Source organism: Streptomyces sp. NPDC059828, assembly GCF_042731955.1.
Taxonomy (GTDB): Bacteria; Actinomycetota; Actinomycetes; order Streptomycetales; family Streptomycetaceae; genus Streptomyces.
The window spans coordinates 143855-201525 of the sequence record NZ_JBHWIW010000001.1 but is presented as its reverse complement, the minus strand read 5'-3'; the positions used below and the strand labels follow the sequence as shown (position 1 = coordinate 201525).

Sequence of the window (57671 nt, the reverse complement as noted above, 5' to 3'; positions counted from 1 at the left end):
GCAGGGTCCATGGCGAGCGCCTCCCAGCCGGCGGTTGCCGCCAGTGCCCCGAGTGCAAGGCAGAGCACCAGCAGCCACAGCAGCCCCGATGTGAGCCCCAGCCAGATGACCACCACCGGCGCCGCCACGGCCAGCACCATGGCGCACACCCGCACCAAGCCGCGACGGGTCAGCGCCCACCACAGGGCGGCAGCAGTCACCGCCGTGCCCACCACCACGACGGCCACCAGAGCGATGCCCCGCAGCCCGGCGACGAGGACGAAGAGCGCCACCGCCGTGAGGGCGGCCACGATCGCGAACCGCGCGGTCCAGCGCTGCAAACGGAGCAGCTCGCCCTCGTTCCGGCCCATGGCACCTCCGGTCAGCCGTCCGAACCGCACCCCGACCACCCCAAGGACATTGCACTACGGCCCGCCCCGCGCCGCCTCCGCTGCCACCCCCGGGGCCGCCGACGATCAATGGCGATCATGCGGGGGCGCTGGGATCATGGTCACGTCAGTGCTCCGGAAGACGGGACCGTACGACGGTAGAAGCCATGGCCGAGGACTCCCAGCCGGATCCGGGCGGCGATCCACTGCTGGCCTCGAAGTTCGCGGTACCCGCCGTACCGCCGGGCTTCGTGGCCAGGAAACGCCTCCTGGACGGGCTCACCGAAGGAACCAGGGGACCGCTGACCGTGATCAGTGGTCCTGCCGGTGCGGGAAAGACCACCCTCGCCGCATCCTGGCACGGCTCCGGGGGCTCTCCCGGTCCCGTCGTCTGGCTCACGCTCGAGAGCGAGGAGAACGCTCCCGGCGCGTTCTGGGCGTACGTCATCGGGGCGTTCCGCTACCACCAGGTGCCGCTGCCCGACATCGGCACCCCCTCGCGCGCCGACACCGTGGACCGTTCCCTGATCGTCCGGCTCGCCTCCGCGCTGGCCGGGCTCCCCGGGCCGGTCGTCCTGGTGCTCGACGGCATCGAGCGGGCCACCGGCCGGCAGGTGGCGGTGGACCTCGAATTCGTCCTTGCCCACGCCGGACCAGCCCTGAGGATGGTGCTCATCGGCCGGGTGGACCCGGCGCTGCCGCTGCACCGCTATCGCGCCGAGGGCAGGATCTGCGAGATCCGCCGCTCCGAACTGGCCTTCACACCGCGCGAGACGGCGCAACTGCTGAAGCAGCACGGGCTGACGCCCTCGCAGGAGAGCGTCGGGGTGCTCACCCGGCGGACCGAGGGCTGGGCCGCGGGGCTGCGACTGTGCGCGCTGGCGATGCAGGGGGCCGATGACGCCGAGCACTTCGCCCGGTCCTTCGCCACCTCGCCCAACGCCGTCGCCGACTATCTGACGGCCGAAGTCCTGGAAGCACAGCCCGCCTCCGTCCAGGACCTGCTCATGCGCACCAGCATCCTCACGCACATCCATCCGGCCCTCGCCGACGCACTGACCGGACGCGCCGACGGCGCGGCCGTACTCGCCGGGCTCGCCCGCGAGAACGCCTTCATCGAACCCATCGGTGACACCGCCTGGTACCGCGGCCATCCGCTGTTCGCCGAAGTGCTCCGTGCCCATCTCCACGACCGCGCCCCCGAACTGGGCCCGGACCTGCACCGGCGCGCGGCGCAGTGGTTCGCCGCGGACGACCGGCTGGCCGAGGCGCTCGAACACGCCGCCGAGGCGGGGGAGTGGGAGTACGCCGCGGACCTCCTCGTCGACCGGCTGGCGATCGGACGACTCCTCACCGGACCGGACAGCCACGGCCTCGAGTGCCTGTTCCGGACCATGCCCGCCGAGGCTCCCGGTACCGCACCCGCGCTGGTCGCGTCCGCCACCGCGCTGCTTCGCCATGACGCCGAGGAGAGCCGCAGACAGCTCGGCCGTGCGGAGGCGGAGGCTGGAAACGGTGCCGCACCGGCAACAACCGAAGGATCCGCAGCCTCACCCGAACGGCGGCTCACCCACGCCCTTCTGCGTCTGCTCAGTGACGCGGGCACGGTCCGGGACGGCGACAGCCAGGTGAGGGCCCTCATGGCACAGCTGCCCGTGGCCCGACTGGAGCAGCATCCCGAGATCGAGTCCCTGTGCCGCTACGGCCGTGCCCAGGCACTCCTCGCCGAGGGCCGGCGCACCGAGGCCCGGGATGCCTTCGCTGCGGCACTGGAGGCCGCGGGTGATGAGCTCACCCGCACGGTGCGCTACCACTGCCTGGGCTCACTCGCCCTCACCGAGGCCGTCGACGGCATGCTGCGCGAGGCCGAGGCGCACGCCGGTGAAGGGCTGCGCATCGCCGACGAAGCGGGAATCCCGGACGGCCACCGCACCGGGCTCTGCCATCTCGCCCTCGCGGCGGTCGCATCCGAGCGGGGCGACCTCCGCGGCGCCCAGCACCACATCGACGCCTCGGCGGACTCCCGCAGCGCTGCTCACGATCCGCTGGGCGCCGCCGAGTCCGCCGTGCTGCGTGCCCGCCTCGCACTGGCGCAGGGTCGTACCGCCCAGGCCCTCGAAGCCCTGGACGCATTGCGCCTGCCGGTGGGCCACAGTGGTGCGAGTGACCACGGCACGCCCCGCAAGGCGACGCCTCTCTGCGCTGAGGCCGCGCGCAGGGTGACCATGACCCGCTGCACCGTGCACCTCGCCCGCGGTGACGCCTCGTCGGCCCTCGCGGCGCTCAACGGAGCAGCCGACGGAGGCTCCGGTCACGCCTTGGCGGCTGCCGCCGTCCATCTGGCAGCCGGGGACTGCGAGCACGCGCGCCGGCTGCTCGCACCGCTCGGCAACGGCGCGTCCCCTGGGCCCGCCGACCGGGTGCGCGCCCGCCTGCTCCAGGCCCACGCCGCGCTGCGGGAGGAGGCGACCGCACACGCGATGGTGTTCCTCGGGCAGGCACTCGACGCCGCACGCCCGCAACTGCTGCGGGCGCCGTTCACCGAGTCCGGCCCCTGGCTGAGGCATCTGCTCGCGCAGGCACCCGCACTCGTGGCGGAGCATCCCTGGCTGAACGAGCGGCCCGAGGAAGGCGGCGGCCGTCCGCCGCTCCTCGAGCAGCTCAGCGATCGGGAGCGCGAGGTCCTGCGGCATGTGGCGCAGATGATGTCGACCCAGGAGATCGCCGCCGAGCTGTATCTGTCGGTCAACACCGTCAAGACCCATCTGAAGAGCATCTACCGCAAGCTGTCCGTCTCCCGCAGGAGCGAGGCGGTACGGCGCGCCCGCGAGGCCGACCTGCTGTGACACCACGGGACGGGTTCACCTCAGGAGGGTGATGCGACGCCACCCCCCGGCACGGGAGCATGCTCGTAGAGGTTCCTGAGGCACATGGAGAGGCTTCACGACTTCACGAAGAGGCGGTACGAAGCGGCCCTGCGAAGAGGCCATGGCCCACGGGGAAGTGTCCGTATGCGATACGAGTTCCGCGTCTCCGGTCATCTGTCCACGGCCGTCGCCGGTGCCTTCCCCGAGTTGGAGGGGGCCACAGTGGCCGAGGAGACGGTCCTGTACGGACCGGTCACGGACGAGGCACACCTGTACGGGCTGCTCGCCCGCTTCCAGGATCTCGGTCTCCATGTGGTGGAGATGCGCCGACTGCCGGAATAGCCCGCCGTCTCAGCCCTGTTCCGCCGGTCCCGCCTCGCGCAGCCGGGGCCCGCGCGCTGCCGCCGCCCGCTCGAACCAGGCCCCGTAGCGGTCGCTGAGCCGTACCGCCGACACACCGTGCAGCAGCACACTCAGGGCCACCGTCAGCGCCACCACCTCCAGCAGGGTGCGCGCCGCGGGGACATGCTCCTTCACGGCGAGCAGGCCGAAGACCAGCGAGGGCAGTCCACGCGGACCGAACCACGCGGCGTACGCCACCGTCGGCAGCCGCAACCCGCTGCCCACCAGGGAGATGGCGGCCGTCACCGGTCGCACCAGGGCCACGAGGAGCACCGCGTACAACGCCACCCGCCAGGTGAGGTGCTGGAGTGCAGGCCCCAGCATGACGGCTCCGAACACCAGGAAACTCATCGCGGCCAGCAGTGACGCCAGGCTCTCGGTGAACCTGCCGACCAGATCGGTGCTGTGCCCGCCCGGGCCCGTGCCGTTCCGGGCCGTCCCGCGCCGCAGAAGCGCGGCGAAGGCGAATCCGGCGACCCAGGCCGCGACGAAACCGCTGCCGCCCGTGGCGGCGGCGAGTGCGTACGAGGCGAGAGCGACCGCCAGCACGACGGCCTGGCTCCACTCCCGGTTCACCCAGTCGGCCACCCAGGCCCGGTGCAGCAGCAGGCCGACCACCGCGCCGACGGCGAGCCCGATCGCGCTGCTGAGGAGCAGCGACCGCCAGAACACCCCCACCAGGCCGTGCTCCGAGGAGGCCGTGCCGGAGATCGCGGCCAGCACGAGGAGGAAGAACGGCAGGACTACACCGTCGTTGACCCCCGTCTCGACCGTGAGCCCGTGCCGCACCACCGGCGGCACCCGGCGATTGGCGACGGCCGCCCTGCACACCGGGATGTCGGTGGGCGCGAGGATCACCGCGATCAGGGCGGGCTCCCAGCCGCTCAGCCCGGGCAGCAGCAGCACGGCCAGCAGCCACCCCGCGCCGATGGTCAGCAGCAGACCGACGGTCACCAGCCGGGCGGACAGCAGGCGCCCGAGATGCAGGTCCCTGCCACGCAGTTCGAAGGAGTCGGTGAACAGCACCAGCGTCAGCGCGGCTTCCACCAGGACGAGGATCGCGCCCGCGTCCTTCTCCAGATCGAGGATGCCGAGACCGACCGGCCCGATGAACACCCCGCAGACGGTGAACACGATCGGCGCGGTGACCGAGGCACGGGCGAGGCGCTTGGACGCCAGGGCATAGCCCGCGGTGACCACCGCCACGGCGACTCCGGCCCAGGCGCCCCCGCCGCTCACCGGCGGACCGTCCGGAACGGGCCTCCGTGGCACGCGCCCATCTGCCGGCGCACCGTCGCGTCCGCCATACGTCACCCACCACTACCCGAGGCATCACGGCCCGCCCATCGTGATCGACCCCGCTGGGCGCGTACGGCACCGACACGGCCCGCTCACCCGGTGGCTCACGGGGGCGCCCCGATACGGCCGGGCTGCGGGGCCCGACCGCCTGCGCGCCGATTCACCCTTGCCGGGTGAGGGCCGTACGGCCGGACCGTCACACACTGGCCGGGAGCGGACGCCCGGCGTCCGACGAGAACGGCAGGAGGACGGCGATGGACGGCACTGTCTACCTCGCGTACGACTACCCGGTGCTGGGCGCGTTCTGGACCGTGATGTGGATCTTCCTCTGGGTCCTGTGGCTGGTGATCCTTTTCCGGGTCATCCTGGACATCTTCCGCTCCCACGACATGAACGGGTGGATCAAGGCCCTGTGGCTGCTGTTCGTGCTGATCATCCCGTTCCTGGGCGTGCTGATCTATGTGATCGTGCGCGGCGACAGCATGGGCAAGCGCGAGATCCAGCACGCCCAGGAACAACAGGAAGCCTTCAGCGCCTACGTCCGGCAGGCGGCGAAGGGCGAAGGCGGCGGCACCACGGACGAGCTGTCCAGGCTCTCCGAGCTGAAGGCCAAGGGAGACCTGTCGGACGAGGAGTTCCAGAAGGCCAAGCAGAAGCTGCTGGGCTGACCGGCCACCGCCCTGCCGGGGTCCGGGGCAGCCACCGAGCCTGGCTGCCCCGGAATGCCGGTCCCCGCTGCTGACGCGCCCCGGCCCCCGGAAGATCCATGGACGGAGGGCGGCCGGGGCTCCACGACGCCACTCGAATGGACCGCCACCGGGACGCACCTCGCAGTTTCCCGCGCTGCAATGGACGAGTGACGGCGATTCCGGCTACCGGGACAGGGTTGACCGCCGCGGTCCCCGACGACTGCCTCGCGCACAACGACTGGATCTGTGGCGCTTATCTGACCAGCCGCAGCGAGATCCTCGAGGAGGCCGTGCTCCAGCACCTCCAGCTGAGCATGACCTCGGTGGCGTTGGCGCTGCTGCTCGCGGTACCCCTTGCCGTCGCCGCCCGACGCTGGCGCTGGGCGGCAGGGCCGGTCCTCTCCCTGACGACGGTCCTCTACACCATCCCGTCACTCGCCATGTTCTCGCTGCTGCTCCCGGTCTACGGGCTGTCCACGTCGCTCGTCATCGCCGGACTCGTCCTCTACTCGCTCACGCTGCTGGTGCGGAACATCCTCGCCGGGCTGCGCGCCGTACCGGAGGAGACCCGCCAGGCGGCGCGGGGCATGGGGTACGGCCCGGTGCGGCTGCTGCTGACCGTCGAGCTGCCCCTCGCCCTGCCCGCCGCCATGGCGGGCCTGCGCATCGCGGCGGTCTCCGCCGTTTCCCTGGTCACCATCGGGGCGATCGTGGGCTTCGGCGGTCTCGGCAACCTCATCTACTCGGGGATGAACACCTACTTCAAGGCACAGGTGCTCACCGCCTCGGTGCTGTGCGTGCTGATCGCCGTCGCAGCCGACTTCGTACTTCTCGGTGTACAGCACCTGCTGACACCCTGGATGCGCCAGACCCGCCGACGCGGCGCATGATCCGGCATCCGGGGCGCAGGCGGATCCCGTGAACATCGTCTCCCAGACCTGGGACTGGCTCGCCGACCCCGCCAACTGGTCCGGCCCGGGCGGCGTCTGGGTACGTCTCGGCCAGCACCTCTTCCTCACCACCGTGTGCCTGCTGATCAGCTGCGCGATCGCCCTGCCCGTAGCCCTGGTGCTCGGCCACCTCGGCAAAGGCGGCGCGCTCGCCGTCAACATCTCAAACGTCGGACGCGCGGTCCCCACCTTCGCAGTCCTGGTCCTGCTGCTGCTCAGCCCCATCGGGACTTGGGGACCCTGGCCGACGATCGTGGCGCTGGTCCTGTTCGCCGTGCCGCCGCTCCTCACCAACGCGTACGTGGGGATGCGCGGCGTCGACGGGGACATCGTCAGAGCTGCCCGGGGCATGGGTATGACCGGATCCCAGACGCTGCTGCGCGTGGAGTTGCCGCTCGCGACGCCGCTGATCCTCACCGGCGTACGGATCGCCGCCGTCCAGCTCGTGGCCACCGCCACGATCGCGGCGCTGGCGGGCGGCGGCGGTCTCGGCCGGATCATCACGGCGGGCTTCAATCTCGCGTCGACACCGCAGGTCGTCGCGGGCGCGGTGCTCGTCGCTCTGTTCGCGCTGCTCGTCGAGGCAGTCTTCGCAATCGTGGAGCGCTGTTCGCCCTACCGGTCAGGGGAGCGAGCGGGATGAGGGGACTGCGCACCGGACTGCCCGCCGCTGCCGCGCTGCTCACCCTGGCCGGCTGCACCACCGGGCCGTCCCTGGAGCACCAGAACCAGAGTGCGGTGACCGCGTCGCCCGGCGACAGCAGACACCTGACCATCGGATCCGCCGGATTCACCGAGAGCGACCTGCTTGCCCGGATGTACTCCCTGCTCCTCGAACAGGCCGGCTACCACACCGAGATCATCAGCGTGAACAACCGGGAGATCTACGAGCCCGCCCTGGAACGCGGCCAGATCGACGTCGTACCGGAGTACGCCGCGACGCTCGCCGACTGGCTCAACGCCAAGGCCAACGGCCCGAAGGCGGCACCCGCGGGGTCGCCCGACCTCGGCAGGACCATGGCCGCTCTGCGCTCCCTGGCCGCTTCGCGCGGCCTGACCGTACTCGACCCGGGCAAGGCCGTCGACCAGAACGCCTTCGCCGTCACCCAGGAGTATGCGGCGAAGCACCACCTGAAGACCCTCAGCGACCTGGGGCGCTCCGGGCTTCCCGTGCGCCTGGCCGCCGGCGACGAATGCGTCCAGCGGCCCTACTGCGCCCCGGCGCTCAAGAAGGCATACGGAATCGACATCACGGGGATCGACCCCAAGGGCGTCGGTACCACCCAGTCCAAGCAGGCCGTCCAGTCGGGGCAGGACCAGATGGTGCTGACCACGACCACGGACGCGACGCTGGATGACTTCGGTCTGGTGCTGCTCGACGACGACAAGCACGTGCAGAACGCGGACTACATCGTCCCCGTCGTCAACCGCTCCCGAGCCGGCGGCCCGGGCGTCACGAAAGCCCTGGACGAGCTGAACTCCGTGCTCACGACGGAGGACCTGCGCCGGCTCAACGAGGAGGTGGACAGCTGGCGCAGGCTGCCCGAGGACGTCGCCCGCGAGTACCTCGAGGCGAAGGGGCTGCTGCGGCGCTGACCGCCCAGCCCCGTTGTTCAGGCGTCGGACACCGAGTCGAAGTCCACCTGCCCGCGCGCCACTCCCCGGGCGTCCGCGTCCACCGAACGGCGTAGCGCCTCATGCAGTTTCGCCGGGGTCAGCACTCCGGCGAACCTCGTCCCGTCCAGCACCGCCACCCAGCCCGCGTCGTGTTGCAGCATCTCGCTGAAGGCCTGCTTCAGCGGCGCCCCGAGCGGCACCCACGCCTCCATCCGGCACGCCAGTCCGCTGACGGTTCCTCCGGCCCCGGTCGAGAGAGCTTCCGCGGACACCCAGCCGTGCAGCTCTCCCGAGGCGCCGAGCACGACCGCCCAGCGGGCCCCCTGGTCGCGCAGCCGCGCCGCTGCCGCAGCGGCGGGCTCGTCACGTCGTGCGACCGGTGGCTGCGCCAGGTCGTCCGGCTCGATGGCGGTGACCGAAAGCCGCTTCAGACCCCGGTCCGCGCCGACGAACCGTGCCACGTAGTCAGTCGCCGGTGCTCCGAGCACGGCCCCCGGAGTGTCGAACTGTTCGATGCGGCCCTGCCCGTAGACGGCGATACGGTCGCCCATCCGCACGGCCTCTTCGATGTCATGGGTGACCAGCAGCACCGTCTTGCGCACCGTGGCCTGGAGACGGAGGAACTCGTCCTGGAGCCGCTCCCGCACGACGGGGTCGACGGCGCCGAACGGCTCGTCCATCAGCAGCACCGGCGGATCGGCGGCGAGTGCCCGCGCCACGCCGACCCGCTGGCGCTGGCCGCCCGACAGCTGGGCCGGGTAGCGGGAGCCGTAGACCTTCGGGTCGAGTCCGACCAGATCGAGCAGTTCCGCGGCACGTGCGTGGGCCCTGGCCCTCTTCCAGCCGACGAGCGACGGGACGGTCGCGGTGTTGTCGAGCACCGTCCGGTGCGGGAACAGACCGACCTGCTGGATGACATAGCCGATACGGCGGCGGAGCTTGACCGGGTCGATCCGGGAGATGTCCTCGCCGTCGACCATGATGCGCCCCGACGTGGGTTCGATCAGCCGGTTCACCATCATCATCGTGGTGGTCTTGCCGCAGCCTGACGGGCCCACCAGAGTGACCAGCTCGCCCTCGGCGACCGAGAACGACAGGTCGTCGACAGCGGTGGTGCCGTCCGGGTACACCTTGCTGACCTGCTCGAACCGGATCATGGACCCACGCTAGGCGCGCCGCGTCCGTGACGCACATGATGGACGTGAGCGTGACCGTCGATCAGCGGACAGACAGCAGGAGCAGCATTGACCAGCTACCGGCAGCCGGGCCTCATCCTCACGGACCGCCACTTCACCGTCCCCCTCGACCACGGCGACCCGTCCGGTGAACAGATCCGTCTCTACGGGCGCGAGGTCGCGTCGAGCGCGCGGGCCGGTGCCGAGCTGCCCTGGCTGGTGTACCTGGAGGGCGGGCCCGGGTTCGGGGCCCGGCGTTTCCACGGCAAGCAGGCGTGGCTGGGCCGTGCCGTCCAGGAGTTCCGGGTGCTGCTGCTCGACCAGCGAGGTACAGGCCTGTCCACGCCCGCCAACCGCCAGACCCTCCCGCTGCGTGGCGGTCCCGGCGCGCAGGCGGACTACCTTGCCCACTTCCGTGCCGACAGCATCGTCCGCGACTGCGAGGCGGTCCGGCGCCAGCTCACCGGCGGGGCCAGGTGGACCGTACTCGGCCAGAGCTTCGGCGGCTTCTGCGCCACCCACTACCTGTCGACCGCCCCCGAGGGCCTGCGGACGGTGCTGATCACCGGTGGACTGCCCTCGCTGGACGCCCGCGCCGACGACGTCTACCGCGCCGCGTATCCGCGTATCCAGCGTAAGGCAGAAGCCCACTACGCCCGCTATCCGCAGGACATCGAACGCGCCCGCCGCATCGCCGCCCATCTCATCGAGCAGCGGCCCGTGCTCCCCGGCGGCTATGTGCTGACCGCCGAGGCGTTCCAGTCGCTCGGCATCCAGCTCGGCACCGCCGACGGAAGCCACCAGCTGCACTATCTGCTGGAGAACGCGTTCATCGACGGCGCGCGGGGCGCGGAGCTCTCCGACGCCTTCCAGGAAGGTGTGGCCGCCGCACTGTCCTTTGCCGCCCATCCGCTGTACGCGGTGCTCCACGAGGCGATCTACGCCCAGGGCGGGGCGCCGACGGCCTGGGCGGCCGAGCGCGTCCGTGCCGAGTTCCCGCAGTTCGACTCCGGGAAGGCGCTCGCCGGGGACGGCCCGCTGCTCTTCACGGGCGAGTCCGTGCACCCCTGGCACTTCGAGACCGACCCCGCCCTGCGCCCGCTGAGTGAGGCCGCCGAGCTGCTCGCCGCCCGCAGCGACTGGCTCCCGCTGTACGATCCCGAGCGTCTGGCGGCCAACGAGGTCCCGGTCGCCGCCGCCGTCTACCACGACGACATGTACGTCGACACGGCCCACTCACTGGCCACCGCACGGAGTATCCGAGGGCTGCGCACCTGGGTCACCGACGAGTACGAGCACGACGGAGTCCGTACGTCCGGCGCCCGTGTGCTGGACCGGCTGCTTGCCCTCGTTCGTGACGAGGCGTGAACGGGCGGGGACGCCACGCTCGCGTCATGAGCCAACCTCAGCTCGAAGCGATGCCGGACGACTGGACCCGCGCCCTGGCGGTCGTGGCCCATCCCGACGACCTTGAGTACGGCTGCGCCGCGGCCGTCGCCTGCTGGACGGACCACGGCAAGGAGGTCGCGTATCTGCTCGCCAGCCGTGGCGAGGCCGGGATCGACACCCTGGCGCCCGCCGAGTGCGCACCACTGCGCGAACGCGAGCAGCGGGCCAGTGCGGCCGTCGTGGGGGTGTCCGCGGTGGAGTTCCTCGACCACCATGACGGGGTGATCGAGTACGGCACCGCGCTGCGCCGCGACATCGCCGCCGCGGTCCGGCGCCACCGCCCCGAACTCGTCATCACGCTCAACCACCGGGACACCTGGGGCCCGGCCGTCGGAGGAAACTGGAACACCCCGGACCACCGCGCCGTCGGCCGGGCCACCCTGGACGCGGCCGGTGACGCGGGCAATCGCTGGATCTTCCCCGAACTCCTCACCGAGCAGGGCCTGGAGCCCTGGAGCGGAGTGCGCTGGGTGGCGATCGCGGGCTCCGCCACGCCGACCCACGCCGTGGACGCCGCCGCGGGACTGGATCGCGCCGTTCGGTCGCTGCTGGAACACCGCAGCTATATCGAGGCGCTCACGGACGAGGATCCCGAGGACTACTGCCGCACATTCCAGAACGGCAACGTCCGTGCCCTCGCGGACCGGTTCGGTGGCAGGCCGGCCGTGGGATTCGAGGTCTTCGGCCGCTGAGCGCGTACTGCGCGCCTCCCCCCGCCGATCGGCTGGGAACGGGTGGTTCACAGAAGCCAAGCGACCGCTTAGTATGCGCCTGAGCGGACGTACCCCCGACCAACCGCGGAGGCCCCGAATGCAGTCATGGCGTGTGCACCGGAACGGTGAACCGAGTGAGGTGATGCGGCTCGAGGAGACCGCCAGGCCGGAGCCGGGGGAGGGGCAGCTCCTGCTCAGGGTGCGCGCGGCGAACATCAACTTCCCGGACGCGCTGCTCTGCCGAGGTCAGTACCAGATCACCCCGCCGCTGCCGTTCACCGCGGGTGTGGAGTTCTGCGGCGAGACCGAGGACGGCAGGCGGGTCATCGCCACCGCCGCGCTGCCCCACGGGGGCTTCGCCGAGTACGCCGTGGCGCCGGCCGCCGGGGTGCTGCCCGCGCCGCACGCCCTGGACGACGCCGAAGCCGCCGCCCTGCACATCGGCTACCAGACAGGCTGGTTCGGACTGCACCGCCGCGCCCGCCTCAAGGAGGGCGAGACCCTGCTGGTGCACGCCGCGGCAGGTGGAGTCGGCAGCGCCGCCGTACAGCTCGGCAAGGCAGCGGGCGCCACGGTCATCGGCGTCGTCGGCGGGGCGGACAAGGCGGCCGTCGCACGGGAACTGGGCTGCGACGTCGTCATCGACCGGCACAGCGACGATCTGGTGGCCGTGGTCAAGGACGCCACCGGTGGCCGCGGCGCCGATGTCGTCTACGACCCGGTCGGCGGTGACGCCTACGCCAAGTCCGTCAAGTGCGTGGCCTTCGAAGGCCGCATCCTGATCGTCGGCTTCACGAGCGGCACCGTCCCCAGCCCGGGGCTCAACCACGCGCTGATCAAGAACTACTCCATCGTCGGTCTGCACTGGGGTCTCTACAACCAGAAGGACCCTGCGGCGGTCATCCGCTGCCACGAGACCCTCACCGAGTATGCCGAGAAGGGCCTGATCAAGCCCCTCATCAGCGAGCGAGTCCCCTTCGCCGGCGCCGCGGAGGCGGTGCAGCGGGTCGCCGACGGGGCCACCACCGGTCGGCTCGTCATCCTCCCCGAAGGAGCCGCGTCATGACGGACGCCACCGAACTGCGGGCACGCACGCAGGAGTTCCTCGCCGCCCATCCGCCCGCCGGCACCGGCCGCACCGACTTCCTCAAGGCCCGCTTCGACGCCGGTCTCGCCTGGGTGCACTACCCGCCGGGACTCGGTGGTCTCGGCGCTTCCCGTACCCTCCAGGCCGTTGTGGACGCGGAACTCGAGGCGGCCGGAGCGCCCGACAACGACCCCCGCCGGATCATGATCGGCCTTGGAATGGCCGCGCCCACGATCCTGGCCTACGGAACCGAGGAACAGAAGCGCCGCTTCCTGCGCCCGCTGTGGGCCGGCGAAGAGGTGTGGTGCCAGCTCTTCAGCGAGCCCGGTGCGGGTTCCGACCTGGCAGCACTCGGCACCCGCGCCGTGCGCGACGGCGACGACTGGGTGGTGAGCGGCCAGAAGGTGTGGACATCCAGCGCCCACATCGCCCGCTGGGCCATCCTCATCGCCCGCACCGACCCCGACGCACTCAAGCACCGTGGAATCACCTACTTCATCTGCGACATGACGGACCCGGGCGTCGAGGTCAGGCCCCTGCGCCAGATCACCGGCGAGGCGGAGTTCAACGAGGTCTTCCTCACCGGCGTACGCATCCCCGACGCCCACCGCATCGGACCCGTGGGGGAGGGCTGGAAGGTCGCCCAGACCACCCTCATGAACGAACGCGTCACCATCGGCGGCATGCGGCTCCCGCGCGAAGGCGGAATGATCGGGCTCGCCGCCGCGACCTGGCGCGAGCGTCCCGAACTCCGCACCCATGAGCTGCACCAGCGCCTGCTCGGCCTCTGGGTGGAGGCCGAGGTCGCCCGCCTCACGAGTGAGCGGCTGCGCCAGCAGCTCGCCGCAGGCCAGCCAGGGCCCGAAGGCTCCGGTACCAAGCTCGTCTTCGCCCGCCTCAACCAGGAGATCAGCGGCCTGGAAGTCGAACTCCGGGGCGAGGAAGGACTGCTGTACGACGACTGGACCATGCGGCGTCCCGAGCAGGTCGACTTCACCGGCCGCGACATCGGCTACCGCTATCTGCGTACGAAGGGCAACTCCATCGAGGGCGGCACCAGCGAAGTGCTGCTCAACATCGTCGCCGAACGCGTCCTCGGACTGCCCGCGGAACCGCGCACCGACAAGGACGTCGCCTGGAAGGACCTCGCCCGATGAGCACGAGCAACACGAGCAGCCAGCCGGATCTGCTCTACTCCGAGGCCGAGGACGATCTGCGCGCCGCCGTACGGGACCTGCTCGGTGATCGCGCCGACCTCCAGGCCACCCTCACCGGCATGGAGACCGGGACCCCCTACGATCCCGCGTTGTGGCGGTCACTCGCGGTGGAGATGGGCGCCGCGGGGCTCCTCGTACCGGAAAAGCTCGGCGGACAGGGGGCGAGCCACCGCGAGGCCGCGGTGGTGCTGGAGGAGCTGGGCCGGGCTGTGACCCCGGCGCCGTACCTCACCAGTTCGGTCATCGCCACCGAGACGCTGCTCGCCCTCGCAGAGGGAGCCGGGCGGGGAGACGTCGTGGCAGAGCTGCTCGCGGACACGGCAGCCGGTCGGACCGTCACCGTGCTCGCCATGCCGCTGTCCGCCGCGCCCGGCGCGGAGCCGCCCACCGGCCCCGCCGTGTCCGCTGTCGCCGACGCGCAGTTCGCCGATGTGCTGCTGGTGACGAGGACGGACGGGCTGTACGCGGTGCGGCGCACGGACGCCCGGATCACTCCGCAGCTCCCGCTCGACCTCACCCGCCCGCTCGCCACCGTCACAGCCGAGGGCGCGGCCGGCACCCGGCTCGCGGACGCCGCGACAGCCCGGGCCGCCGTGCACCGTGGCCTGCTCGCCGGGGCCGGGCTGCTGGCATCCGAGCAACTGGGCGTCGCCGAGTGGTGCCTCGAGGAAACCGTGCGGTACACGCGCGAGCGCTACCAGTTCAACCGTCCCGTCGGCTCCTTCCAGGCGCTGAAGCACCGTATGGCCCGGCTCTGGCTGGATGTGGTGAACGCCCGGGCAGCCGCACGCAGCGCCGCCGACGCGCTCGCCACCGGCAGCGACGACGCCGCGCTCTCGGTGTCCGTCGCGCAGGCCTTCTGCTCCCGGGTCGCCGTCCACGCCGCAGAGGAGTGCGTGCAGTTGCACGCGGGCATCGGCATGACCTGGGAGCACCCCGCCCATCTGTATCTGAAGCGCGCGAAGACCGACGAGCTCGCACTCGGCACGCCGGGACGCCACAAGGAGGTGCTGGCGGAACTCGTCGGCCTGCCCGCCCCCCGGTAACACCCCGGCACCGACCCGCCTGTGCGGGAGGGCGCGCGGCACGCGGATCCGAACCCGTTTCCGGCGACCTCGACGACCACCCGATCGGCGGGCGCGCCACTCGGCCGTCCGGCACCTCAACTCCGCCACACTGGCGGCCGAATGCCGCATTCCCGTGCGGCGGCGAAGGAGGTTGGGGGATGGTCGTGTCCGTCTCAGTCGTGCTGCTGCTGCTCGTTCTCGCGGTGATCTATCTGCGGAACGGCGGTCTGAAGATCTCGCACGCACTGGTCTGCGCCCTGCTCGGCTTCTTCCTGGCAGGCACGAGCATGGCGCCGACGATCCACAACGGAGTGTCCGCCACCGCCGACGTGGTGAGCAAGTTGGGGCCCTGAGCCAGGGGCCGGACGACGACGACACACGGATGCCCGGGACCGGCGAGCGAATCGCCGGTCCCGGGCATCCTTGACGATGTGCGCGCCGCTCAGGTCAGCGTGGGCATCTCACCCTCGGTGGTGGTCACGTCGATCACCGCGACCGCGGCGCCCTGCGGGTCGACGAGCGCGGCGAACCGGCCGAACGGCATGCTCATCGGACCGAACACCACCCTGCCGCCGAGCTTCTGGGCCGTGGCAACCGCGGCATCGCAGTCCGGGACGGTGAAGTACACCTGGATGTAGGACGGGACCTCCGGCGGGAACTCCTCGTCGGTCATCTTCATCCGCCCGAGTACGGGCGTGTCCTCGCCGAGACCGTAGATCTTGTAATCGATCTGGTCGTCCTGCATGGTCTTCACGCCGTAGCCGAAGACCGCGGGGAAGAACCCGTCCGCCTTGTCCGGCTCGCGCGTGAACACCTCGGCCCAGCAGTAGGACCCCGGCTCGGTGGTCGCCGTCTCGAACCCGGTGTGGGTGCCCGGCTGCCAGACACCGAAGGTGACGCCACCGGGGTCCTGGGCGAGGCACATCGTGCCGAACTCACCGACCTGCATGGGCTCCATGAGGACCGTGCCGCCGTTCTGGCGGATCTTCTCCGCCGTCGCGGCGGCGTCCGGCGACGCCAGGTAGAGACACCATTGCGACTGGCCCTCCTGACCCGGCATGGGCGGCACGACCGCGGCGACCGCCTTGCCGTTCGCGTACGCCTGTGTGTAGTTCCCGTACTCCGACGATGACTCACCGAACGTCCAGCCCAGGACTTCGGCGTAGAAGGTCTTCGCTCCCTCCAGATCGGAGAACATCGCGTCGGCCCAGATCGGCCTGCCTTCGGGTGCTGCGGCCATGACTGACTCTCTTCGCTGTCTGCGCTGTGGAGGCCCCCGGTCCGCAGGACGGCCCCGGACCGGTGGACCGTGACCGGTATCACGCTAGTGAGAGCGATGCCGTCCCGCGCGATGACACCGCGAATCGGTCCGGTCAAACGCCGGACGCGCGGGAAAACACCCCGATGCCATTCGGTACCGCACGCTCCGAACCGCCGCTGGGATGATTGCGTACGGTCATATGCGCCGCTTCCCGGCCGCGGGTGACCAGGGTCGACGAGCCGCCACCGTCCAGATTGAACGCGTCGACGCATCCGGCGTCCCGCATCACCGCCGCCAGTTCGGCCACGGTCAGACCGTTCCGGAACTCCGGCGCGCCGTCCAGAGCCAGCAGCAGCATTCGGTGCCCGTCGTCCGCGATGCCGGCGGCCGTGCGGACAGCCCCGGTGCCTTCGTCCAGACCCGGCAGCGGCGCCTGGTCCCGCAGCACGGGATACCCGCCCAGCGCGAAGCGGTATGCGGAACCGGAGCGGGTGTCGACAAGGTGGTGGCGGACGGCGACCCGGTCGCCCACGGACAGCTTGCGCAATGCGGCGGCGCCGGCCTCCCGGCCGACCAGTACTTCGGTGCCCGGTCCGATCGCTCCCCGGCCCGGCGCGGTGGCCACGGCCACCACGCGTCCGTCCCGCACCGTCACCTCGTAGGTCCGGCTGCTGCACGGGGCGGCGCGGCGGGCGTCGGTGCCGCAGGTGGCCCGCATCCGTGAGGCGGCACCCCAGTCGGAGGTGAACGCGCCCACGGAGCCGACCGGCAGCGCGTACTGGTTCAGCCCGCGCAGCGGGAGCGTGCCGGACTGTGTGGACACCGTGCCGTCGAGGGCGAGTTGGCCGAGCCGGGCCCTGCCATCCTCGCCCACGCCCAGCACCTCGCGTGTCGTTGTTCCCGACGGCAGCGCCGGGCCGAACCGCTGGCCGTCGGGGACGGCCCCCTTCAGCTCACGTCCGGCCGCGATCGCGGGTCCCACCGGGGCGCCGGTCGGCTCGGTCCCGGGGTGCTGGGTCTCCGTGATGTTGAAGAAGTCCCCGTTGACACCCGCCACCGCTCCTGCCGCGTCGGCGAGTGAGGACAACGGGGCCCGGGCGCTCACCGCGCCCGGGTACAGCAGACCCACGGAGACCCGCGGGTCGCGCAGATCGACCGTCAGCAGATGGGCCCGTACGGGACCCCTCCTCGCGGCGATGTCCAACCGCCGGTACGCGACCCCCGGCGCGATCCGCACCCAGGCGGGTGACTTGGCGGTGGGCGCGGCGGTGGCGGCTGCCGCGGGCCCGGGAGCCACCAGGGCACCCCCCGCGAGCACACCGCTGAGCACCATGCGGATACGAGCATGACGTGTCGTCACTGAGCCCCCAGCTGTCCGGCCAACTCCCCCCGAGCACTCAAGAGTCGACCCGGACGATGAGGCGTGTGTGCCGTTGTGGCCTCCCATGGGCCGCCGACCTGCGAAAACATGCCCACTGAGCCACTCCTTCGAAGGACAGCGGTGCACGGTGGTCCACCCCTGCGTACGTCCATAGCGGCCGGAAAGGGCAGCTCCGTCACTGATCGATCGAGGAATGACTGTTTTGAGACATCCTGCGATCAGGCTGGGAGGCTCCGTGATCGGACGGATACTTCATGTGATCGTTGATGGCGCACCTGTCCGCAGATGACCCTGGTAGGTGTCATTCATCCGGAAGTAGCCCCCGTCTGGCGAAAAATTTGCTGAGCTGATGCCAAAACGGCAAAGGAATCGACCGAAACTGATCAGTGGCTTTTGACGGCAGATCCGCCGTTCCCTGAGGGTCATTCACATGCCCGTAACATCCCGAGCCGCCACCGGCGGCCCGTTGCGCATGCCCGATTTCCGTCTTCTGCTCGCCGGTGCGGCCACCGGACAACTCGGCGCCCAGGTCACCCTGGTGGCGCTGCCGCTCGTGGCAGTGCTCGAACTCCAGGCGTCCGCCTTCCAGGTGGGCGTGCTCACCGCCGCCGAAACCGCCGCGTTCCTGCTCATCGGGCTGCCCGCGGGAGCGTGGACCGACCGGATGCGCAAGCGGCCCCTGATGATCCGTGCCGACATCGTGCGTGCCGCGGCCATGGCCAGCATCCCCGTCGCCGCCGTCGCCGGTGCGCTGACGATGGTCCAGCTGTACGCCGTGGCCCTGATCACCGGTGCGGCCACGGTCTTCTTCGATGTGGCCCATCAGAGCTACCTGCCCCAGATCCTGTCCAAGGAACAGCTTGTCGCGGGCAACGGAGCGCTGGAAACGGTGCGTTCATCGGCACAGGTGACAGGACCCGGAGTCGGCGGCGGGCTCGTGCAGTTGGTCGGTGCCCACCTCGCCATCGTCGCCGACGCCATCGGTTACGCGCTGTCCGCCCTGTTCCTGCTCGGCATCAGGCAGCACGAGGACCCGCCGCAGCCCGAGCCGAACGCGTCGCTGCGCGGGGACATCGCCGAGGGCGTGCGATTCGTCGTCCGCCAGCCCCTGCTGCGCGTCATCGCCCTCACCACCGCCCTCACCAACCTCTTCGCCGCGATACTGATGGCCACACAGACCGTGTACCTGGTCCGTGTGCTCGGACTCGAGCCCGGCGCGATCGGCCTGGTGCTGTCCGCGTCGGCCGTCGGCGGACTCGTGGGCGCGTTCTGCGCCGGCGCTCTCGCGAGCCGGGTCGGCCAGGCCCGTACGATCTGGCTCTCCCTCCTCGTCACCGGGCCGTTCGCGCTGCTGTGGCCGCTGTCAGGAGAAGGAGTGACCGGAGCGCTCCTGTTCGCCGCCGGCTCCGGTGTCGTCTTCTTCGGCGCCGTCGTCTACAACGTCGCACAGGTCAGCTTCCGTCAGGCGCTCTGCCCGCCCCGGCTGCTCGGCCGGATGAACGCCACACTGCGCTTCTTCATGTGGGGCACCCTCCCGCTCGGCGGTCTGCTCGGTGGCGCCCTGGCCGACGCCTACGGCCCGCGCACGGCACTCGCCTGCTGCGCCGCGGGACTCCTCGTCGCCCCACTGCCACTGCTGCTGTCACCGCTGCGCCGGATGCGGGACCTGCCTACGGTCGCGCACACCGGCGACGTCGGCGACGGAGCCGCCGCCGTGGAGCACGACTCCGCCCCGGTGAGCTGAATGCCCGCCCCACCGATGTCCCGAAGACCGCCCGGACGGACGACAACCCAGGAAGGATCACGTGCCCAGCATCACGAGCCAGTATCTGGCCCGCTATCGGCGAATCGGAGCCGGTGAGGGGGCTGACGACCCGCTGCCCGTCACCGGAGCCCAGCGCCGTTTCGCGCTGGTGCGCTCGCTGGACACCGCGGGCCGCCCGGACCTGGTGCCGATGTTCTTCGCCTTCCCGCGCGGCACCGTCGACCCGGCACGCCTCGCGGCGGCGGCCAACCGCCTCGCCGCGCTCCATCCCGTCCTGCGGGCCCGGTCCGCCGTGGTGCGCGGCGCACCCGTGCTGCTCCCGGAACGGCCCGATGTCCCCATGGTCATGGTGACCCCGGCCCCGGGCGAGGACACCGCCGCCGCGCTGCGCCGGACACTCGCAGGCTGGACCCCACAGGGACCCTCGATGCGGATGTTCCTGGCGCGGGACGAGGCACCCGGCGGCGAGGAGGTCCTCGCGATCGTCCTGGACCATGCCTCCTGCGACGGCCAGTCGCTGGCGCGCATCGTCGGGGAACTCGAAGCCGCGTACGCCGAGGGACCGGACGCCGAAGGACCCAGCCCCGACGAGACCGCGGCCGAGCTGGCTGCGTACCGCGAGGCCGTACTGCTCCAGCTCGAAGCGGAGGACCGAGCCTCGTCGCCCGCCGCGATGGCCTACTGGGGCGAGCGGCTGCGGGCCGTACGCGAACGGGCCCCGCACCGCCCTCCCAGCCACCCGGTCACCGGAGCGCCGCCGAGTGGCGCGGCCGAACGCCGCGTCCCGGTTCGGGAAGCGGGCGTCTCGTTCCCCGACCTGCTCGACGCCTGCCGGGCCGCTGCCGGAGCGCTCTACGGACCAGGGCACCAGGTGCCGCTCGGCTACCCCTGGGGAGGGCGACCGCCCGGCGCGGCGCAGGTCATCGGCTGCTTCCTCAACACCGTGGTCTTCCCGGCGACGACCAGTGAGGGGCCTGCGGGTGACTCGACGGCGTTCGACTGGTGGGACGATCTCGACCGGGCCGACGCCCCCTTCGACGCCGTGGTGCACGCCGCCAGGGCAGCCGGCTCCGGCTGGACCGGCCGGCTCGACGGCCTGCTGACCGTGGACGACACCCAGCGGAGACCGCTGCTCAGTCTCGGCGGTGTGACCGGCCGTGAGACGCATGTCGACGGCAGGCCCGTACGCGGCCCCTTCGCCGTCTCCGTCACCCACGGCCCCACCCTGCACCTGCGCATGGTGTGGGACCGCGCCATCGTCGACGACGACCGAGCGGAGCGTGCCTTCGCGGCACTTGCCGACGCGGTCGCGACGACGCCCGCGGGCGCCGTCGGCTGATATCCGCCGACCGCCCCCGCCGACCGACCGCCGCTGACCGGCGGACCGCCGGCGACCGCTGACCGGCCACCGGCCGGGCAGCTCAGGACCACCAACCGACAGCCGGGCCACACCGCGCGATCCGCGGACCGCCCGCGTCACCACCGCCGGGCACGACCGTACCCGGCCCGCAAAGAACCGACCCGACAACCTCAGGGATCGCCCATGCTTCCCCTCTCCTCCTCGCAGGAGATCGTCTGGCTGCACGAGCAGGTGCACACCGGCAGTCGCGCCTACAACTTCACCGGCGCACTCGACCTGTACGGCACCCTCGACACCGACGCCCTGCACCATGGACTCGCCGCCACCCTCGGACGGCACCCCGGCCTGCGCCTCGAACTCGTCGCAGTCGAGGGAGCGATGCCCGGACAGCGGGTGGCCCCGACCTGCACGCCGCGCCTGCACACGGTCGACCTGAGCGGCGAGAAGGACCCCGAAGCCGCCTTCGCGCAGCTCCTGCGCACCGAAGCGGAAACACCACTCGACACCTTCGAGGCGCCCCTGCTGCGCTGGACCCTGGTGCGACTCGCGCAGGAGCACCACCGCCTCATCCATGTCGAGCACCACCTCATCCACGACGGCCACTCGCTCGCGATCCTGCTCGACGACGTCTTCCGCGTCTACCGGGGCCATGTACTGGGCGAGCCGGTCACTCTGCCGCCCGCGTCCTCGTACGCCGACCACGTCCGGGCCAAGGCGCTCGCGCCCTTCCCGGCCGAGAGCCTCGACTTCTGGACGGACGAACTGCGCGATGTCGACCATGACATGCCGCTGCCCGGAGTGACCCGGCCCGGCGCCCGGCGCAGGCACCGCGGCGGACAACTGCGCCAGTCCATCGGCGCCGACCTGGCCGCCCGGCTGCGGGAACACGCCCGTTCGCGCGGCCTGACCCCGTTCGCCACCCTCCTCGGGCTCTTCGCCGAACTGCTGCGCCGGCACAGCGGACGCTCGCGGATGGTCATCGGTACGGCCGTCGGCAACCGCCCGCGCGGCTTCGACGATGCCGTCGGGATGTTCGTCAACACGATCCCGCTGCCGCTCAGGCTGGACCCCGCGGCCCCCGCCGAAGACACCATGGACGAGGTCACCGACACCCTCTTCCGAGCCCTTCCGCACCAGGAAGTGCCGGTACAGGAACTCACCCGTGCCCTCGGGATGCACACATCGGGCGCCGACAACCCGCTCTTCAGCGTCATGTTCAGCGCCCACGACGCCCCTCTGCCCGAGATCGACGTCCCGGGCCTGGACATCACCCTCTTCGAGGGGTTCAACACCGGCACCACCCGGTTCGACCTGGATGTCGTGCTGCTGCCGGACGACCGGCGCGGAGTCACCCCCCGCAAGGGCGCTCCCGGAATGACCCTGGTCTGGGACTACGACGCCGACCTCTTCGGCGAGGACGTGGCACGCCTGCTCGCCGGGCGGTTCCTCGACCTGCTGCGCGCCTATCTCGACGACCCCGCCACGGCGCTGGCCGACCTCGCGCCCCCGCACCCGGTGGGTGCCGGGACCGCCGTCGCACCGGAGCGTCAGGCAGCCGGGAACCCTGACCCGGTCGATCCGATCGCCGCACATGACCCCGCCCTGCCCGCTCTGCTGATCGGCGCCCGCCGCCTCACCTACGGAGACCTGGACACCCGGGTGGAGACGCTCGCGGACCGGCTGCGCGGTGCCGGGGTGACGCCAGGTCAGCCGGTGGCGGCCGTACTGCCCAGGGGCCTCGACTCGGTGACCACCCTGCTGGCCTGTCTGCGGACGGGAGCGGTGTACTGCCCCCTCTCCCCGTCGGACCCGGCGGACCGCGTCGAGCTGCTGCTGAAGCGGCTCGCCCCGGCCCTGGTCCTGACCTCGTCCGACACTCCGGTGACGGTCCCTGACGGCCTGCCCACCGCGACGCTCGACGCCACCGAACTGCCCCGCGCGCACCGCGCCGACGTGGTGCCCGGCGCCGCCTACATCATCCACACCTCGGGCTCCACGGGCATTCCCAAGCCGGTCGCCGTCGGCCGCGCCGCGCTGGAGCACCATATGACCGCCGCCGCCGAGCGCTTCGGCCTGGTACCCGGTGACCGGGTGCTGCTGTTCGCCCAGCCCTCCTTCGACGTGGCGCTGGAGGAGGTGCTGCCCTCGCTGTACGCAGGAGCCTGCCTCGTCGTCCCCGGCCAGGAGGTGCCCACCGGAGCCGAGCTGACGGCGCAGCTGGCCGCCGCCCGGGTCACCGTGGCCAACCTGCCCACCAGCTACTTCCTCGCCACGCGCGAGGACATGCGGCCCGCGCTGCGCGACGGCGTCTGGGCTCCCCGGCTGCTGGTGCTCGGCGGTGAGCGGCTGCCCGCCGACGCGCTCCGGGACTTCCTGAACGACACCGAAGCCACCGTGCTCAACGTGTACGGCGTCACCGAGGCGGCGATCAGCTCGACCGTTCACGAGATCCGCCGCGACGAGCTCACCGAGGGCGCCGAGATCCCCCTCGGCACCGAACTGCCCGGCGAGCGGGTGCACATCCTCGACGCGCACCACCGCCCGCTGCCGCCAGGCGCGGTCGGCGAACTGGCCATCGCGGGACCGGGACTCGCCGAAGGGTACGCCGGAAACCCCGAGGTCACGGCGGCGCGCTTCGTGGCCGTCGACGCGCTCGGCGGCGAGCGGGTCTACCTCACCGGAGACCTCGGCTACCGCGGGCTCGACGGACTGCTGCACTTCCTGGGCCGCCGCGACAACCAGATCAAGCTGCGCGGCCACCGCATCGAGCTGGAGGAAGTGGAGGCGGCGGCGTCGGCCGCGCTCGGCGGCCACTCCTGCGCGGTCGTACTCGACCGGGAGACGCCCGGCGGCCCCAGGCTCGTCGGCTTCCTGGAGCGCGCGGCGGGCACGGACGAGCAGGCGGACCGGGACGAGCAGGCGCTGCACACCGAGCTGGGCCGGCGCCTGCCCGCCACACTCGTACCGGCCCGCTGGGCACGCCTTGACACCATGCCGACGCTGGCCGGAGGCAAGCCCGACCGGGTGGCGCTGGCCCGGATGGCCGCCGCACTGGACCCCGTTGACTTCGCCGCGCCCGCGGCACCTGAAGCGGTCGAGTCCGCCGCGTCCGGTGACGCTCTCGATTCCGCCGACCCGATGACCGCCCTGCTCGCCGATGGCTGGCGCGAAGTGCTCGGCCACAGCCGCTTCGACGAGAGCTCGCACTTCTTCAGGACCGGCGGCCACTCCCTGCTCGCGGCCCAGCTCGCCGCCTGGCTGGAACCGCGGCTCGGACAGCGCCCGCCGCTGCGGCTGCTGTTCCAGAACCCGGTGCTCGCCGACCAGGCCGTCGCCCTCGCGGCCACCGCCACCACCTCGACGGAGTCCTGATGACCGAGACCCTCAACCCGCTGAACTCGCCGCACACCCTGACGGACCGGACCGCCACCGCCGACGGCACCGCGCTCAGCATCGCCCACGGGCCTGCTCCCACCGCCACCGCCGGAGTGCTCCGCCTCTTCGAGGAGTGGGTCAGCCGCAGCCCGCAGGCCCCCGCCGTGATCGACGCCGGCCACACCTGGACCTACGAGGACCTCGACGTGGCCGCCACCGAGGTCATCGCGGCACTCGGCGACCGGGTACGCCCGAGGGACCTGGTGGGCGTATGCCTCGACCGCTCGGCCGCTCTCGTGGTGACCGCGATCGCCCTGGCCCGGATCGGCGCCGTCTACCTGCCGCTGGGTCCCCGTCCGGGCCAGCGCCGTACCGACGCCGTCACCGATGACCTGAACGTGGTCTGCCTCATCGGCGACCCGCAGGTGCTGCCGCCGCGCCACCAGTCGGTCGGCACCGCCGGTCACGTCCCCCTGCCCCTGCCCGCCGAAGGGGCCAACGCCGGTGACACCGGCGCCGCGGTCGTGGCCGCCTTCGCCACCCCGGGACCCGGCGCCCGCCGCGCGCCCGACGAGGCCTTCTACGCCGTGCTGACCTCAGGGTCCACCGGTCGGCCCAAGGCCGTCGCCGTCGCCGAAGCCGCCCTCGGCACCCTGCTCGACTGGTACCGCGGCGAAACCGGGCTCGCCCCCGGTGACCGGCAGTCCCTGCTCATCGGGGTGGCTTTCGACCCGCACCTGATGGAGCTCTGGGCCGGGCTCACCTCCGGTGCCGCCCTCGTCCCCGCTCCGGACGACGTCCGCTGGGACTCCGCCGTGCTGACCGACTGGTGGCGGGATGCCCAGGTGACGGTCAGCGTCGGAGCCACCCCGATGATCGAGCCCCTGCTGGACCGCCCCTGGCCCCAGGACCTGGCACTGCGTCATCTGATCGTGGGCGGCGACCGGATGCGCCGCCGCCCCGGCAGCGATGTCACCGCCACGGTCCACAACGCCTACGGACCCGCCGAGGCCACGGTCGTCACCACCACGTACGCGATGACGGGCACGGACGGCCGCGCGGGCGAGCAGACCCCGCCGCCCATCGGCGCTCCGGTACCGGGCGTGACCGTGGTCGTCACCGACGGCGAAGGCCGCGCCGTCCCGCGCGGCACGGACGGCGAACTCCGCATCGGCGGCACCTGCCTGGCACTCGGCTATCTGGATCCCGAGCTCACCTCCAGCCGCTTCACCGCCCCGCACCCCGGCCTGGAACTGCCCGGCGCCGACCGGCTCTACCGCAGCGGTGACCGGGTGCGGATGGCGGCCGACGGCAGCCTGGAGTTCCTCGGCCGCCTCGACGACCAGGTCAAGATCAGCGGTGTCCGTATCGAACCGGCCGAAGTGGAAGCCGCGTTCGAGCAGGACCCGGCGGTGCGCAGCGCCGTCGTCACCGCACCCCGCACCCCCGACGGCCAGACCCGCCTCGTCGCGTATGTACGGCCCGCCGAGGACGCCGCGCCCGATGCCGGCGCGCTGCTGGCGGCGGTACGAGCCTGGCTGCCCGAGCAGGCCGTGCCCTCCGCCGTCCGGATCGTGGACAGCTACCCCCTGGACGCCAACGGCAAGGTGGACCGGGCCGCGCTGACCCGTGAGGGAGCCGTCGAATCCGCCGAAGCGGCGTCCTCCGCCGGCGAACTGCCCGCCGACGCCACCCCGGACGAGCTGCTGGTGCTGCGCGCGGTACGCGATCTGCTGGGCCGTCCGTCGATCAGGCTCGCCGACAACTTCACCGACCTGGGCGGCACCTCGGTCCAGGCCGCGCGGCTCCTCACGGCCATCGAACAAGAGGCAGGCGTACGCCTGCGGGCCCCCCAGCTGCTGCGCCAGCCCGACCTGCGGGCCGTGGCCGCCCTGATCGACCAGCGCCGTACCGGTGCGCGGCAGCCTGGAGCCTGAATGACCGTCATCGACCCGCACACCCACACCACCGCGAAGGACGGCCCCGTGCCCACCTCCTGCCCCGATGCCGCCACAGCCCCGGCCACGGTCCACGGAGGGCTGCCCGGCCTCGTGGCCCGGCACGCCGGTGCCACCCCGGACGCGCTGGCCGTCGCCGACGGCGACACCACGCTCACCTACGCCCAACTGGACACCGCGGCCCGTGCCCTCGCCGCCCACCTCCGGGATCACGGTGTGCGCCGCGGCGACCGGGTGGCACTGCTGATGCCCCGGTCCGCCCGCACCATCGTCGCGCAGCTCGCCCTGTGGTGGGCCGGTGCCGTCTGCGTACCGCTCGACCCTGCGCACCCCCGTCCGCGTACCGACGCCATGATCGCCGACGCACGGGTAACACTGACCGTCGGTGACCGCAAGCTCCTGGACTCCTCGGCGCCGGCGGGCCCCACCCTGGTGCTGCCCGGAGAGCCGCAGCTCACCGCGGCCGCCGTGACGGCGCCCGAGGCGGACCCGGACCCCACCGCGTTCATCATGTTCACCTCGGGCTCCACCGGCCGCCCCAAGGGCGTGGCCGTCCCGCATGACGCCGTCGTGGAGCTGGTGACGCCCACCTCATACGTCACCATCACCCCGCGCGACCGCGTGCTGTTCCACTCGCCCATGACCTTCGACGCCTCGACGTTCGAGGTGTGGGGAGCACTCGCGGCCGGTGCCGCCGTGGTCGTGTGCACCGTCGAGCGGCCCTCGTTCGAGGAACTCGCCCAGCACGTGGAGCGGCACGGCGTGACCGTCGCCTTCCTCACCACCGCGCTCTTCCACCAGCTCGCCAGCCGCCGCTCGCGGGTGTTCTCGGTGCTGCGCGGCGTCGTCATCGGCGGTGAGGCCCTCGCGGCCCAGCACGCCCGTGAGGTACTGCGCGCCTTCCCCTGGCTGGAACTCGTCAACGGCTACGGACCGACGGAGACGACCACCTTCGCCACGGCGCACCGCGTCAGCCTCGCCGACTGCGAGGGGCAGATACCCATCGGCCGGCCCATCGCGGGTGCCACCGTCCATGTCCTGGACGGACAGGGCCGCCCGGTCGCCGACGGAGAGCGCGGCGAGCTGTGGATCGGCGGCAGCCGGCTCGCCCACGGCTACGCGGGACAGCCGGAACTCACCGCGGAGCGGTTTGTGGAGCACCCCGATCACGGGCGGCTCTACCGCACGGGTGATCTGGCCGCCATCCGGCCCGACGGCGCCCTCGACTTCCACGGCCGCACCGACGACCAGGTCAAGGTTCGCGGCTTCCGCATCGAACCGGGCGAGGTGGAACACGCCCTGCGCGAGCAGCCCGACGTCGACGACGCGGCGGTCACCGTCCACCGGCCCGGCGACGGCGACGCCCGGCTGGTCGCCTTCGTCGTGGCCGCGCCGGGCCCGGTGCCCCAGGCGGTTGCTCTGCGGGACCGGCTCGCCGCGGTGCTGCCCGCCCATCTCGTACCGGACAGCGTGACCGTGGTGGACCGGCTGCCGCTCACCTCCAGTGGAAAGGTCGACCGGCGTGCGCTCACGGCACTCTTCGGCGCCGCCGCGACCGAAGTACCGGCCGTGCCGATGAGCCCGCTGGAGGAGGCCGTCGCCGACATCTGGAGCCGGGCCCTCGGCACCGATGTCATCCGGCCCGACGCCGACTTCATCGCGCTCGGCGGCCACTCGCTGCTCGCCCTCGTCATCACCGACGACCTCCGCGAAGAGCTGGGCGTGGAGCTGACGCTCGCCGACTTCTTCGGCGCCCCGACCGTGGCGGGTCAGGCCGCCCTGGTCGAGCGCGAGCTACTCGCCGTACACAGCGATCTGCACCCCGATGACGCAGCGGAGCACACCCGATGACCACTGAAACCCCTGATGTCCCGGGGCAGCTCGCCCGCCAGGAGGAGCTGCTGCGCCGGGCGCGTGCCCGGGCCACCGCACGGACCACCACCCCCGCCACGGCCCCGTCCGGCACGGACGCGACGGCGACGGCGCCACGAGGCCCCGCCCCGCTGTCGCACGCCCAGCGCCGCATGTGGCTGATGGACCGGCTCGGCCATGCCGGAGCCTCCTACAGCGTGCCGTTCGCCACCCGGGTGCGTGGTCCGCTCGACATCGAGGCACTCGCCACCGCGCTCACCGTGCTCGTGCGCCGCCACGAGATCCTGCGCACCTGCTACGGGACGCGCGACGGCGAGCCGTACCAGGAGGTGCTGGAGGCGCCCTCGGCGATCTCCGTGCCGGTCCGGGACTGCGCCGCGGAGGACGCCCCGGCCCTGCTGGCCGACGAGGCACGCCGCGGCTTCGACCTGGCCACCGGACCGGTGCTGCGCGCCCTGGCGCTGCGCCACGGCGAGCAGGACCACACCGTGCTCCTGACCTTCCATCACATCGCCATCGACGGCGGATCGCTGGACACCGTGGCCCGGGAGCTGACCGAGCTGTACGCGGCGGCCGTACGGGACGGGCACGGCGGTGAGGTGCCGGAGCGGCCCCGGCCGCCGCAGTACGCCGACTTCGCGCGCGGGGAACACGCTGCCGCCGCACAGGCCGAACAGGGCCTCGCCCACTGGGTCGAGCGACTGAGCGGCGCCAGGGCCCCGCGCCTGCCCCGCCCCGGTACCTCGTCCGCCGACGCGGGCATCAGGCACTCCGGAACCCACACCGTCCCGCTCGCCGAGCACCTGCCCGAAGCGCTGCGCGCCCTCGGCGGCGAACACCGCGCCACGTTGTTCACGGTGGCGCTCACGGCCGCGTTCGCCTCGCTGCAGCGCCTCACCGGAGACGACGATCTGGTCATCGGGGTCGCGGGCACCCACCGCCAGGGCGCCGCGATGCGCGACCTGGTGGGGCTGTGTGTCAACACTCTTCCGGTCCGCGTGGACGCTTCCGGCGACCCGGCGTTCACCGAACTCCTGGCACGGGTACGGGATGCGCTGCTGGAGGCCCAGCGGCACCGTGATGTCCCCTTCGACCTCGTTCTGGAACGGCTCGGCGCCGAGGCGCGCGACGCCGACGGCACCGCGCTGGTCCGGGTGACCTCCGATGTCATCGGCGAACCGGCCATTCTCCGACTGCCGGACACGGTGGGGGAGTACGTGGACGTCGAGACCGGTGAGGCCAAGTTCGACCTCTCCTTCGGCCTGGTCGCCTCCGGGCAGCCCGCCGCACTCGTGCAGTACGGCAGGACCGCGCTGGACGACGCGACCGCGGCCGCCCTCGGCACGCGGTACGCGGCCCTGCTCGAGGCCGTGGTGGCGGAGCCTTCGCTGCGGCTGTCACAGCTGCCGGGTGTCGCAGCCGAGCACGGCACCGCCGCGGAACACGACGGCAACCGGACGGAGCACGACGCACACCCCGCCGAGGAGCTGCTGCGCGCCCACCCCCGGGTCGCCGACGCCCATGTGGCCGAACCGCCCGGCGGCCCGCTGCTGGCGTACGCGGTGCTGCGCGACAGCGTGGGCCCGACCCCGTACGAGCTGCGTGCCCGGCTGCGCGCCGCCCTCGCGGCGGAGTCGGTGCCCGTCGCGGTCACCCTGCTGGACGCCCTGCCCCGCAGCCCGGAAGGGACGGTCGATCCGGCGCGGCTGCCCGGGATGCCCGTCGCCGCCGCCGGCCGCGTCGCACCGGAGGGTCCGCGCGCCGAAGCGGTCGTCGAAGGCTTCACCGCGCTCCTGGGACGGACCCCGGAGCCGGACGACGACTTCTTCGCCCTCGGCGGGCATTCCCTCGTGGCCGTCAAGCTGGCGGAGCGGCTGCGTGCGGCGCTGAAACTGCCGCTGACCGGGCTCGACATCCTCCAGGCCCGTACTCCCCGGGCGCTCACCGCACTGCTGGACGCCCGCGAGGGCGAACGGACCGCATCCGGGGCGACCCTGGTCACCGCGCACCAGCGGCCGAGCCGCCCCGGCACGGTCCTGGTCACCGGGGGCACGGGCGGGGTCGGCGCGTTCATCCTGCGTGAACTGGCCGCGCAGGGACGCCCGGTGCTGGCCCTGGCCCGCCCCGAGTCCGCTCACCTCGTCTCCGGGGACGGTGTGGAGGTCATCGAGGGCGATCTCGCCGACCCGGCAGCGCTGCGTGAAGCGGTCGCCGCGGCGGACGCGGTCATCCACGCTGCCTGCACCTTCACCAGCCCCGAGGTGGATCTGGCCGCCATGCGGGCCATGGTCGAAGGCTGGCGCCGCGGCCCCTTCGTCTTCGTCAGCAGCGTCGACGCCTACGGGCACCCGGACGGTGACCAGGTCGCGGAGGAGTCCGTGCCCGGAGAGCCGCTCAGCCCCTACGGGCGCGCCAAGCTCGACTGCGATGCACTGCTGCTGCGCGCGGCCGGAACCGAGGGCCGGGGCGGGGCCAGCGCCGTACGCTCGCCGATCGTCTGGGGTGCGCACGACCGCCTGCGCGACCAGTTGCGCTGGGGGGCGACAGGACTGCTCTACCAGGCCGCCGCCGAAGGACGGCCGATAGAACTGCCGCAGCCCGGGACCGGGGGACGCGGCTGGTACGGGGCGGCCTGGGTGCATGCGGCGGCCCTGGCCAGGGCGGTGACGGCCTGTCTGGACGCACCCGTGCACGGCGTGGCCAACGCCGTCAGCGGCCATGTCTCCTGGCGTGACCTGGCCACCGACCTGACCGGACTGCTGGGCAGTGCGAGCGCCATCACCGAGAAGGGTGAGGTCCACCAGGACCTCGACCACTGCTGGCACTACGACAGCCACCGCCTGGCCCGCCCGCTGCGCGCACAGCCGGGGGAGGACCGGCGAACGGTCCTGGCCGAGATGATCGACAGCGGGGCGGGAAGCGCCCGCTAGCAAGGCCGGACGAGGTCACGGCGCGGTGGCCGGTGGTGGCGATGGACACCACCACCACCGGGCACCGCGCCGTCCCGACCGCTCACCGTGAAGGTCAGGACAGCGCGCCCTTGAGCCGTTCGGTGAACTCGCCGGGAACTTCCTTGAAGTAGAAGTGACCGCCCTGGAAGACATGCATCTCGGCATCAGCGGTGGTGTGCTGGGCCCAGACCTCGGAGTCGGCGAGCGGCACCTTGGGGTCGTTGTCCGGAGCGAAGACCGAGATCGGGCAGTTCAGCTTCACGTCCGTGCCGGCCAGATAGGGCTCGATCATATGGAGATCGGCGCGGATGGCGGGCAGGATGAGCGGGGCCAGTTCGTGGTGGGCATCCAGCGTGCCGCCCTCCGTGCCCCCGAGGCCCATGATGGCGGCGAGTACGGCCGCGTCGTCCAGGTGGCGCAGCCCCGTGTCGACGCGCCTCGACGGCGCCACACACGCGGAGGCGATCAACCGCTCGGGACCGCGGCCCGTTTCCCGTTCCCCGCGCAGGGCGACCTCGAAGGCGACGACCGCGCCCATGCTGTGGCCGAAGAAATACGGGCGCTTCCCGATGACGGGGCGCAGCGCCTCGTGGATGTCGTCCGCGAGGGCGTCCATGGACGTCGGCAACTCGTCGAACAGCCTGGTCTCGCGGCCCGGGTACTGCACCACCATGACCTGGATGTCCGGGCTCAGGGCCGCGGAAAGGCCGAAGTAGTAGCTCGGCGAACCACCGGCGTGCGGGAAGCAGACCAACTGCCGCTCCGCCCCCGGTGCCGGATGGAATACACGGACCCAGACATCTCCGTCCTGCTCCGACCGCCCCACGTTTCTCCCTCCCTGGTCCTCCGCTGCCCGAGCCTTTCACATCGTGATCAAACGCGCCCCTTCCCGCTGCTCTGATCACCGAGGGTGAATGGTCGGCTCCGCCCGTTTGGTTGCGCAGGGTCAGTATCAGGCGGAGTCTGGAGCTGATGAGCCAGGCCGGTGAGGGCACGATGAGCTACGTGAGGACTGCCGCTGGGGACATCGACTTCCGTGGCCCGCTGGACGTCACGAAGGCCGCTACGTGCGTGCTCGACGCCCACGACACGGTGATCGGCTGGAGTGCCGCTGCCGGGGAACTCTTCGGCTATCCGACTGAGGAGATCATCGGCCGGCCCGTCGGCACCTTCCTGCAACCCCGGGACGCATCAGCGCGCGAGTGCGAGCGCGAGGTGCGTGTCGCCGTGCACCGGGACGGGCACCGCCTGCACCTCGTCGCCACGGTCTGCCACCTGTCCGGTACGGGGCCCGCACAGCGGATTCTCGTGGCGGCGGAGTACGCACCGCTCAGGGAATGGGAAACCCAGCTCGCGATGCTCCAGGGCCTGGCCACGCAGTCGCCCGTGGGCCTCGCCACGTACGGCACCGACCTCCGCCTCCTGTGGTGCAACGCTGTCTCCGAGGACGAACTCGGCCAGCCTCTCGAAGAGGTGCGCGGTGAGCTGGCCGAGGACCTCTACCCCCTGGGCGGTTTTGTGACGCCGGGCTACCCGGAGACCCTCCACGCGGTCATGCGGCAGGTGCTGGAGACCGGCGAACCGATTGTGGACCTGCACTTCCGTGGGGAACAGCCCAGCGAGCCCGGTCGGGAGCACGTCTGGTCCTGCTCCTACTACCGGATCCAGGGCACGGACGGGCAGGTGTTCGGGCTCTGCGAGGACGCGTTCGAGATCACGGACCGCTACCGGGCGCAGCAGCAGCTGAATCTGCTGGTCGAAGCGGGTCGGCGGGTGGGAACCACCCTGGATGTGGTCGTCACGGCCGATGAGCTGGCGGCAGTGGGGGTATCCGGGTTCGCCGACCTCGTGGAGATCGACCTCGCGCCCGCCGTGCTGGACGGCGAGATGCCCGACGCCCCGGGTCCGGCCGGCACCGAACTGATGCGCACCGCCGCGCGATCGGCCGCGGAAGGCGGCGCCACCGACACCGCGGTCGCCCGTAGCCGGCCACCCTGCCCGGTGGACTATCCCCCCGGATCGCCCCAGTACCGCAGCCTCGCCTCGGGCGGGCTCGTGCTCGTGGACGACACGCTCGTCGTGCCGCTGAGGGTCGGTGGCCGCGCCATCGGGCTCGTCACCTTCGTACGCCGTGACGGATCCGACCTCTTCGACAGCGGCGCCGTCGCGCTCGCCGACGAACTGGTCACCCGCGCCGCCGTGTCGATCGACAACGCCCGCCGCTACACCAGGGAACGCTCGGCGGCACTGGCACTCCAGCGGCAGCTTCTGCCACGGCACCTCCCGGCGAACTCCGCGGTCGACGTGGCCCACCGCTATCTGCCCACGGACGATCTGAGCGGCGTGGGAGGAGACTGGTTCGACGTCATCCCCCTGTCGGGGACCCGGATCGGTCTGGTCGTCGGGGATGTCGTCGGCCACGGGCTCCATGCCGCGGCCACCATGGGACGCCTGCGTACGACGGTCCGTGCCCTCGCCCCCACGGACCTGCCGCCCGAAGAGCTCCTGAAACGTCTCGACGACCTCGTGGGGCAGTCGGCCGCCGACGCCGGAGACGACACCGGTGCGCTTTCCGGCGACGACGACGTGGCCACGGGCGCCACCTGCCTCTACGCCGTGTACGACCCCGTGTCCCGGCGCTGCACCATGGCGCGTGCCGGTCATCTGCCGCCCGCGATCGTCGACCCCGACGGAGGGGTCAGCTTCCCGGACCTGCCGGCCGGTCCGCCGCTCGGCCTGGGCGGCCTGCCCTTCGAGTCCCATGAGCTCGAACTGCCGGTCGGAAGCCTGATCGCCCTCTTCACCGACGGTCTGGTCGAGGCGCGTGACCGGGACATCGACAAAGGCCTGGAGACCCTGGGCAGAGTTCTCAGCGAAGGCTCCGGTTCCCTGGAGGACCTCTGCGACCGCGCCATCTGCGAGCTCCTCCCCGGCAGCATGACCACCGATGACACGGCCCTCCTGCTGGTGCGCACCCGCGAACTCGACAGCCGCAGGATCGCCACCTGGAACCTGCCCGCGGAGCCGCTCGCCGCCGGCCGTGCCCGCGAACTGATCGCGGAACGACTGCGTGACTGGGAACTGGAGGAGCTGGTGTTCCCCACCGAGCTCATCGCCAGCGAACTGGTCACCAACGCGGTCAGACACGCCGAGGGTCCGCTCCATCTGCGGCTCATCCTGGACCGCACCCTGGTGTGCGAGGTCGCCGATGCTGGCCACACCGCCCCCCATCTGCGCCACAGCGCCGACGACGACGAGGGCGGGCGCGGACTGTTCATCGTCGCCCAGCTCGTCCTGCGCTGGGGGACGCGCTACAGCGACTGGGGAAAGACGATCTGGACCGAACAGACACTGCCCCGTATGGAGCGGTGAAGGCGATCGGGGGCGAGTGCCCCGGCACCTGGCAAGCTGTGGCCGACCGCTGCCGTCGCCCTGACAGTGGCCCGCCATCGATCTGCGAGGAAACCGTGCAGCCGAACACCGGCTTGGACATCCGACCCCTGACCCCGGCCGACCGCTCCGCCTGGGACCCGTTGTGGAAGGCGTACCTGGATTTCTACGACCACGTACTCGCGCCCGACGTGACCGATCTGACCTGGTCGCGCTTCATCGACCCGGCGGAGCCGATGGGGGCGCTGGGGGCATGGTCCGACGGCGCCCTGACCGGCATCTGCCACCACGTCCTGCACCGCTCCACCTGGGCCGCCGGCACCTACTGCTACCTGGAGGACCTGTTCACGGCGCCCGAGGCCCGTGGCACCGGAGTGGGCAGAGCGCTCATCGAGGCAACGGCCGTGGCGGCCAGGGAGGCGGGGGCCGAGAAGCTCTACTGGCAGACGCACCAGGACAACGCGAGCGCGCGCGCCCTGTACGACCGGGTGGCCCGGCACGAAGGCTTCCTGGTCTACGAAAGGCCGCTCACCTGACGGTGGAGGGCGCCGCACAGCGCCCCGGACGGGGCTCAGGCGACCTTCTTTGCCGGAAATGCCGAGAAAATCACGAAAAGAGGCATCCTTGTAGAAGGGGACGACGGCGATGGAAGCTCCGCCTGGAGGGGTGATCAGATGCCAGCCACCCGGCCGAGGTCGCGCTACGCATTGGATCGGGGACTCACCACCCGCATGGTGACGACGATGTTCCTGATCGGGCTGCTCTATGTGGTCTTCGTGGGCGTGCTGCTCGCCCTGCTGCGCGACTCCTGGACGATCGTCCTGCTGATCGCGGGAGGTCTCTTCATCGCGCAGTTCTGGTTCAGCGACCGGATCGCCGCCCACGCCATGGGCGCCCGCGAGGTCACCCCCGAGCAGGCGCCGGAGCTGCACGGAGTCGTCGACCGTGTCTGCGCGCTCGCCGACATGCCCAAACCCCGTGTGGCGATCGCCGACAGCGACATCCCGAACGCCTTCGCCACGGGGCGGAGCGAGAAAACCGCCCTGATCTGTGCCAGTACCGGCCTGTTGCGGCGGCTGGAGCCGGCAGAGCTGGAGGGGGTGCTCGCGCATGAGCTGTCGCATGTGGCCCACCGCGATGTCGTCGTGATGACCATCGCCTCCTTCCTCGGGGTGCTCTCGGGCGTGATGATCCGCGTCTGGCTCTACAGCGGTCTCGGGCGCAACAGCCGCGATGCCAACACCGCCATCGCGGTACTGGTGATTCCCCTGGTCAGCGCGGTGGTCTATGTGATCAGCTTTCTGCTGACCCGGCTGCTCTCGCGCTACCGCGAGCTGTCCGCCGACCGCGCCGCCGCGCTGCTGACCGGACGGCCTTCGGCGCTCGCGTCCGCGCTCGTCAAGGTGTCCGGCGAGATGGCCAGGATCCCCACCCGCGACCTGCGCAAGGCGGAGCCGTTCAACGCCTTCTGGTTCGCGCCCGCAGTCCCCGTCAAGGCGAGCCTCAGTCGGCTGCTCTCCTCGCATCCGACGCTGGAGCAGCGCCTGGACCAGCTCGGCAGGATCTCCACCGAGCTCGGCCGCTGATCACACATGGGCTTCCTCGACGCCATCCTCGGCCGCAGCAAGCCGGTACGCCCCGACCTCGACCGGCTGTTCGGGCTGCCCGCCGCCGCGGTCACCCTCCAGGCGGGCACCGGATTCCTTCCCACCGGCTGCGGCTCGGTCTGCTTCGCGGGTGTCGAGGGCGGGGCCTTCGCTCGCCTCCAGGACGACGTGCGGGAGCTTCTCGACGCCGACACCGCTCGAGCCGGATTCCCCGTCGCATACGAGCAGGACGCGTACGGGTACACCTGGCTCGTCATCCGCCGTCCCGCCGACGACATGGTCTCGCTCGTCAATGACCTGCACGCGGTCAACACCCTCCTCGAAGAAGCGGGCTTCGGACCTCAGCTGCTGTGCACGGTCGCCGGCTTCCACGATGTCCCTGCCGAACGCGCCCATGGCCGGGTTCTCGCACTGGTCTACCTCTACAAGAGGGGGGCCTTCTACCCCTTCGCCCCGCTTCCCGGAGCGGACGAGAGACGTGACAACGCGCTGGAACTCCAGGTCAGAGCGCTGCTCGGGGATGATCTGCGGATCGAGACGGAGCTGGACCGCTGGTTCCCCGTCTGGGGCGCGCCGGGTCTCGACGCATAGCCCGCCTGCCGGGCAGGGTGGCGGGGCCGGGGTGAGCCCCGTCTCATCAGGGTGGCCACCCCTTGTCTATGCAACTCGTTGCATAGAAGATCGGCGCCATGGCGCTCGACCACGCGATCCTCGTCTCCCTGCTGGAGAACCCGGGCTCCGGCTATGAGCTCGCCCGCCGGTTCGAGCGGTCCTTCGGCTACTTCTGGACCGCCACCCACCAGCAGATCTACCGCGTCCTCAAGCGCATGGAGAGCGACGGCCTGCTCGTCGTCCGCGACGTACCGCAGCAAGGGCGACCGGACAAGAAGGAGTACTCGGTCGCGGAGCCCGGTCGCGCCGAGCTCTCCGGGTGGCTGCACCAGCCGATCGAGCCCGAGAGCGTACGGCATGAACTCGCCGTGAAGATCCGTGGCGCCGCCTTCGACGACCCCGCCGTACTGATCCGCGAGGTCGAGCGGCATCGCCAGGCGCACCGGGACCGCCTCGCGCGCTATCTCTCCGGTGAGACCCGCGACTTCACCGGACCCGACGCCCCCACCCCGCTGGACACGGGCCAGGAACTCCAGCACGTCGTGCTGCGCGGCGGCATCGCGTACGAGCGGATGACGATCGAATGGCTCGACGACGTGCTCGGCACCCTGCGCCGCCTCGGCGCGGCCCGTCAGTCCCCCTGAAGTGCCCGCCTCCCCCCACCCGCAGTCCGCACCACCCGCAACCGTCCAGCCCCGAGACCCGGAAGGCGACCATCCATGGCTGACCCGCTGCTGTTCAACCCCCGCACCTACGACCCGGCGCACTTCGACCCCGAGACCCGCAGGCTGCTGCGCGCCACGGTCGACTGGTTCGAGGCGCGCGGCAAGCGCAAGCTGATAGAGGACTACCGCACCCGCGCCTGGCTCGCGGACTTCCTCGACTTCTCCGCCAAGGAAGGCCTCTTCGCCACCTTCCTCACCCCGGCAGCCGCCGCGGGCAACGAGAACCAGCGCTGGGACACCGCCCGGATCGCCGCGCTCAACGAGATCTTCGGCTTCTACGGGCTCGACTACTGGTACGCCTGGCAGGTGACCATCCTCGGTCTCGGTCCGGTCTGGCAGAGCGACAACGAGGCGGCTCGCTCCCGCGCGGCCGAACTCCTCGATCAGGGTGAGGTCTTCGCCTTCGGTCTGTCCGAGAAGGCGCACGGCGCCGACATCTACTCCACCGACATGCTGCTGGAATCCGATGGCAACGGCGGTTTCCTCGCCACGGGTTCCAAGTACTACATCGGCAACGGCAACGCGGCCGGACTCGTCTCGGTCTTCGGCCGTCGCACCGACGTCGAAGGCCCCGACGGCTATGTCTTCTTCGCCGCCGACAGCCGCCACTCGGCCTACCACCTGGTGAAGAACGTCGTCGACTCGTCGAAGTACGTCAGTGAGTTCCGCCTGGAGAACTACCCGGTCGCCGCCGAGGACATCCTGCACACCGGTCGCGCCGCCTTCGACGCCGCGCTGAACACCGTCAACGTCGGCAAGTTCAACCTCTGCACCGCCTCGATCGGCATCTGCGAGCACGCGATGTACGAGGCCGTCACCCATGCGCAGAACCGCATCCTCTACGGCCGCCCGGTGACCGCCTTCCCGCATGTGCGCCGTGAGCTCGCCGACGCGTACGTCCGGCTCGTCGGGATGAAGCTGTTCAGCGACCGCGCCGTCGACTACTTCCGCTCCGCCGGCCCCGACGACCGCCGCTACCTGCTGTTCAACCCGATGACCAAGATGAAGGTGACCACCGAGGGCGAGAAGGTCATCGACCTCATGTGGGACGTGATCGCGGCCAAGGGCTTCGAGAAGGACACCTACTTCGCCCAGGCCGCCACCGAGATCCGTGGGCTGCCCAAGCTGGAGGGCACGGTCCACGTCAACCTGGCGCTGATCCTCAAGTTCATGCGCAACCACCTGCTGGAGCCGCTGGAGTACCCCGCGGTGCCCACCCGTCTCGACGCCGCCGACGACGAGTTCCTCTTCCAGCAGGGGCCCGCCCGCGGTCTGGGCTCCGTGCGCTTCCACGACTGGCGCCCGGCCTACGACGGCTACGCCCACGTCCCCAACGTCGCCCGCTTCCGGGAGCAGGCCGACGCCCTGTGCGAGTTCGTGACCACCGCCGCGCCCGACGAGCGGCAGAGCCGTGATCTCGATCTGCTGCTCGCCGTCGGCCAGCTCTTCGCCCTGGTCGTGCACGGCCAGCTGATCCTGGAGCAGGCCCGGCTCACCGAGCTGGACGAGGACGTGCTCGACGAACTGTTCTCCGTCCTCGTCCGTGACTTCTCGGCGCACGCGGTCGAGCTGCACGGCAAGGACTCCGCCACCGAGCAGCAGCAGCGCTGGGCGCTCGGCGCGGTCCGCCGCCCCGTGGTCGACGAGGCTCGTGCCACGCGGGTGTGGGAGCGGGTCGAGGCGCTGTCGGGCGCCTACGAGATGGCTCCGTAACACCCTCACGCAGGAGCCGGATGGGAGGGCCCCTGGTTCACCGGTACCGCCCGGAGAGCCAGGGGCCCTCTGGCTGCGCGGGCTCGACCGGGGGCCCGTGCAAGATCGAACAGTGTGCGGGTTAGCATATGAGCACCGCCTAGCTCGAAAGATAATCCTGTGACTGTCAACGAGGACTCGTTCACAAACTGGAAGAACCGCGAGGAGATCGCGGAGTCGATGATCCCGATCATCGGGAAGCTGCACCGGGAGCGGGACGTCACCGTCCTCCTCCACAGCCGCTCCCTGGTGAACAAGTCGGTGGTCAGCATCCTGAAGACGCACCGGTTCGCACGGCAGATCGCGGGCGAGGAGCTCTCGGTCACCGACACCCTGCCGTTCCTCCAGGCGCTCACCACGCTCGATCTCGGCCCCTCCCAGATCGACATCGGCATGCTCGCCGCCACGCACAAGGCCGACGACCGCGGTCTCTCGGCCGCGGAGTTCACCGCCGAAGCAGTCGCCGGCGCCACCGGCGCCAACAAGATCGAGCGCCGCGAGGGGCGCGACGTCGTGCTCTACGGCTTCGGCCGTATCGGCCGGCTCGTCGCCCGGCTGCTGATCGAGAAGGCAGGCTCCGGCAACGGCCTGCGGCTGCGCGCCATCGTCGTCCGCCGGGGCGGTGACCAGGACATCGTCAAGCGCGCCTCGCTGCTGCGCCGGGACTCCATCCACGGCCAGTTCCAGGGCACGATCACCGTCGACGAGGCGACCAGCACCATCGTCGCCAACGGCAACGAGATCAAGGTCATCTACGCGGGTGACCCGTCGGAGGTCGACTACACGGCCTACGGCATCAAGGACGCCATCCTCATCGACAACACGGGCAAGTGGCGGGACCGCGAGGGTCTGTCCAAGCACCTGCGCCCCGGTATCGACAAGGTCGTGCTGACCGCCCCGGGCAAGGGCGACGTCCCCAACATCGTGCACGGCGTCAACCACGACACGATCAAGCCGGACGAGCAGATCCTTTCCTGCGCGTCCTGCACCACCAACGCGATCGTCCCGCCGCTGAAGGCGATGGCGGACGAGTACGGGGTGCTGCGCGGCCACGTGGAGACGGTCCACTCGTTCACGAACGACCAGAACCTGCTGGACAACTACCACAAGGCCGACCGCCGCGGCCGCTCGGCGCCGCTCAACATGGTCATCACCGAGACCGGCGCCGCCTCCGCTGTCGCGAAGGCGCTGCCCGACCTCAAGGCCCCGATCACCGGCAGCTCCATCCGGGTCCCGGTGCCGGACGTCTCCATCGCGATCCTCAGCCTGCGGCTCGGCCGCGAGGCCACCCGCGAGGAGGTCCTCGACTACCTCCGCAAGGTCTCGCTGACCTCGCCGCTCAAGCGCCAGATCGACTTCACCAGCGCCCCCGACGCGGTCTCCAACGACTTCATCGGCTCGCGCCACGCCTCGATCGTCGACGCGGGCGCCACCAAGGTCGACGGCGACAGCGCGATCCTCTACCTCTGGTACGACAACGAGTTCGGCTACTCGTGCCAGGTCATCCGGGTCGTCCAGCACGTCTCCGGCGTGGAGTACCCGACCTACCCGGCTCCGGTGGTCTGACCCGGGACCTCGTGCCGCTGGGGCGGTGACCGATCCGTAAGGGCATCGGTCACCGCCCCAGGTCTTTCCCGGAGCCGGGGGAGGAATCCTTCTCAGAGCCGGGCCGAGGAGCCCTCGCCGATCAGCACCGAGAGGTCCACACTCTGCGCCAACCGGGCGTACCCGGCGTCGTTGGGGTGGAGATGGTCGCCCGAGTCATACGCCGGATCGAGCCGGTCCTGGGCGTACGGGTCGCGCAGGGCCCGGTCGAAGTCGAGCACGGCGTCGAAGACCGCACCCGCGCGGATCGCGGTGTTCACTTCCTGCCGCACGGCTTCCAGGGCCGGGGTGTACCGGCGGTGGCCCTCGAAGGGCATCAGTGTGGCGCCGACGACCCGCAGCCCACGGGCACGTGCCCGCTCGGTGAGCATCCGCAGCGCGGCCGTCAGCTCCCCGGGGTCCGCAGGGCGGGGCGGGCGGATGATGTCGTTGATACCCAGAGCGATGACGACGACCCGGGTACCGGGACGGTCGAACACATCGCGCTCGAAGCGGGACAGCCCGCTCGGCCCTGTGCCGTCGCTGAGCACCCGGTTGCCGCTGATGCCCTGGTTCACCACCCCGTACTCCCAGCGGCCGTTGCGCAGCCGCTCGGCCAGCCGGTCCGGCCAGCGGCGGTCGGCGTCCGGGGTCGAACCTGCGCCGTCGGTGAGTGAGTCGCCGATGGCGACCACCGTGCCGCGGACGGCACGATCGCGTACGTCCACGGCCGTCAGGTAGTGCCAGGACGAGGTGCGCCGGGTGTAGGCGGCGCCATCCGTGTCCCGCGTGCGGTCGCCGTACGCGAGGTACGAGGTCTGCCGGGCCCGCGCGTGCAGGGTGACCAGGCCCGGTCCGGGCCCCTCGACATGCACCGTGACCAGCAGCTTCCCGTCCTCGGGTACGGGCAGCCGCGCGGCGTCGCTGACGACCTGCCCGCCCACCGGTACCGCGATGGACCGCTGCCCGTCGAACAGCACCTCGCGCAGGGTGCCGGGAAGCGCGTCGGCGCCGCCCGCAGCGACGGCGACGGTCGCGTGCCCGATGTGCAGGGGCGCGGTCCCGAAGAGATTGGAGAGCGTCACCCTCGCCTGACCGCCGCCGACGCTGGTGTGCACGACATTGCGCACGGAGTACGCGCCGACAGGGGCGGCCACCGCTTTCCCGGGCGCAGCCGACCACGTACCCGCCCAGCCGCCCGTGCCGACGGCCTGCGCCGTCGTGCCACCGGTCCCGTCGGCGCCGCCGCTGTTCCCGGCCTCAAACGGTCCGCTGTGTCCCCTGTTGACGAAAGTGACGGTGGTGATGATGGTGCCGCAGATCAGCAGTGTCAGGGTGATGAGCGCGGCGAACAGGCCGTATCCGGCCCGCTGGATTTTCATGTGCACATCATCCGATACGGTCGCGCGACCCCGGTGAGCGCCCCCTGATCCAGCTTTCCGTACGGGCGTGCTAAGTCCTGCCCGGGCGGACGTGTGTGAGCCGGTCAGGCGACTCGCGCGCGGGTCAGCACGCAGGTCAGCCCGTCCCGGCCGGGGCCGTGGTGAGAATGCGGGCGGGACCGGTGACGTCCGGGAACCGGCGTGCGGAAGGAGCAGCGGAATGGGCAACGAGACCCTGATGCGACAGATCCTCGACTACGGCAGCCGATCCGATCCGTATCCGCTCTACGCGGAGCTCCGCAAGACGCCGGTGTGCAGGCAGGACGACGGCGTCTACACCATCAGCACCTACCCCGAACTGCTGGCCCTGCTCCACGACCCCCGCCTCACCTCCACGCACGCGGACCAGGAGGCCGCCGCGGGCGGGCAGTTCCCGCCCGCCTTCATCGGTATGGACCCACCCGAGCACGACCGGGTCCGCGGTCTGACCATGCGCCAGTTCGGGCCGCCCCACTCGCCCCGCCTCATCGCGGAGCTGCGGCCCGACCTCGAGGCGACCGTCGCGCGGCTGATCGACGCCTTTCCCAACGGGGGCGAGCTCGATCTGGTCGACTCCTTCGCCTACCCCTTCCCCGTGACGGCCATCTGCCGTCTCCTCGGGGTGCCCCACGAGGACGAACCCCGCTTCCGGGCATGGGCCGACAAACTGGTGGCCTCCATCGACCCGAGGCCCGGCGAGGACCCGTCCATCAGGTTGCAGGAAGGCGCCGGGACCAGAAAGGAACTGGCCTTCTACATCAACGAACTGATCGACAGCGGCCGCGGTAACTCCAACGGCATGCTCACCCTCCTGGCCGAGGACCATGAGGCGCAGGGCGGACCGCTCAGCCGGCTGGAACTGGTGGTCACCGCGGTCCTGCTGCTGATCGCCGGTCATGAGACCACGGTCAACCTGATCACCAACGGCATGCTGACCCTGCTGCGCCGCCCGGACGTGTTCGAGCGGCTGCGCCGTGAGCCGGAGATCGCCCCCCGGCTGGTCGAGGAGCTGCTGCGGTTCGAGCCCCCGGTGCAGATCATTCCCCGGCGCGGCGCGCTGACGGACATCGAGGTCGGCGGTGTCACCATCCCCGAGGGCTCCACGGTCGCCCTGGTGCTGGCATCGGGCAACCGCGACCCGCAGCGCTTCCCCGACCCGGACCGCTTCGACCCCGACCGCCCGGACGTCGAGCACCTCGGTTTCGGCAGCGGGATCCACAGCTGCTTCGGCGCCCCGCTGGCGCGCCTGGAGGGACAGATCGCGCTCACCGAGCTGGTCCGCAGGCTCGACAACCCCCGCCTGATCGAGGACCCCCCGCCCTACCGCACCAGCGCCGTACTGCGCGGACCGAGGCACCTTCCCATCACCTTCGACGGGCTGCGTCCCTGACTGCACCCGTTAGGACGGTTATGGGGCCCGGGTACGACGGGGAAGGAATGGCCCCATGACCCATGCGCATGCGAATTCGAACGATGGCACGGCCGATGACACGGCACCCAAGATCCTGGACCTGCCCATCGGCCTTGACGCCACGGGGGAGCGGCAGGAGTTCGACAGCCTCGGCGAGGTGATGGTGCCGGCCGACCGGTACTGGGGCGCGCAGACCCAGCGCAGCCTGAAGCACTTCAACATCGGCCGTGACCGCATGCCCAAGGAGGTGTACCACGCCTACGGATACGTGAAGAAGGCGGCAGCCGTCGTGAACAGCCGGGCAGGCCGGCTGCCCGCCTGGAAGGGCCAGCTGATCCAGCAGGTGTGCGACGAGGTGATCGCCGGAGCGCTGGATGAGGACTTCCCGCTCTACGTGTACCAGACCGGGTCCGGAACGCAGTCGAACATGAACGTGAACGAAGTGGTCTCGAACCGGTGCATCCAGCTGGTCGGCGGCAAGCTGGGATCCCAGGAGCCCGTACACCCCAATGACCATGTGAACATGGGCCAGTCGAGCAACGACACCTTCCCCACCGCGATGCACATCGCCGCGTACACGATGGCCACGGAGAAGACCATTCCCGCGCTGAGGCGGCTCCGGGACGCGATCGAGTCCAAGTCCAGGGAGTGGGCCGATGTCGTCAAGATCGGCCGCACCCATCTGGAGGACGCCTGCCCGCTGACGGTGGGACAGGAATGGTCCGGCTATACCGGGGCGCTGGACGACGCCATCGCCGAGGTCGAGCACGCCACCAAAGGACTGCTGATGCTGGCCATGGGCGGAACCGCGGTCGGTACCGGGCTGAACGCCCCGGCCGGATTCGGCGACCAGGTGGCCGCGGAGATCGCCTCCATGACCGGTGCGCCTTTCAGGACGGCACCCAACAAGTTCACCGCCCAGGGCACGCTGGACCGCATGGTCCGCGCGCATGCCGCGCTCAAGGCGGTGGCCGTCACCCTGTTCAAGATCGCCAATGATCTGCGCTGGCTGGGCTCCGGGCCGCGGACCGGCATCCATGAGCTGACCCTGCCCGCCAACGAGCCCGGATCCTCGATCATGCCCGGCAAGGTCAACCCGACCCAGGCCGAGGCCATGCTGATGGTGTCCATCCAGGTCATCGCCTCCGACGTGGCCGTGACCATGGGCGGCGCCGAAGGGAACTTTGAGCTGAACGCGTTCCGCCCCGTCCTGATCGACAACTACCTGCACTCCGCACTGATCCTGGCCGACATGTGCGACCACTTCAGGGAGTTCATGATCGAGGGCGCCAAGATCAACCAGGCCAGACTGACCCGGAACATCGACCGGTCGGTGATGATGGTCACCGCGCTGTCCCCGGTCATCGGCTACGACCAGGCCTCGGTCATCTCCCACTACGCCATCGACCACGACACCACCCTCAAGCAGGCCGCGCTCGCCAACGGCGTCTCCGAGGAACTCTTCGACCGGGTGGTCGACCCACTCGCCATGACCCGCGGAGGCAGCGCCGACATCCCGTCCGGAAAGCCGTGAGATGAGCTCCCCGCAGCCCGGGGCGGCAGGCCCGGTCGGCAAGGCCGCCCTGATCGCATCCGTGGGCCCGCGCGGCTATGCCGACTGGACCAACCCCGACCACCGGCTACGGCGCCTGCTCGCCGAGTTCATCGGAATGGCCGGGCTCACCTTCGTCCTGTCCGGAGGTGCCGCCATCCTGGCCCGCTACGGCGGCAGCGGCCTCCAACCCTGGCAGGTCGTCCTCGTCCTGTCCCTGGTCTCCGCACTGTGGCTGCTCGTGGCCGTGTACTTCCTCGGCGACATCTCCGCCCACTTCAACCCGGCCATGACCCTGGGGTTCGTACTGCGGCGCGACATGAACCTCCGGATGGCCTGCGCCTACTGGATCGTCCAGTTCGCCGCGGCGATCGGCGGATCCCTGCTGGCGCGGGGCTTCTTCGGCCCCGCGGGCCACCTCGCCGCGACCAGGCCCCAACCCGGCCTCTCCTGGCAGGCCGCCGCCTTCGAGGCCGTCATCACCTTCGGCCTGGTGCTGATAGTCCTGTGCCTCGCCGACGGGCCCAAGCTCAACGGGCCGTTCGTGCCCCTGGCCGTGGGCGCCTACATTCTGGCCTGGGGCACCATGGGCGGCCCCTTCGACGGCGCCTCCATGAATCCGGCCCGCAGCCTGGGACCCGATGTGGCCTTGGGGGACCTGTCCACCTGGTGGGTCTATCTGATCGGCCCGGTGGCCGGGGCCGCCCTCGCGGTGTGCGTCACGCGGATCCTGCGGGGTTCGGCCACGGCCGCGGAAGCCAATGCCGCCGAGGGCGCGCCACTCGACCGCAAAGGCTGACCTCTTCCCTGCCGAGGACAGCCCGGTCGAGGCCCTGCCCGGCACTGCCGCTCGCCGTGCCGCGCCCCGGCGTACGCGGGGCAGGCCGCGGAGGCCACCGCCCGGGGCTGAGTGACGGGTCTACCTCTGATCTTGGCCGGTGCTCCGCCCTTTAGGGCGGGGGTGAAGGCCATCGTTGGCTCAAAGGCGCGGAGCGCCGGAGTTCGCTGCGCCTCCGGGGTGACGTTCAGATGAGCCTCTTCTGGTCGCCGCGCCCACGCACGGACCGCCGATGCACGACGCGAGTTTCACCACCAGCTCTCCACCAAGCTGATCCGCGAAAACCAAGCGGTCGCAATGGAAGACCTGGCGGTCAAGGGACTCGCCCGCACCAAGCTGGCCAAGTCCGTGCACGACGCCGGATGGTCCGCATTCGTCGCGTTGCTGGAATACAAGGCCGCGAAGTTCGGCCGGACCTTCCACCGCATCGGACGCTTCGAGCCGACATCGCAGGTCTGCTCGGCCTGCGGCGTCAATGACGGCCCCAAGCCCCTCCACGTCCGAGAGTGGACGTGCAGAGCCTGCGGGACCGTCCTCGATCGAGACATCAACGCGGCGGTCAACGTCGCCAAGGCCGCCGGACTGGCGGTATCAGCCTGCGGAGCGCGGGTAAGACCGGGACTCGTCCCGGCACAGCGCGGAGGAACACGAACCAACCCGAAGCCCCAGCCGGTGACCACCGGCAGGCAGGCGGGAATCTCCGTCCCTTAAGGGCGGAGAGGATGTCAATCCTCGGTCCACCCGCATACATGAGCCTTCTGCACCGGCTCGCTGGTGACCTGTCCGTCGAACCCCGTGACCAGTTCGTACTCGATGGACACGGTGATCTGCCCGTCGTAGAAGGACGCGTCACCGCTCATCAGGCTGTATTCACCGCTGTAGCGGCCGTCGTCCGACGTGGCCTCGACGACCTGCGCCGAGACGTCGTAGCCGCGCCGCAGGCTGATGTTCGTGCTGCCGCTGGAGAAGGACTTGGGCGACTGGTCGGAGGCCGGCAGCGAGTAGGACGCGCAGTTGCCCACCGGCTCCTCGGCCGGGCGCGGGCCGTTGTCGTCGCCGGAGCCGCCACCGGACGGGCGGGTGTCCTCGTCTCCGTCCGTGCCCGGTGCGTCGTCGCCGCTGCTGTCATCGCCGCCGCTGTCGTCCGACCCGCCGGAGGCGTCCGAGGCGGTGCCGGAATCGTCCGAGCTGTCCGAGCCCGGCGATGAGGCGCCGGAAGAACTGCCACCGGAGTCACCGGACTCCCCGCCGCCGTCACTCCCGCACCCGGCCGACAGCAGGCAGAGCGCGGCGAGCGCGACGGCCGCGGCGGTTCGCGACAGCGGGCCGCGGGTGGTGCGCTTCATGGTTTCCCCCTATAGGCACTGGAGCAGCGAACTCCCTTCTACAGGGGGGCCGTGGGACGGCACCGCGGTCGGCCGGGTTACGGGCAGAAACCCACCACACGGCATCGAACGGATGCGATCCGAACGCCGTAGGCGGCCTCATCCGCCGGTCAGGCACAGGACGGGCAGAGCCCTCGGTAAGTGACCTCGACCTCGGACACCGTGAAGCCGAACCGTTCCCCGTCCGGAAGGTCGGTCAGGGGGTTGCCGAGGGGATGGACGTCGCGGATCGTGCCGCATCGTGAGCACACCAGGTGCTGGTGCGGCCGGTGCGCGTTGGGGTCGTAGCGCTTGGCACGGCCCTCGGTGGACACCTCTATGACCTCACCGAGGGACACCAGTTCACCCAGGGTGTTGTAGACGGTCGCCCGGGAGATCTCGGGCAGTCGCTGTGCCGCACGGGCGTGCACCTCGTCGGCCGTGAGATGTACGTGGTCGCCGTCGAGGACCTCCGCAACGACACGCCGCTGGGAGGTCACGCGCCAGCCGCGCGCTCGTAGTCGCTCCAGCAGGTCGCTCATGAATCAGTTCACCTATTCGGGGCTCGGTGGGGCGCTCCAAGTTTACCTGTGCATGTCTGGATTCTGACTGGATATGGGTTAGGCATACTTCTTGACTTGGACACTGTCCATTGTAGGATCGGTTCCGGTGCTAGCCAAGAGAGCAGTAGGCTCCAGTACGGCAGGAGATTTGAGACATGACGGGACCGGTGCCGCGATCGCGCAGGTCATGCGTCCCCTCCATATCGTGCGCGTAGCTCTCCGTGTGCTCGTCGTGGCGGGATCCGTGCCGGGCGAGTCCGAGGCTGTCCGCCGGATTCGAGTTCCGGGTCCCTAGTGCCCACCGCCCGTAGTTCCTGAGCACGTGATTTGCCCCGTCCGGAAGGATTCCCATGTCCGAGAATCATGATGCAATCGTTGCAGACGCAAAGAATGAGGGTGGTGGAGGCTGCCCGGTTGCCCATGGGCGGGCGCCGCACCCGACGCAGGGCGGGGGAAACCGCCAGTGGTGGCCGGACCGGCTCAATCTGAGGATCCTTGCCAAGAACCCGGCCGTGTCCAACCCGCTGGGCGAGGACTTCGACTACGCCGAGGCGTTCAAGAGCCTTGACCTCCCGGCCGTCAAGCGGGACATCGCCGATGTGCTGACCACTTCGCAGGACTGGTGGCCTGCTGACTTCGGTCACTACGGTCCGTTCATCATCCGGATGGCCTGGCACAGCGCCGGCACCTACCGGATCAGCGACGGCCGCGGCGGTGCCGGTGCCGGCCAGCAGCGCTTCGCGCCGCTGAACAGCTGGCCTGACAACGGCAACCTCGACAAGGCCCGCCGACTGCTGTGGCCGGTCAAGAAGAAGTACGGCCAGAGCCTCTCGTGGGCCGACCTCATGATCCTCGCCGGCAATGTCGCCCTGGAGACGATGGGCTTCGAGACCTTCGGCTTCGCCGGAGGCCGCGAGGACGTCTGGGAGCCCGACGAGGACGTCTACTGGGGCCCCGAGACCACCTGGCTCGGAGATGAGCGCTACAGCGGTGACCGGGAGCTCGAGAACCCGCTCGGCGCGGTCCAGATGGGTCTCATCTATGTGAACCCGGAGGGCCCGAACGGAAACCCCGACCCGATCGCCGCCGCCCGCGACATCCGTGAGACGTTCCGCCGGATGGCGATGAACGACGAGGAGACCGTCGCGCTGATCGCCGGCGGCCACACCTTCGGCAAGACCCACGGGGCGGGCCCCGCGGACGCCGTCGGCCCCGACCCGGAGGCCGCGCCGATGGAGGAGATGGGCTTCGGCTGGCGGAACAGTCACGGCACCGGCAAGGGCGGTGACACGATCACCAGCGGTCTCGAGGGCATCTGGACCAACACCCCGGTGACGTGGGACAACAGCTTCCTGGAGATCCTGTTCGGCCACGAGTGGGAGCTGTTCCAGAGTCCCGCCGGGGCCAACCAGTGGCGCCCCAAGGACGGCGCGGGCGCGGGCACCGTACCCGACGCCCACGACGCGTCGAAGACCCACGCCCCGACGATGCTCACGACCGACCTCTCGCTCCGGTTCGACCCGGTGTACGAGCAGATCTCGCGGCGCTTCCTCGAGAACCCGGACCAGTTCGCGGACGCCTTCGCGCGGGCCTGGTACAAGCTGACCCACCGCGACATGGGCCCGGTCGCGCGCTACCTCGGCCCCGAGGTCCCGTCCGAGGTGCTGCTGTGGCAGGACCCGCTGCCCGAGGTGACGCACGAGCTCGTCGACGCCGCCGACATCGCCGCACTCAAGTCCCAGATCCTCGATTCGGGTCTGCCGGTGTCCCAGCTCGTGTCCACGGCCTGGGCCTCCGCGTCCTCCTTCCGTGGTAGCGACAAGCGCGGCGGCGCCAACGGCGCGCGTATCCGGCTCCAGCCGCAGAGCGGCTGGGAGGTCAACGACCCCGACCAGCTGGCGACGGTGCTGCGCACCCTGGAGAACATCCAGCAGACCTTCAACTCCGCCCGGACCGGCGGCAAGCAGGTCTCGCTCGCCGACCTGATCGTGCTCGCGGGTGGCGCGGGTGTCGAGAAGGCCGCCAAGGACGCCGGCTTCGACATCGAGGTCCCGTTCACACCGGGCCGTGCGGACGCCTCGCAGGACCAGACCGACGCGGAGGCGTTCGCCGCGCTGGAGCCCACCGCCGACGGCTTCCGCAACTACCTGGGCAAGGGCAACCGGCTGCCGGCCGAGTACCTGCTGCTGGACAAGGCCAACCTGCTGACCCTCAGCGCACCCGAACTGACGGTCCTCGTGGGCGGTTTGCGTGTGCTGGGCGCCAACCACCAGCAGTCGCAGCACGGTGCGCTCACCGCGACCCCCGGGGTGCTGACCAACGACTTCTTCGTCAACCTGCTCGACCTGGGGACGACCTGGAAGGCCACATCCGAGGACGCAGGCACTTTCGAGGGCCGTGATGCCGTCACGGGCAAGGCCAAGTGGACCGGTACCCGGGCCGACCTGGTCTTCGGATCGAACTCCGAACTGCGCGCGCTCGCCGAGGTCTACGCGAGCGATGACGCGAAGGCGAAGTTCGTGCACGACTTCGTCGCGGCGTGGGTCAAGGTGATGAACCTCGACCGGTTCGACCTCGTCTGACCGCGACGAGTGAACGGCTGAACGCCGACTGCCCACCGGAGGTCTTCCGGTGGGCAGTCGGCGTTTGGGCAGTCGGCGTTGATCCGGATGACGGACGGCTCAGTGGGACAGCAGCCCACCGGTGTACGGATCCTCCGCGAGCATGCGCCATGAGTGGTCCGGAGTCCGGAACGCCTCCGGGTCCACCGCCTCGACCAGGGTGTCGACCCGGCTGCTCAGCAGGGCGAACGGATCGAACACCTCCCAGGCGTCCGCGGCGGCGCCGTTGTCCCAGCGATACCACTCCGCGCGCAGCCGCTCATAGACCCAGTAGGCGTACAGCAGCGCCGACAGGTCCCGGTTCAGGTAGCACGCGGGTTTGCCGGCGCCGTACCAGTCCGGCAGCTCCAGCCGTCCGGTGGCGCCGTCGAGCGCGACCACGAGGTCGTGCGGCCACCATCCGATGGCGAGGAAGTCCCGCTGATGGTCCCGGCCGCTTGCGCCGCTGAAGGTGCGTGGGTGGGCCTCGGCCATGGTGTGCAGCGGCTCGTCATCCACGCTGAACAGCGCGCCACCGAGCGGCAGCCCTACCTCGGTGAGCAGCCTCCGGGTCGGCTCGTGGGTGAGCTGCCCAGGGAGCTCATCCTGGCGGTAGCGGCGCACCTCGCCCTCGCCGTCCAATCGCGCGAGGTCCCGCACCAGGTCCGCGCCGAACTCGTATGCCAGGCCGTCCGCCGATCCCGGCCGGGCACCCCAGGTCAGGGAACGCACCAGCAGACAGGTGCGCCAGTGCGCGGGCGCGCACTCGGCGTCGAACAGCGCCGGATCGGCCGCGCACAGCCGCGCCGCGGCGGCCTCGATCACCTCGGCCACGACATTCGGCCCACGCCGCCCCTCGTACGCGTCGGGCTGCTGCGCCGAATCCGATACCCACTCACAGATGTCCATCAGCTCCGCCAGCGCGTTCAGCGAGGTGGCGAGGGGGTCTGCAGTTCGGGGCGTACCCCAAGCGGCCAGCAGCACCTCGCCGGTCATACCGTCGAGCACCACCCGGCTGCCGCAGTAGTCGGTGGAACCCAGCACGAACAGCCTTCCGTCACCCACTGATTCACCGCCACGGGTGGTGAAGGGCGCCAAGCTACCGCCGTGCAGCACACTGAAGTCGAGGTCGGCAGCGGTCCGGGGCAGCCCCTGCTCGACCAGGAACTGACGGCTCGGCTCATGGGCCAGCCCCTCCGGCAGTGCCCGCGTGGCCAGCCGCCAGGTGCGGTGCGCCGTCGATGAGGTGTCCATGCTCTGCCTTCTCACGTCGATGACCGTACGCGGTGCCGTGAGGGGCACGTGGATCGATCCGGCGCACACCGCCTCAGGGGCCCGCGTTGAGCTCCGCGACGACCGAGGCGGGGGTGTGTCCGCCGCTGTCCGACAGCCGGTGGAAGTCGACGGAGACGAAGTTCGGGTTGCGGCCTCCGGCCGCGGGCCGGCACTGCTCGGCGATGCGGTTCCTCAGCTTGCTGCCGTTGTCCAGGGCGGCTGTGAGGACCGTGGGCACATTGCGGTCGTGGCTCATGGTGAACAGCCGCCGGAATCCGGGCTCCTGGCGGTCCAGGGGCACATCCGACCAGCGGCTGACGCATGTGAGGTCGTTGCCCAGGTCCCCGAGACTCCAGTAGTTGGACACCGTCCAGGACCTGTCGTGCATGACGCCGAGCTGCTCGCGGTCGGACCGGTCCGAGAAGATCAGCAGCCGCTTGCCCGCCGTGACGAGATCGGCCACCTTCGGCCACCCGTGCTGGCGTACGCCCCACTCGTCGGGCCTGACCAGTAGCTCGGAGAGGCCTCTCACCCTGTCCAGGGAATGGCGTAGCTGCTCCGCGCTGACGTAGTCCTCCAGGAAGATGGTCACCACCTCCTCGGGATGGCCGGCCAGGAAGTCCACCACGGTCTGCATCGTGCCGTGGAAGGACTGCCGTGGCAGGGCGTAGGTGATGCCGGCGAAGGTCTTGCAGTCGCCATGGCACAGGTACACGTCACTGGGGTAGCAGTCGCTGCCGAAGCTGATGATGCACAGCCACGTGCTGCGCTCGTACCAGTGTGTGTCCAGGCTCAGCCCGCGCACGCCGTTGTCGAGCTGTGCGCGCACCGACTCGGCCTGGTTCACCGAACTCCAGCGGGAGTCCTCGTAGTTGGTGAAGGAGTTGTGGGTGGCGAGGAAGGTGACCTCGTCGAGCCTGCGGTCGCCCCAGCGCGCGGCCGCGGCGGCGGACGTGGTCATGCCCATGGGGCCTGAGATACCTGAACCCGGAGAACCCGGAGAACCCGGAGAAGGGAGGGAAGGGGTCGCCACCGTGGCCGAAGCCGGTGCGGCGGTGGCGGTGATCGTCGTGCCCAGGAGGCCCAGCAGGAGGAGGCACACGTAGGCGGGCCGGCAGAGTCGCAGCATGCTCATGCCAATCATGCGCCGGAGGGTAGCGCGCGGGCCGCCAAAGCGCTGCCCCACGGACGGGTTCGGTCGGCGTGCGGTCTCGGGATGCCCGTGCCGGGACCTGTCCTCCAAGTGACCCATTCCGCGTCTCCCATCGGGTGACATGTGGGCGCCGGATGGAAGGGCTCACGTCCTGTGTGGGGGAGAAAGGCATCGTAAGTGTGCGCTGACCCGATCGACATGACGTGAGGTCGGCGCCGAGGCCGAGTCAGCCAGGAGCCCGCGTCGCCATGCATCCCAAGACCCAACCCAGCGACCTGGTTGACGACGCGTACGAGAACGAGGTCCCGCTCCGGTCCAGGAAGCCCGGGAACGTGGTGGTGACGTGGCTGACCACCACCGACCACAAGACCATCGGCACCCTGTACATCACCACGGCGTTCGGATTCTTCTGCGTCGGCGGACTCTTCGCGATGTTCATGCGTGCGGAGCTGGCGCGCCCCGGTATGCAGATCATGTCGAGCGAGCAGTTCAACCAGGCGTTCACGATGCACGGCCTGATCATGCTGCTGATGTTCGCGACACCGCTGTTCGCCGGGTTCGCGAACTGGATCATGCCGCTCCAGATCGGCGCCCCCGACGTGGCCTTCCCCCGGCTGAACATGTTCGCCTACTGGCTCTACGTCTTCGGCTCGCTGATCGCGCTCGCCGCCTTCCTCACCCCGAACGGCGCACCGGACTTCGGCTGGTTCATGTACCCGCCGCTCTCGGACGCCCAGCACACGCCCAACGTGGGCGCGGACATGGTGATCATGGGTCTGGCCTTCTCCGGCTTCGGCACGATCCTCGGCTCGGTCAACTTCATCACCACGATCATCTGCATGCGCGCTCCGGGCATGACGATGTTCCGCATGTCGATCTTCTGCTGGACCGTGCTGCTGACCGGTGTGCTGGTCCTGCTCGCCTTCCCGGTGCTGGCCGCCGCCCTGTTCGCGCTGGAGGCCGACCGCAAGTTCGGCGCCCAGATCTACAATCCGGCCAATGGTGGCGCCCTGCTGTGGCAGCATCTCTTCTGGTTCTTCGGGCATCCAGAGGTGTACATCATCGCCCTGCCGTTCTTCGGCATCATCTCGGAAGTCGTCCCGGTCTTCAGCCGCAAGCCGATGTTCGGTTACATCGGCCTGGTGGCCGCGACGATCGCGATCGCCGGACTGTCCGTGACCGTGTGGGCCCACCACATGTTCGTCACCGGGGCCGTGCTGCTGCCGTTCTTCTCCTTCATGACCTTCCTGATCGCGGTACCGACCGGGGTGAAGTTCTTCAACTGGATCGGCACCATGTGGAAGGGCTCACTGTCGTTCGAGACCCCGATGCTGTGGGCCACCGGATTTCTGGTGACATTCCTCTTCGGCGGGCTGACCGGGATCATCCTGGCCTCGCCCCCGATGGACTTCCACGTCTCCGACTCGTACTTCGTCGTCGCGCACTTCCACTACGTCGTCTTCGGCACCGTGGTGTTCGCGATGTTCGCCGGATTCCACTTCTGGTGGCCGAAGTTCACGGGCAAGATGCTGGACGAGCGGCTTGGCAAGATCACCTTCTGGACGCTGTTCATCGGCTTCCAGGGCACGTTCCTGGTCCAGCACTGGCTGGGCGCCGAGGGCATGCCGCGCCGTTACGCGGACTACCTGGCCGCCGACGGCTTCACCTTGCTGAACACCATCTCCACGATCAGCTCGTTCCTGCTGGGTCTGTCGATCCTGCCGTTCTTCTACAACGTCTGGAAGACGGAGAAGTACGGCAAGAAGATCGAGGTCGACGACCCGTGGGGCTACGGCCGTTCACTCGAGTGGGCGACCTCCTGCCCGCCGCCGCGGCACAACTTCGTCACCCTGCCGCGGATCCGTTCCGAATCCCCTGCGTTCGACATGCACCACCCCGAATTCGCGGAGATCCAGTCCGGCGGGGAAGCCGAGCGGCGCCTGAGCGGACCTGGCGGAGAGCTGCGGTGAGCAGCTCCTCTCCCTCTGAGGGGGTCAGGGACGGGCTGCGCCGGCTCGACGGCTACCTCTACTGGCAGGCCGAACTCGCGGAAGCACGCAGGGAGGCCACCGCCTTCTGCGAAACGCTGCCCTGGCTCACCACCGCCGAGCGCCGAGAGCTCGAGGAGCAGTACACGCGGGCCCGCGTGGACATGTCCAAGGCGGTCACCCGCCGTATCGCCAACCGGTGCGTCGAGCTGCGCCTGGAGTACGAGACGCGCTACCAGAATCTGCGCCGCAGGACCATCGCCCTCAGCCTCGGCGGTTGCTTCCTCCTGCTCACGGTCGGGGAGCTGCTGCGCCGGTGAGCCCGGGCCGGGCTCCGCGGGGACCCATCACCTTCGGCCCCAGTGTCCCGTCGTAGGCACACTGCCGCGCTTGTGGCGGAGCGCGTCGTCGTGCCGCTGCCCCGTGTCGACGCACGTGGCATCGGTTCCCTGGCGTGGCAGCCAGGGATCACCCAGGGGCTGTCCCGTAGTCCCCAGCGGGCACACGACGCCGGCTACGGCACTCCTCCGGTGACGTCGAGGCGATCGAGCAGATGGCCGTCTCCGGGCTTGTCGGCACCGTATCCGCTGCCATCTCCGCGGTGTTCTACGCCTGCGCGGCCTTCTCTCTGCGCTGGGACCTCGCGCTCGTCACCTTCGTACTGGCCCCGCTCTTCTGGCTGGCTGCACGCCGCTTCTTCGGCCGCGTCAAGTCGGCGTCCCAGGACGAGCGGGCCGCGGACGGCGCGATCACCTCCGTGGTCGAGGAGTCTCTCGGCAACATCGTCCTCACCCAGGCGTACAACCGCCGGCGCGAAGAGGAGAGGCGGCTCGACCGCGAGGCGCGCGGATGGCTGCGGGCTTCCGTGCGCGGGGCGCGGGCCAGTGAGAAGTACGAACAGCTTGTCGAGGTCGTCGAGACGCTGTGCGTGCTCACGGTGATCGGGGTCGGCCCCTGGGAGATCGCCGAGGGGCGGATGTCCCTGGGAGCGCTGCTGGCTTTCGCCGCGTACATCGGCTACCTCTACCCGCCGATCCGCAACCTCGGCCAGCTCGGACTGACCCTCACGGCGGCCACCGCGGTCGCCGACCGCATCAACGAGATCCTGGCGGCCCGCCCCGCCGTCACCGACCCCGACCAGCCGGTCGGTGCATGGCCGGTGCGCGGCTGGGTCTCCTTCCACGACGCCTCCTTCAGCTACCCAGGTGCTGAGCGGCCCTCGCTGCGGAACATGACGTTCTCAGCGTGTCCCGGTGAACTGCTCCTGGTCACCGGACCGAGCGGGGCAGGCAAGTCCACGCTCGCCCGGCTGATGTCCCGGTTCTACGACCCCACCGAAGGCGCCGTCTGCCTCGACGGGGTCGCGTTGCCCCGGCTGTCGCTCGATTTCCTGCGGGACAACGTGACCCTGCTGCCGCAGGAGACCCTCATCCTGAGCGGGACCATCCGCGAGAACATCGCAGCCGGACGCCCCGGTGCGAGCGACGACGAGATCCGGCAGGCCGCCGTCGGCGCAGCCGCGCACGAGTTCATCGTGGACTTGCCCGAGGGATACGAAACCGGGATAGCCCCCGGTACGGCCGCCCTGTCGGGCGGTCAGCCCAAGCGGATCACCATCGCCCGCGCGATGCTGCGCGCCGCACCCGTCCTCGTGCTCGACGAGCCGACGAGCGGTCTTGACTCGGTGTCAGCGCGCAGGATCCAGCAGCCACTGCGGCGGCTGACGGCCGGGCGTACCACGATCGTGATCGCCCACGATCTGAGCTTCGCAACCGAGGCGGACCGGGTGCTTGTCGTGGCGGACGGGCGGTTGGTGGACGAGGGCACACATGCGGAACTGATCGCCCGGTGCGGTATGTACGCACGGCTGGCCGCGCACGTCGTCGACGTTCCCACGACCAGCATCCTGTCCTGTTAGGCCGATTCCTCGAGTTCCCCTGTGCGTCGTCGCTCCTTCTCCGGCCACCAGTCCCCGGCACGCCGCCGACGGGCCGGGAGTTGCTGATATCGTCACCTCGCCGTGCACTGCTGCGAACCAAGGAGGTGAGACCGATCAACACTTCGACAGGTCGGGACTCCCTCCTTCGCATGGCCTAGGGAGTGCCCGCAGAAGGCATCCCGAAAGGGCGAAACGCTATGCGCTTCACCTCTGAGACGTCGTTCGAAGGCGTCCGCGAACAACTCTTCACCCTCGGCGAGATACCTGGCGTGCTCTGGACGCCGGAAGGCGCCGCCGGAACGCGTCCCCTCATCCTGATGGGACACGGCGGTGGCCGCCACAAGAAGGACCCCGAAATCGTGCACCGCGCCCACCGTTTCGTGGCCGAATGCGGTTTCGCGGTTGCGGCGGTCGACGTGCCCGGTCATGGCGACCGGCCGAAGCACGAGGAGTACGACCGGATCGCGACCGAGAACCAGGCTCGTATGGAAGCCGGGGTGGACCCGGCCCCGCTGATCGCCGGCTTCCAGGCGCTCGTCGCCCGCCAGACCGTCCCGGAGTGGCGGGCTGTGCTGGACGCGGTCCAGCAGTGCGAGCACGTCGGCCATGGCCGGGTGGGCTACTGGGGCGTGTCACTGGGATGCGGACTCGGCGTCCCGTTCGTTGCCGCCGAACCCCGGGTGCATGCCGCGGTACTGGGCCTGGGCGGGGCCCTGGCATCGGCCGATGCCGCCGCGCGGATCACCGTCCCGGTGGAGTTCCTGGTCCAGTGGGACGACGAGCGGGTGCCGAGGGATCAGTGCCTGGCGCTCTTCGACGCCCTGGCATCGGGCGAGAAGACACTGCACGCCAACCCTGGCAAGCACGGTGAGGTTCCGGCGTTCGAGCTGGACAGCACGATGCGGTTCTTCGCCCGGCATCTCGGTTCGTAACCACCGCCGCCAGCTCTGAGACGCGGCGAGAGGGGGCCGTGGCCCAGAGGGGCGGTGGGCGGTGGGATGCCTCGCGGGTGCAGCAACGGGTGGTGCCACCCGACGGCGTTTTGGCCGCGCACCGGTGCCGGGCCCCGGCGGC

43 protein-coding genes and 2 pseudogenes (1 of these 45 cut by a window edge) are annotated in these 57671 nt (G+C 70.7%); 34 read left to right on the top strand and 11 right to left on the bottom strand.

Annotation, left to right across the window (positions count from 1 at the left end; genetic code table 11):
* Positions 1 to 350, bottom strand: partial view of a diacylglycerol/lipid kinase family protein gene (locus ACFV6V_RS00760; protein ID WP_385557002.1) — the beginning only. Its footprint begins 961 nt before the window's first position; only the first 350 of its 1311 coding nucleotides appear in the window; it begins with the start codon at positions 348 to 350; the stop codon falls past the left edge of the window.
* Between the two features lie 185 nt (positions 351 to 535).
* On the opposite strand from ACFV6V_RS00760, the gene ACFV6V_RS00755 reads away from it, so the two are divergent.
* Positions 536 to 3214 carry a LuxR C-terminal-related transcriptional regulator gene (locus ACFV6V_RS00755; protein ID WP_385556999.1) on the top strand — a complete coding sequence of 893 codons (2679 nt, stop codon included), beginning with the start codon at positions 536 to 538 and terminating at the stop codon, positions 3212 to 3214.
* A gap of 165 nt (positions 3215 to 3379) precedes the next feature.
* The gene (locus ACFV6V_RS00750) at positions 3380 to 3577 is read left to right on the top strand and encodes a hypothetical protein (protein WP_385556996.1); all 198 of its coding nucleotides are present in this window, start codon (positions 3380 to 3382) and stop codon (positions 3575 to 3577) included.
* A gap of 9 nt (positions 3578 to 3586) precedes the next feature.
* Here the strand turns inward: ACFV6V_RS00750 and ACFV6V_RS00745 are convergent, their stop codons facing one another.
* Positions 3587 to 4876 carry a cation:proton antiporter gene (locus ACFV6V_RS00745; protein ID WP_385556993.1) on the bottom strand — a complete coding sequence of 430 codons (1290 nt, stop codon included), beginning with the start codon at positions 4874 to 4876 and terminating at the stop codon, positions 3587 to 3589.
* A 314-nt stretch (positions 4877 to 5190) separates the two neighbouring features.
* Here ACFV6V_RS00745 and ACFV6V_RS00740 point away from each other — a divergent pair, with 314 nt between their 5' ends.
* From ACFV6V_RS00740 to ACFV6V_RS00725, 4 genes are all read left to right on the top strand, one after another.
* Positions 5191 to 5604, top strand: coding sequence for an SHOCT domain-containing protein (locus ACFV6V_RS00740; RefSeq protein WP_361288283.1), 414 nt, complete (start codon positions 5191 to 5193; stop codon positions 5602 to 5604).
* A gap of 218 nt (positions 5605 to 5822) precedes the next feature.
* Positions 5823 to 6515, top strand: a complete 693-nt coding sequence (locus ACFV6V_RS00735; RefSeq protein ID WP_385556988.1) for an ABC transporter permease — start codon at positions 5823 to 5825, stop codon at positions 6513 to 6515.
* Positions 6516 to 6543: 28 nt separating this feature from the next.
* Positions 6544 to 7218 carry an ABC transporter permease gene (locus ACFV6V_RS00730; RefSeq protein WP_385556985.1) on the top strand — a complete coding sequence of 225 codons (675 nt, stop codon included), beginning with the start codon at positions 6544 to 6546 and terminating at the stop codon, positions 7216 to 7218.
* Complete coding sequence (locus ACFV6V_RS00725) at positions 7215 to 8171, top strand: ABC transporter substrate-binding protein (RefSeq protein ID WP_385556982.1); 957 nt, start codon at positions 7215 to 7217, stop codon at positions 8169 to 8171. The genes ACFV6V_RS00730 and ACFV6V_RS00725 overlap by 4 nt, the downstream gene beginning before the upstream one ends.
* A gap of 17 nt (positions 8172 to 8188) precedes the next feature.
* On the opposite strand, the gene ACFV6V_RS00720 is transcribed toward ACFV6V_RS00725, so the two are convergent.
* Positions 8189 to 9349: an ABC transporter ATP-binding protein gene (locus ACFV6V_RS00720; protein ID WP_385556979.1), complete on the bottom strand. Its 1161-nt coding sequence runs from the start codon at positions 9347 to 9349 to the stop codon at positions 8189 to 8191.
* Positions 9350 to 9436: 87 nt separating this feature from the next.
* On the opposite strand from ACFV6V_RS00720, the gene ACFV6V_RS00715 reads away from it, so the two are divergent.
* The 6 genes from ACFV6V_RS00715 (at position 9437) to ACFV6V_RS00690 (ending at position 15253) form a co-directional block, all read left to right on the top strand.
* Positions 9437 to 10735, top strand: a complete 1299-nt coding sequence (locus ACFV6V_RS00715; protein ID WP_385556976.1) for an alpha/beta fold hydrolase — start codon at positions 9437 to 9439, stop codon at positions 10733 to 10735.
* A 26-nt stretch (positions 10736 to 10761) separates the two neighbouring features.
* Positions 10762 to 11508 carry a PIG-L deacetylase family protein gene (locus ACFV6V_RS00710; protein ID WP_385556973.1) on the top strand — a complete coding sequence of 249 codons (747 nt, stop codon included), beginning with the start codon at positions 10762 to 10764 and terminating at the stop codon, positions 11506 to 11508.
* Positions 11509 to 11626: 118 nt separating this feature from the next.
* Complete coding sequence (locus ACFV6V_RS00705) at positions 11627 to 12595, top strand: NADPH:quinone oxidoreductase family protein (RefSeq protein ID WP_385556970.1); 969 nt, start codon at positions 11627 to 11629, stop codon at positions 12593 to 12595.
* Positions 12592 to 13773, top strand: a complete 1182-nt coding sequence (locus ACFV6V_RS00700; protein ID WP_385556967.1) for an acyl-CoA dehydrogenase family protein — start codon at positions 12592 to 12594, stop codon at positions 13771 to 13773. Before ACFV6V_RS00705 ends, ACFV6V_RS00700 begins: the two co-directional genes overlap by 4 nt.
* Entirely contained in the window at positions 13770 to 14879 is a 1110-nt protein-coding gene (locus ACFV6V_RS00695; protein ID WP_385556964.1) for an acyl-CoA dehydrogenase family protein, read from the top strand. Before ACFV6V_RS00700 ends, ACFV6V_RS00695 begins: the two co-directional genes overlap by 4 nt.
* Positions 14880 to 15058: 179 nt before the next feature.
* The gene (locus ACFV6V_RS00690) at positions 15059 to 15253 is read left to right on the top strand and encodes a hypothetical protein (RefSeq protein WP_361288301.1); all 195 of its coding nucleotides are present in this window, start codon (positions 15059 to 15061) and stop codon (positions 15251 to 15253) included.
* An 89-nt stretch (positions 15254 to 15342) separates the two neighbouring features.
* On the opposite strand, the gene ACFV6V_RS00685 is transcribed toward ACFV6V_RS00690, so the two are convergent.
* Together ACFV6V_RS00685 and ACFV6V_RS00680 are read right to left on the bottom strand one after the other, a co-directional pair.
* A complete protein-coding gene (locus tag ACFV6V_RS00685; RefSeq protein WP_385556960.1) occupies positions 15343 to 16140 on the bottom strand; it encodes a VOC family protein in 798 nt (265 codons plus the stop codon).
* A gap of 133 nt (positions 16141 to 16273) precedes the next feature.
* Complete coding sequence (locus ACFV6V_RS00680; RefSeq protein WP_385556957.1) at positions 16274 to 17494, bottom strand: phosphodiester glycosidase family protein; 1221 nt, start codon at positions 17492 to 17494, stop codon at positions 16274 to 16276.
* A gap of 478 nt (positions 17495 to 17972) precedes the next feature.
* Here ACFV6V_RS00680 and ACFV6V_RS00675 point away from each other — a divergent pair, with 478 nt between their 5' ends.
* The 6 genes from ACFV6V_RS00675 to ACFV6V_RS00650 all read left to right on the top strand — a co-directional run bounded on the left by ACFV6V_RS00675 (position 17973) and on the right by ACFV6V_RS00650 (position 30802).
* Positions 17973 to 19286 (top strand): MFS transporter, encoded by a 1314-nt coding sequence (locus tag ACFV6V_RS00675; protein WP_385556954.1) that lies wholly within the window; start codon positions 17973 to 17975, stop codon positions 19284 to 19286.
* A gap of 61 nt (positions 19287 to 19347) precedes the next feature.
* Positions 19348 to 20646 carry a non-ribosomal peptide synthetase gene (locus tag ACFV6V_RS00670; RefSeq protein WP_385556951.1) on the top strand — a complete coding sequence of 433 codons (1299 nt, stop codon included), beginning with the start codon at positions 19348 to 19350 and terminating at the stop codon, positions 20644 to 20646.
* A 204-nt stretch (positions 20647 to 20850) separates the two neighbouring features.
* Positions 20851 to 24039, top strand: a complete 3189-nt coding sequence (locus ACFV6V_RS00665) for an amino acid adenylation domain-containing protein (RefSeq protein WP_385556948.1) — start codon at positions 20851 to 20853, stop codon at positions 24037 to 24039.
* On the top strand, positions 24039 to 25979 hold the full coding sequence (locus ACFV6V_RS00660; RefSeq protein WP_385556945.1) for a non-ribosomal peptide synthetase: 1941 nt from the start codon (positions 24039 to 24041) through the stop codon (positions 25977 to 25979). Before ACFV6V_RS00665 ends, ACFV6V_RS00660 begins: the two co-directional genes overlap by 1 nt.
* The gene (locus tag ACFV6V_RS00655; protein ID WP_385556942.1) at positions 25980 to 27851 is read left to right on the top strand and encodes an amino acid adenylation domain-containing protein; all 1872 of its coding nucleotides are present in this window, start codon (positions 25980 to 25982) and stop codon (positions 27849 to 27851) included.
* Positions 27848 to 30802, top strand: coding sequence for a condensation domain-containing protein (locus ACFV6V_RS00650; protein WP_385556939.1), 2955 nt, complete (start codon positions 27848 to 27850; stop codon positions 30800 to 30802). Before ACFV6V_RS00655 ends, ACFV6V_RS00650 begins: the two co-directional genes overlap by 4 nt.
* A gap of 94 nt (positions 30803 to 30896) precedes the next feature.
* On the opposite strand, the gene ACFV6V_RS00645 is transcribed toward ACFV6V_RS00650, so the two are convergent.
* Positions 30897 to 31649 carry a thioesterase II family protein gene (locus ACFV6V_RS00645; protein ID WP_385556936.1) on the bottom strand — a complete coding sequence of 251 codons (753 nt, stop codon included), beginning with the start codon at positions 31647 to 31649 and terminating at the stop codon, positions 30897 to 30899.
* A gap of 170 nt (positions 31650 to 31819) precedes the next feature.
* Here ACFV6V_RS00645 and ACFV6V_RS00640 point away from each other — a divergent pair, with 170 nt between their 5' ends.
* The 7 genes from ACFV6V_RS00640 to ACFV6V_RS00610 all read left to right on the top strand — a co-directional run bounded on the left by ACFV6V_RS00640 (position 31820) and on the right by ACFV6V_RS00610 (position 40475).
* Entirely contained in the window at positions 31820 to 34195 is a 2376-nt protein-coding gene (locus ACFV6V_RS00640; protein ID WP_385557133.1) for a SpoIIE family protein phosphatase, read from the top strand.
* A gap of 95 nt (positions 34196 to 34290) precedes the next feature.
* Positions 34291 to 34749, top strand: coding sequence for a GNAT family N-acetyltransferase (locus ACFV6V_RS00635; protein ID WP_385556933.1), 459 nt, complete (start codon positions 34291 to 34293; stop codon positions 34747 to 34749).
* Positions 34750 to 34887: 138 nt separating this feature from the next.
* Positions 34888 to 35799 (top strand): zinc metalloprotease HtpX, encoded by a 912-nt coding sequence (gene htpX / locus ACFV6V_RS00630; RefSeq protein WP_385556931.1) that lies wholly within the window; start codon positions 34888 to 34890, stop codon positions 35797 to 35799.
* Between the two features lie 6 nt (positions 35800 to 35805).
* Positions 35806 to 36411 (top strand): hypothetical protein, encoded by a 606-nt coding sequence (locus tag ACFV6V_RS00625; protein ID WP_385556929.1) that lies wholly within the window; start codon positions 35806 to 35808, stop codon positions 36409 to 36411.
* A 98-nt stretch (positions 36412 to 36509) separates the two neighbouring features.
* Positions 36510 to 37076, top strand: a complete 567-nt coding sequence (locus ACFV6V_RS00620) for a PadR family transcriptional regulator (RefSeq protein WP_385556926.1) — start codon at positions 36510 to 36512, stop codon at positions 37074 to 37076.
* A 75-nt stretch (positions 37077 to 37151) separates the two neighbouring features.
* Entirely contained in the window at positions 37152 to 38870 is a 1719-nt protein-coding gene (locus ACFV6V_RS00615; RefSeq protein ID WP_385556923.1) for an acyl-CoA dehydrogenase family protein, read from the top strand.
* Positions 38871 to 39029: 159 nt separating this feature from the next.
* Positions 39030 to 40475: a glyceraldehyde-3-phosphate dehydrogenase gene (locus ACFV6V_RS00610; protein ID WP_385556920.1), complete on the top strand. Its 1446-nt coding sequence runs from the start codon at positions 39030 to 39032 to the stop codon at positions 40473 to 40475.
* 92 nt (positions 40476 to 40567) lie between these two features.
* Here the strand turns inward: ACFV6V_RS00610 and ACFV6V_RS00605 are convergent, their stop codons facing one another.
* Positions 40568 to 41875, bottom strand: coding sequence for an SGNH/GDSL hydrolase family protein (locus ACFV6V_RS00605; protein WP_385556917.1), 1308 nt, complete (start codon positions 41873 to 41875; stop codon positions 40568 to 40570).
* Positions 41876 to 42095: 220 nt separating this feature from the next.
* On the opposite strand from ACFV6V_RS00605, the gene ACFV6V_RS00600 reads away from it, so the two are divergent.
* The 4 genes and pseudogenes from ACFV6V_RS00600 to ACFV6V_RS00585 form a co-directional block, all read left to right on the top strand.
* Positions 42096 to 43304, top strand: a complete 1209-nt coding sequence (locus ACFV6V_RS00600) for a cytochrome P450 (RefSeq protein WP_385556914.1) — start codon at positions 42096 to 42098, stop codon at positions 43302 to 43304.
* A gap of 55 nt (positions 43305 to 43359) precedes the next feature.
* On the top strand, positions 43360 to 44859 hold the full coding sequence (locus ACFV6V_RS00595; RefSeq protein ID WP_385556911.1) for a class II fumarate hydratase: 1500 nt from the start codon (positions 43360 to 43362) through the stop codon (positions 44857 to 44859).
* A gap of 1 nt (position 44860) precedes the next feature.
* Positions 44861 to 45676: an MIP/aquaporin family protein gene (locus ACFV6V_RS00590; RefSeq protein ID WP_385556908.1), complete on the top strand. Its 816-nt coding sequence runs from the start codon at positions 44861 to 44863 to the stop codon at positions 45674 to 45676.
* A gap of 249 nt (positions 45677 to 45925) precedes the next feature.
* Positions 45926 to 46426 (top strand): annotated as a pseudogene (locus ACFV6V_RS00585) (RNA-guided endonuclease TnpB family protein); the annotation flags it as partial.
* A gap of 14 nt (positions 46427 to 46440) precedes the next feature.
* Here ACFV6V_RS00585 and ACFV6V_RS00580 read toward each other — a convergent pair.
* Both ACFV6V_RS00580 and ACFV6V_RS00575 read right to left on the bottom strand, forming a co-directional pair.
* Positions 46441 to 47061 (bottom strand): hypothetical protein, encoded by a 621-nt coding sequence (locus tag ACFV6V_RS00580; protein WP_385556905.1) that lies wholly within the window; start codon positions 47059 to 47061, stop codon positions 46441 to 46443.
* Positions 47062 to 47210: 149 nt separating this feature from the next.
* Positions 47211 to 47621, bottom strand: a complete 411-nt coding sequence (locus ACFV6V_RS00575) for a Fur family transcriptional regulator (protein WP_385556902.1) — start codon at positions 47619 to 47621, stop codon at positions 47211 to 47213.
* Positions 47622 to 47992: 371 nt separating this feature from the next.
* Between ACFV6V_RS00575 and katG the strand changes: the two genes are divergently transcribed.
* Positions 47993 to 50224, top strand: coding sequence for a catalase/peroxidase HPI (gene katG / locus ACFV6V_RS00570; RefSeq protein WP_385556899.1), 2232 nt, complete (start codon positions 47993 to 47995; stop codon positions 50222 to 50224).
* 99 nt (positions 50225 to 50323) lie between these two features.
* On the opposite strand, the gene ACFV6V_RS00565 is transcribed toward katG, so the two are convergent.
* Both ACFV6V_RS00565 and ACFV6V_RS00560 read right to left on the bottom strand, forming a co-directional pair.
* Positions 50324 to 51496, bottom strand: a complete 1173-nt coding sequence (locus tag ACFV6V_RS00565; RefSeq protein WP_385556897.1) for an SUKH-4 family immunity protein — start codon at positions 51494 to 51496, stop codon at positions 50324 to 50326.
* A 73-nt stretch (positions 51497 to 51569) separates the two neighbouring features.
* Positions 51570 to 52478 carry a PI-PLC domain-containing protein gene (locus ACFV6V_RS00560; RefSeq protein WP_385556894.1) on the bottom strand — a complete coding sequence of 303 codons (909 nt, stop codon included), beginning with the start codon at positions 52476 to 52478 and terminating at the stop codon, positions 51570 to 51572.
* A 440-nt stretch (positions 52479 to 52918) separates the two neighbouring features.
* On the opposite strand from ACFV6V_RS00560, the gene ctaD reads away from it, so the two are divergent.
* The 4 genes and pseudogenes from ctaD to ACFV6V_RS00540 all read left to right on the top strand — a co-directional run bounded on the left by ctaD (position 52919) and on the right by ACFV6V_RS00540 (position 57529).
* Positions 52919 to 54640 carry a cytochrome c oxidase subunit I gene (ctaD, locus tag ACFV6V_RS00555; RefSeq protein WP_385556891.1) on the top strand — a complete coding sequence of 574 codons (1722 nt, stop codon included), beginning with the start codon at positions 52919 to 52921 and terminating at the stop codon, positions 54638 to 54640.
* Complete coding sequence (locus tag ACFV6V_RS00550; RefSeq protein ID WP_385556888.1) at positions 54637 to 54978, top strand: hypothetical protein; 342 nt, start codon at positions 54637 to 54639, stop codon at positions 54976 to 54978. The genes ctaD and ACFV6V_RS00550 overlap by 4 nt, the downstream gene beginning before the upstream one ends.
* A gap of 206 nt (positions 54979 to 55184) precedes the next feature.
* Positions 55185 to 56576 (top strand): annotated as a pseudogene (locus ACFV6V_RS00545) (ABC transporter ATP-binding protein); the annotation flags it as partial.
* A gap of 218 nt (positions 56577 to 56794) precedes the next feature.
* Positions 56795 to 57529, top strand: coding sequence for a dienelactone hydrolase family protein (locus ACFV6V_RS00540; RefSeq protein ID WP_385556884.1), 735 nt, complete (start codon positions 56795 to 56797; stop codon positions 57527 to 57529).
* Positions 57530 to 57671 lie beyond the last annotated feature (142 nt).

Bases quoted from the DNA above. Each gene is read 5' to 3' on its own strand.
- ACFV6V_RS00615 (WP_385556923.1), top strand. From the start codon at position 37,152: ATGGCTGACCCGCTGCTGTTCAACCCCCGCACCTACGACCCGGCGCAC.
- katG (WP_385556899.1), top strand. From the start codon at position 47,993: ATGTCCGAGAATCATGATGCAATCGTTGCAGACGCAAAGAATGAGGGT.
- ACFV6V_RS00685 (WP_385556960.1), bottom strand. From the start codon at position 16,140: ATGGCCGCAGCACCCGAAGGCAGGCCGATCTGGGCCGACGCGATGTTC.
- ACFV6V_RS00755 (WP_385556999.1), top strand. From the start codon at position 536: ATGGCCGAGGACTCCCAGCCGGATCCGGGCGGCGATCCACTGCTGGCC.
- ACFV6V_RS00565 (WP_385556897.1), bottom strand. From the start codon at position 51,496: ATGGACACCTCATCGACGGCGCACCGCACCTGGCGGCTGGCCACGCGG.
- ACFV6V_RS00560 (WP_385556894.1), bottom strand. From the start codon at position 52,478: ATGACCACGTCCGCCGCCGCGGCCGCGCGCTGGGGCGACCGCAGGCTC.
- ACFV6V_RS00720 (WP_385556979.1), bottom strand. From the start codon at position 9,349: ATGATCCGGTTCGAGCAGGTCAGCAAGGTGTACCCGGACGGCACCACC.
- ACFV6V_RS00725 (WP_385556982.1), top strand. From the start codon at position 7,215: ATGAGGGGACTGCGCACCGGACTGCCCGCCGCTGCCGCGCTGCTCACC.
- ACFV6V_RS00705 (WP_385556970.1), top strand. From the start codon at position 11,627: ATGCAGTCATGGCGTGTGCACCGGAACGGTGAACCGAGTGAGGTGATG.
- ACFV6V_RS00710 (WP_385556973.1), top strand. From the start codon at position 10,762: ATGAGCCAACCTCAGCTCGAAGCGATGCCGGACGACTGGACCCGCGCC.
- ACFV6V_RS00690 (WP_361288301.1), top strand. From the start codon at position 15,059: ATGGTCGTGTCCGTCTCAGTCGTGCTGCTGCTGCTCGTTCTCGCGGTG.
- ACFV6V_RS00650 (WP_385556939.1), top strand. From the start codon at position 27,848: ATGACCACTGAAACCCCTGATGTCCCGGGGCAGCTCGCCCGCCAGGAG.
- ACFV6V_RS00575 (WP_385556902.1), bottom strand. From the start codon at position 47,621: ATGAGCGACCTGCTGGAGCGACTACGAGCGCGCGGCTGGCGCGTGACC.
- ACFV6V_RS00675 (WP_385556954.1), top strand. From the start codon at position 17,973: ATGCCCGTAACATCCCGAGCCGCCACCGGCGGCCCGTTGCGCATGCCC.
- ACFV6V_RS00595 (WP_385556911.1), top strand. From the start codon at position 43,360: ATGACCCATGCGCATGCGAATTCGAACGATGGCACGGCCGATGACACG.
- ACFV6V_RS00665 (WP_385556948.1), top strand. From the start codon at position 20,851: ATGCTTCCCCTCTCCTCCTCGCAGGAGATCGTCTGGCTGCACGAGCAG.
- ACFV6V_RS00700 (WP_385556967.1), top strand. From the start codon at position 12,592: ATGACGGACGCCACCGAACTGCGGGCACGCACGCAGGAGTTCCTCGCC.
- ACFV6V_RS00740 (WP_361288283.1), top strand. From the start codon at position 5,191: ATGGACGGCACTGTCTACCTCGCGTACGACTACCCGGTGCTGGGCGCG.
- ACFV6V_RS00750 (WP_385556996.1), top strand. From the start codon at position 3,380: ATGCGATACGAGTTCCGCGTCTCCGGTCATCTGTCCACGGCCGTCGCC.
- ACFV6V_RS00660 (WP_385556945.1), top strand. From the start codon at position 24,039: ATGACCGAGACCCTCAACCCGCTGAACTCGCCGCACACCCTGACGGAC.
- ACFV6V_RS00605 (WP_385556917.1), bottom strand. From the start codon at position 41,875: ATGAAAATCCAGCGGGCCGGATACGGCCTGTTCGCCGCGCTCATCACC.
- ACFV6V_RS00625 (WP_385556929.1), top strand. From the start codon at position 35,806: ATGGGCTTCCTCGACGCCATCCTCGGCCGCAGCAAGCCGGTACGCCCC.
- ACFV6V_RS00540 (WP_385556884.1), top strand. From the start codon at position 56,795: ATGCGCTTCACCTCTGAGACGTCGTTCGAAGGCGTCCGCGAACAACTC.
- ACFV6V_RS00655 (WP_385556942.1), top strand. From the start codon at position 25,980: ATGACCGTCATCGACCCGCACACCCACACCACCGCGAAGGACGGCCCC.
- ACFV6V_RS00620 (WP_385556926.1), top strand. From the start codon at position 36,510: ATGGCGCTCGACCACGCGATCCTCGTCTCCCTGCTGGAGAACCCGGGC.
- ctaD (WP_385556891.1), top strand. From the start codon at position 52,919: ATGCATCCCAAGACCCAACCCAGCGACCTGGTTGACGACGCGTACGAG.
- ACFV6V_RS00600 (WP_385556914.1), top strand. From the start codon at position 42,096: ATGGGCAACGAGACCCTGATGCGACAGATCCTCGACTACGGCAGCCGA.
- ACFV6V_RS00695 (WP_385556964.1), top strand. From the start codon at position 13,770: ATGAGCACGAGCAACACGAGCAGCCAGCCGGATCTGCTCTACTCCGAG.
- ACFV6V_RS00640 (WP_385557133.1), top strand. From the start codon at position 31,820: ATGAGCTACGTGAGGACTGCCGCTGGGGACATCGACTTCCGTGGCCCG.
- htpX (WP_385556931.1), top strand. From the start codon at position 34,888: ATGCCAGCCACCCGGCCGAGGTCGCGCTACGCATTGGATCGGGGACTC.
- ACFV6V_RS00580 (WP_385556905.1), bottom strand. From the start codon at position 47,061: ATGAAGCGCACCACCCGCGGCCCGCTGTCGCGAACCGCCGCGGCCGTC.
- ACFV6V_RS00590 (WP_385556908.1), top strand. From the start codon at position 44,861: ATGAGCTCCCCGCAGCCCGGGGCGGCAGGCCCGGTCGGCAAGGCCGCC.
- ACFV6V_RS00680 (WP_385556957.1), bottom strand. From the start codon at position 17,494: ATGGTGCTCAGCGGTGTGCTCGCGGGGGGTGCCCTGGTGGCTCCCGGG.